55 protein-coding genes, 1 other RNA gene and 2 pseudogenes (2 of these 58 only partly in view) are annotated in these 54797 nt (G+C 73.1%); 33 read left to right on the top strand and 25 right to left on the bottom strand.

From position 1 onward, the window contains the following. The 5 genes from ACZ62B_RS22820 to ACZ62B_RS22800 all read right to left on the bottom strand — a co-directional run. Positions 1 to 838, bottom strand: the 5' portion of a protein-coding gene (locus tag ACZ62B_RS22820) for an ABC transporter ATP-binding protein (protein ID WP_344564869.1). The gene continues 818 nt to the left of window position 1, outside the view; the window shows 838 of its 1656 coding nt (coding positions 1-838); its start codon is at positions 836 to 838; the stop codon falls past the left edge of the window. Next, on the bottom strand, positions 835 to 1884 hold the full coding sequence (locus ACZ62B_RS22815) for a CbiQ family ECF transporter T component (protein WP_469691986.1): 1050 nt from the start codon (positions 1882 to 1884) through the stop codon (positions 835 to 837). The genes ACZ62B_RS22820 and ACZ62B_RS22815 overlap by 4 nt, the downstream gene beginning before the upstream one ends. A gap of 226 nt (positions 1885 to 2110) precedes the next feature. Then, positions 2111 to 2749: an SCO2322 family protein gene (locus tag ACZ62B_RS22810; protein WP_469691871.1), complete on the bottom strand. Its 639-nt coding sequence runs from the start codon at positions 2747 to 2749 to the stop codon at positions 2111 to 2113. Then, the gene (locus ACZ62B_RS22805) at positions 2746 to 3966 is read right to left on the bottom strand and encodes a prenyltransferase/squalene oxidase repeat-containing protein (RefSeq protein WP_468878672.1); all 1221 of its coding nucleotides are present in this window, start codon (positions 3964 to 3966) and stop codon (positions 2746 to 2748) included. Before ACZ62B_RS22805 ends, ACZ62B_RS22810 begins: the two co-directional genes overlap by 4 nt. 488 nt (positions 3967 to 4454) lie before the next feature. Further along, a complete protein-coding gene (locus tag ACZ62B_RS22800) occupies positions 4455 to 5162 on the bottom strand; it encodes a TetR family transcriptional regulator (RefSeq protein WP_344564875.1) in 708 nt (235 codons plus the stop codon). 206 nt (positions 5163 to 5368) lie between these two features. Between ACZ62B_RS22800 and ACZ62B_RS22795 the strand changes: the two genes are divergently transcribed. The 3 genes from ACZ62B_RS22795 to ACZ62B_RS22785 are packed head-to-tail and all read left to right on the top strand — an operon-like array spanning position 5369 to position 8729. Beyond that, positions 5369 to 6910, top strand: coding sequence for a glycosyltransferase family 4 protein (locus ACZ62B_RS22795; RefSeq protein ID WP_344564877.1), 1542 nt, complete (start codon positions 5369 to 5371; stop codon positions 6908 to 6910). Then, complete coding sequence (locus tag ACZ62B_RS22790; protein ID WP_344564879.1) at positions 6904 to 7656, top strand: class I SAM-dependent methyltransferase; 753 nt, start codon at positions 6904 to 6906, stop codon at positions 7654 to 7656. Before ACZ62B_RS22795 ends, ACZ62B_RS22790 begins: the two co-directional genes overlap by 7 nt. Next, positions 7653 to 8729 carry a prenyltransferase/squalene oxidase repeat-containing protein gene (locus ACZ62B_RS22785; protein WP_468878677.1) on the top strand — a complete coding sequence of 359 codons (1077 nt, stop codon included), beginning with the start codon at positions 7653 to 7655 and terminating at the stop codon, positions 8727 to 8729. The genes ACZ62B_RS22790 and ACZ62B_RS22785 overlap by 4 nt, the downstream gene beginning before the upstream one ends. 19 nt (positions 8730 to 8748) lie before the next feature. On the opposite strand, the gene ACZ62B_RS22780 is transcribed toward ACZ62B_RS22785, so the two are convergent. Next, positions 8749 to 9042 (bottom strand): hypothetical protein, encoded by a 294-nt coding sequence (locus ACZ62B_RS22780; RefSeq protein ID WP_344564883.1) that lies wholly within the window; start codon positions 9040 to 9042, stop codon positions 8749 to 8751. Between the two features lie 62 nt (positions 9043 to 9104). Next, complete coding sequence (locus ACZ62B_RS22775; protein WP_468724339.1) at positions 9105 to 9887, bottom strand: DUF2249 domain-containing protein; 783 nt, start codon at positions 9885 to 9887, stop codon at positions 9105 to 9107. Between the two features lie 74 nt (positions 9888 to 9961). On the opposite strand from ACZ62B_RS22775, the gene ACZ62B_RS22770 reads away from it, so the two are divergent. The 4 genes from ACZ62B_RS22770 to ACZ62B_RS22755 all read left to right on the top strand — a co-directional run bounded on the left by ACZ62B_RS22770 (position 9962) and on the right by ACZ62B_RS22755 (position 15431). Further along, positions 9962 to 10999: a helix-turn-helix transcriptional regulator gene (locus ACZ62B_RS22770; protein WP_469691869.1), complete on the top strand. Its 1038-nt coding sequence runs from the start codon at positions 9962 to 9964 to the stop codon at positions 10997 to 10999. Beyond that, positions 10996 to 12141: a hypothetical protein gene (locus ACZ62B_RS22765; protein WP_469691868.1), complete on the top strand. Its 1146-nt coding sequence runs from the start codon at positions 10996 to 10998 to the stop codon at positions 12139 to 12141. Before ACZ62B_RS22770 ends, ACZ62B_RS22765 begins: the two co-directional genes overlap by 4 nt. Next, complete coding sequence (locus tag ACZ62B_RS22760) at positions 12138 to 14888, top strand: multicopper oxidase domain-containing protein (RefSeq protein WP_469691866.1); 2751 nt, start codon at positions 12138 to 12140, stop codon at positions 14886 to 14888. The genes ACZ62B_RS22765 and ACZ62B_RS22760 overlap by 4 nt, the downstream gene beginning before the upstream one ends. A 117-nt stretch (positions 14889 to 15005) precedes the next feature. Next, complete coding sequence (locus ACZ62B_RS22755; RefSeq protein WP_344564893.1) at positions 15006 to 15431, top strand: putative zinc-binding protein; 426 nt, start codon at positions 15006 to 15008, stop codon at positions 15429 to 15431. 114 nt (positions 15432 to 15545) lie between these two features. Here the strand turns inward: ACZ62B_RS22755 and ACZ62B_RS22750 are convergent, their stop codons facing one another. The 4 genes from ACZ62B_RS22750 to ACZ62B_RS22735 all read right to left on the bottom strand — a co-directional run bounded on the left by ACZ62B_RS22750 (position 15546) and on the right by ACZ62B_RS22735 (position 20024). Continuing rightward, on the bottom strand, positions 15546 to 16400 hold the full coding sequence (locus tag ACZ62B_RS22750) for a hypothetical protein (RefSeq protein ID WP_468878694.1): 855 nt from the start codon (positions 16398 to 16400) through the stop codon (positions 15546 to 15548). Positions 16401 to 16558: 158 nt separating this feature from the next. Beyond that, the gene (locus ACZ62B_RS22745) at positions 16559 to 17518 is read right to left on the bottom strand and encodes an N-acetylmuramoyl-L-alanine amidase (RefSeq protein ID WP_469691864.1); all 960 of its coding nucleotides are present in this window, start codon (positions 17516 to 17518) and stop codon (positions 16559 to 16561) included. Between the two features lie 9 nt (positions 17519 to 17527). Further along, complete coding sequence (locus ACZ62B_RS22740) at positions 17528 to 18187, bottom strand: class I SAM-dependent methyltransferase (protein ID WP_344564899.1); 660 nt, start codon at positions 18185 to 18187, stop codon at positions 17528 to 17530. Positions 18188 to 18287: 100 nt separating this feature from the next. Further along, positions 18288 to 20024 (bottom strand): MFS transporter, encoded by a 1737-nt coding sequence (locus ACZ62B_RS22735; RefSeq protein ID WP_344564901.1) that lies wholly within the window; start codon positions 20022 to 20024, stop codon positions 18288 to 18290. A 223-nt stretch (positions 20025 to 20247) separates the two neighbouring features. On the opposite strand from ACZ62B_RS22735, the gene ACZ62B_RS22730 reads away from it, so the two are divergent. From ACZ62B_RS22730 to ACZ62B_RS22720, 3 genes are all read left to right on the top strand, one after another. After that, positions 20248 to 20508 carry a WGxxGxxG family protein gene (locus ACZ62B_RS22730; RefSeq protein ID WP_344564903.1) on the top strand — a complete coding sequence of 87 codons (261 nt, stop codon included), beginning with the start codon at positions 20248 to 20250 and terminating at the stop codon, positions 20506 to 20508. A gap of 160 nt (positions 20509 to 20668) precedes the next feature. Then, entirely contained in the window at positions 20669 to 22099 is a 1431-nt protein-coding gene (locus ACZ62B_RS22725; protein ID WP_468724324.1) for an MFS transporter, read from the top strand. 129 nt (positions 22100 to 22228) lie between these two features. After that, positions 22229 to 23089, top strand: a complete 861-nt coding sequence (locus ACZ62B_RS22720; RefSeq protein WP_468724322.1) for a MaoC/PaaZ C-terminal domain-containing protein — start codon at positions 22229 to 22231, stop codon at positions 23087 to 23089. Between the two features lie 69 nt (positions 23090 to 23158). On the opposite strand, the gene ACZ62B_RS22715 is transcribed toward ACZ62B_RS22720, so the two are convergent. Together ACZ62B_RS22715 and ACZ62B_RS22710 are read right to left on the bottom strand one after the other, a co-directional pair. Further along, complete coding sequence (locus tag ACZ62B_RS22715; protein ID WP_344564909.1) at positions 23159 to 23326, bottom strand: hypothetical protein; 168 nt, start codon at positions 23324 to 23326, stop codon at positions 23159 to 23161. 826 nt (positions 23327 to 24152) lie between these two features. Then, a pseudogene (locus tag ACZ62B_RS22710) lies at positions 24153 to 25172 on the bottom strand (hypothetical protein); the annotation flags it as partial. Between the two features lie 212 nt (positions 25173 to 25384). On the opposite strand from ACZ62B_RS22710, the gene ACZ62B_RS22705 reads away from it, so the two are divergent. Genes ACZ62B_RS22705 through ACZ62B_RS22695 form a run of 3 tightly spaced genes read left to right on the top strand, consistent with a single transcriptional unit; the run spans position 25385 to position 28506 of the window. After that, a complete protein-coding gene (locus ACZ62B_RS22705) occupies positions 25385 to 26242 on the top strand; it encodes a Nif3-like dinuclear metal center hexameric protein (protein WP_344564911.1) in 858 nt (285 codons plus the stop codon). After that, on the top strand, positions 26239 to 26982 hold the full coding sequence (locus ACZ62B_RS22700; protein WP_344565078.1) for a zinc ribbon domain-containing protein: 744 nt from the start codon (positions 26239 to 26241) through the stop codon (positions 26980 to 26982). Before ACZ62B_RS22705 ends, ACZ62B_RS22700 begins: the two co-directional genes overlap by 4 nt. 12 nt (positions 26983 to 26994) lie before the next feature. Further along, positions 26995 to 28506: a bifunctional RNase H/acid phosphatase gene (locus ACZ62B_RS22695; RefSeq protein ID WP_469691860.1), complete on the top strand. Its 1512-nt coding sequence runs from the start codon at positions 26995 to 26997 to the stop codon at positions 28504 to 28506. On the opposite strand, the gene eda is transcribed toward ACZ62B_RS22695, so the two are convergent. The 4 genes from eda to ACZ62B_RS22675 are packed head-to-tail and all read right to left on the bottom strand — an operon-like array spanning position 28481 to position 31234. After that, on the bottom strand, positions 28481 to 29140 hold the full coding sequence (gene eda / locus ACZ62B_RS22690; RefSeq protein ID WP_344564915.1) for a bifunctional 4-hydroxy-2-oxoglutarate aldolase/2-dehydro-3-deoxy-phosphogluconate aldolase: 660 nt from the start codon (positions 29138 to 29140) through the stop codon (positions 28481 to 28483). The two genes, ACZ62B_RS22695 and eda, sit on opposite strands and share 26 nt — an antisense overlap. A gap of 57 nt (positions 29141 to 29197) precedes the next feature. Beyond that, entirely contained in the window at positions 29198 to 29980 is a 783-nt protein-coding gene (gene yaaA, locus ACZ62B_RS22685) for a peroxide stress protein YaaA (RefSeq protein ID WP_468724318.1), read from the bottom strand. A 26-nt stretch (positions 29981 to 30006) separates the two neighbouring features. Continuing rightward, positions 30007 to 30660 (bottom strand): TetR/AcrR family transcriptional regulator, encoded by a 654-nt coding sequence (locus ACZ62B_RS22680; protein WP_344564919.1) that lies wholly within the window; start codon positions 30658 to 30660, stop codon positions 30007 to 30009. Positions 30661 to 30688: 28 nt separating this feature from the next. After that, complete coding sequence (locus ACZ62B_RS22675) at positions 30689 to 31234, bottom strand: hypothetical protein (protein WP_469691984.1); 546 nt, start codon at positions 31232 to 31234, stop codon at positions 30689 to 30691. Between the two features lie 254 nt (positions 31235 to 31488). Here ACZ62B_RS22675 and ACZ62B_RS22670 point away from each other — a divergent pair, with 254 nt between their 5' ends. From ACZ62B_RS22670 to rnpB, 4 genes and pseudogenes are all read left to right on the top strand, one after another. Beyond that, complete coding sequence (locus ACZ62B_RS22670) at positions 31489 to 32058, top strand: Uma2 family endonuclease (RefSeq protein WP_344565082.1); 570 nt, start codon at positions 31489 to 31491, stop codon at positions 32056 to 32058. Between the two features lie 23 nt (positions 32059 to 32081). Next, complete coding sequence (locus tag ACZ62B_RS22665) at positions 32082 to 32942, top strand: AraC family transcriptional regulator (protein WP_344564921.1); 861 nt, start codon at positions 32082 to 32084, stop codon at positions 32940 to 32942. Beyond that, positions 32939 to 33718 (top strand): annotated as a pseudogene (locus ACZ62B_RS22660) (DMT family transporter); the annotation flags it as partial. The gene ACZ62B_RS22665 and the pseudogene ACZ62B_RS22660, both read left to right, overlap by 4 nt. A 115-nt stretch (positions 33719 to 33833) precedes the next feature. Next, positions 33834 to 34241, top strand: an RNA gene (gene rnpB / locus ACZ62B_RS22655) — RNase P RNA component class A. A 236-nt stretch (positions 34242 to 34477) separates the two neighbouring features. Here the strand turns inward: rnpB and ACZ62B_RS22650 are convergent. Beyond that, entirely contained in the window at positions 34478 to 34777 is a 300-nt protein-coding gene (locus ACZ62B_RS22650) for a hypothetical protein (protein ID WP_382053733.1), read from the bottom strand. A 270-nt stretch (positions 34778 to 35047) separates the two neighbouring features. On the opposite strand from ACZ62B_RS22650, the gene ACZ62B_RS22645 reads away from it, so the two are divergent. From ACZ62B_RS22645 to ACZ62B_RS22635, 3 genes are all read left to right on the top strand, one after another. Then, complete coding sequence (locus ACZ62B_RS22645; RefSeq protein ID WP_344564925.1) at positions 35048 to 35749, top strand: TetR/AcrR family transcriptional regulator; 702 nt, start codon at positions 35048 to 35050, stop codon at positions 35747 to 35749. Positions 35750 to 35823: 74 nt separating this feature from the next. Then, entirely contained in the window at positions 35824 to 36756 is a 933-nt protein-coding gene (locus ACZ62B_RS22640) for an MBL fold metallo-hydrolase (protein ID WP_344564927.1), read from the top strand. Between the two features lie 495 nt (positions 36757 to 37251). Then, positions 37252 to 37422, top strand: coding sequence for a hypothetical protein (locus ACZ62B_RS22635; RefSeq protein ID WP_344564929.1), 171 nt, complete (start codon positions 37252 to 37254; stop codon positions 37420 to 37422). A 33-nt stretch (positions 37423 to 37455) separates the two neighbouring features. On the opposite strand, the gene ACZ62B_RS22630 is transcribed toward ACZ62B_RS22635, so the two are convergent. Next, entirely contained in the window at positions 37456 to 38223 is a 768-nt protein-coding gene (locus tag ACZ62B_RS22630; RefSeq protein WP_344564931.1) for an IclR family transcriptional regulator, read from the bottom strand. Positions 38224 to 38379: 156 nt separating this feature from the next. Between ACZ62B_RS22630 and ACZ62B_RS22625 the strand changes: the two genes are divergently transcribed. Next, a complete protein-coding gene (locus tag ACZ62B_RS22625) occupies positions 38380 to 39309 on the top strand; it encodes an alpha/beta fold hydrolase (protein WP_469691856.1) in 930 nt (309 codons plus the stop codon). Between the two features lie 106 nt (positions 39310 to 39415). Here the strand turns inward: ACZ62B_RS22625 and ACZ62B_RS22620 are convergent, their stop codons facing one another. After that, complete coding sequence (locus tag ACZ62B_RS22620) at positions 39416 to 39556, bottom strand: DUF6461 domain-containing protein (RefSeq protein WP_469691854.1); 141 nt, start codon at positions 39554 to 39556, stop codon at positions 39416 to 39418. 254 nt (positions 39557 to 39810) lie between these two features. Here ACZ62B_RS22620 and ACZ62B_RS22615 point away from each other — a divergent pair, with 254 nt between their 5' ends. From ACZ62B_RS22615 to ACZ62B_RS22590, 6 genes are all read left to right on the top strand, one after another. Beyond that, entirely contained in the window at positions 39811 to 40422 is a 612-nt protein-coding gene (locus ACZ62B_RS22615; protein WP_468724304.1) for a TetR/AcrR family transcriptional regulator, read from the top strand. A 379-nt stretch (positions 40423 to 40801) separates the two neighbouring features. Beyond that, a complete protein-coding gene (locus ACZ62B_RS22610; protein ID WP_469691852.1) occupies positions 40802 to 41974 on the top strand; it encodes a M23 family metallopeptidase in 1173 nt (390 codons plus the stop codon). A 394-nt stretch (positions 41975 to 42368) separates the two neighbouring features. Continuing rightward, positions 42369 to 42557 (top strand): hypothetical protein, encoded by a 189-nt coding sequence (locus ACZ62B_RS22605; protein ID WP_344564943.1) that lies wholly within the window; start codon positions 42369 to 42371, stop codon positions 42555 to 42557. After that, positions 42509 to 42631: a DUF397 domain-containing protein gene (locus ACZ62B_RS22600; protein ID WP_382053728.1), complete on the top strand. Its 123-nt coding sequence runs from the start codon at positions 42509 to 42511 to the stop codon at positions 42629 to 42631. The genes ACZ62B_RS22605 and ACZ62B_RS22600 overlap by 49 nt, the downstream gene beginning before the upstream one ends. Before the next feature lie 74 nt (positions 42632 to 42705). After that, positions 42706 to 43437 carry a DUF7873 family protein gene (locus ACZ62B_RS22595; protein ID WP_344564945.1) on the top strand — a complete coding sequence of 244 codons (732 nt, stop codon included), beginning with the start codon at positions 42706 to 42708 and terminating at the stop codon, positions 43435 to 43437. Positions 43438 to 43987: 550 nt separating this feature from the next. Beyond that, positions 43988 to 45052 (top strand): alpha/beta hydrolase, encoded by a 1065-nt coding sequence (locus tag ACZ62B_RS22590; RefSeq protein WP_344564947.1) that lies wholly within the window; start codon positions 43988 to 43990, stop codon positions 45050 to 45052. Between the two features lie 74 nt (positions 45053 to 45126). On the opposite strand, the gene ACZ62B_RS22585 is transcribed toward ACZ62B_RS22590, so the two are convergent. Continuing rightward, positions 45127 to 45786, bottom strand: coding sequence for a LysM peptidoglycan-binding domain-containing protein (locus tag ACZ62B_RS22585; RefSeq protein ID WP_468890413.1), 660 nt, complete (start codon positions 45784 to 45786; stop codon positions 45127 to 45129). A 312-nt stretch (positions 45787 to 46098) separates the two neighbouring features. Between ACZ62B_RS22585 and ACZ62B_RS22580 the strand changes: the two genes are divergently transcribed. Then, positions 46099 to 46818, top strand: a complete 720-nt coding sequence (locus tag ACZ62B_RS22580) for a lytic polysaccharide monooxygenase (protein WP_344564951.1) — start codon at positions 46099 to 46101, stop codon at positions 46816 to 46818. A 130-nt stretch (positions 46819 to 46948) separates the two neighbouring features. On the opposite strand, the gene ACZ62B_RS22575 is transcribed toward ACZ62B_RS22580, so the two are convergent. Next, positions 46949 to 47296 carry a MazG-like family protein gene (locus ACZ62B_RS22575; protein WP_344564952.1) on the bottom strand — a complete coding sequence of 116 codons (348 nt, stop codon included), beginning with the start codon at positions 47294 to 47296 and terminating at the stop codon, positions 46949 to 46951. 91 nt (positions 47297 to 47387) lie between these two features. Between ACZ62B_RS22575 and ACZ62B_RS22570 the strand changes: the two genes are divergently transcribed. Then, on the top strand, positions 47388 to 48374 hold the full coding sequence (locus ACZ62B_RS22570; RefSeq protein ID WP_468890415.1) for an aldo/keto reductase: 987 nt from the start codon (positions 47388 to 47390) through the stop codon (positions 48372 to 48374). A 251-nt stretch (positions 48375 to 48625) separates the two neighbouring features. On the opposite strand, the gene ACZ62B_RS22565 is transcribed toward ACZ62B_RS22570, so the two are convergent. Then, a complete protein-coding gene (locus ACZ62B_RS22565; protein WP_469691848.1) occupies positions 48626 to 49435 on the bottom strand; it encodes an SDR family oxidoreductase in 810 nt (269 codons plus the stop codon). Between the two features lie 71 nt (positions 49436 to 49506). Continuing rightward, on the bottom strand, positions 49507 to 50508 hold the full coding sequence (locus tag ACZ62B_RS22560; RefSeq protein WP_344564958.1) for a Gfo/Idh/MocA family protein: 1002 nt from the start codon (positions 50506 to 50508) through the stop codon (positions 49507 to 49509). 140 nt (positions 50509 to 50648) lie between these two features. On the opposite strand from ACZ62B_RS22560, the gene ACZ62B_RS22555 reads away from it, so the two are divergent. From ACZ62B_RS22555 to ACZ62B_RS22545, 3 genes are all read left to right on the top strand, one after another. Then, on the top strand, positions 50649 to 52064 hold the full coding sequence (locus ACZ62B_RS22555) for a multidrug effflux MFS transporter (RefSeq protein WP_469691847.1): 1416 nt from the start codon (positions 50649 to 50651) through the stop codon (positions 52062 to 52064). Further along, the gene (locus ACZ62B_RS22550) at positions 52016 to 53194 is read left to right on the top strand and encodes a serine hydrolase domain-containing protein (RefSeq protein ID WP_469691845.1); all 1179 of its coding nucleotides are present in this window, start codon (positions 52016 to 52018) and stop codon (positions 53192 to 53194) included. The genes ACZ62B_RS22555 and ACZ62B_RS22550 overlap by 49 nt, the downstream gene beginning before the upstream one ends. A 292-nt stretch (positions 53195 to 53486) precedes the next feature. Continuing rightward, positions 53487 to 54491: a small ribosomal subunit Rsm22 family protein gene (locus tag ACZ62B_RS22545; protein ID WP_344564964.1), complete on the top strand. Its 1005-nt coding sequence runs from the start codon at positions 53487 to 53489 to the stop codon at positions 54489 to 54491. On the opposite strand, the gene ACZ62B_RS22540 is transcribed toward ACZ62B_RS22545, so the two are convergent. Then, entirely contained in the window at positions 54434 to 54679 is a 246-nt protein-coding gene (locus ACZ62B_RS22540; RefSeq protein WP_344564966.1) for a DUF6243 family protein, read from the bottom strand. The two genes, ACZ62B_RS22545 and ACZ62B_RS22540, sit on opposite strands and share 58 nt — an antisense overlap. Positions 54680 to 54778: 99 nt before the next feature. Here ACZ62B_RS22540 and ACZ62B_RS22535 point away from each other — a divergent pair, with 99 nt between their 5' ends. Next, a protein-coding gene (locus ACZ62B_RS22535; RefSeq protein ID WP_344564968.1) for a TetR/AcrR family transcriptional regulator crosses the window boundary here: on the top strand, positions 54779 to 54797 show its 5' end (the start). 599 nt of this gene lie beyond the right edge of the window; the window shows 19 of its 618 coding nt (coding positions 1-19); its start codon is at positions 54779 to 54781; its stop codon lies beyond the right edge, outside the window.

The following is a 54797-nucleotide window of genomic DNA, read 5'->3' as shown; positions in this document are numbered from 1 at the left end:
GTTCGTGGGCGGGCGGTCGCCTGTCGGCGAGGCGGTCGCGCAACGGGCCCGCCCTGCGCCGGGCGTCGCGGACCGTCAGGGGGAGGGGGGACCAGCCGGCCAGGCGGCCCAGGCCGACCACCGGGGGGTGGACGGGGGAGACCGCCATCACCTCCGACGGGGTGCCGAGCCACGGCCGCTTGCCGGGGCCCGGCAGCAGGGCCACCTGGTCGGCGTACTGGATGACGCGTTCCAGGCGGTGCTCGGCCATGAGGACGGTGGTGCCCAGGTCGTGGACCAGGCGCTGGAGGACCGCGAGGACCTCCTCGGCCGCCGCGGGGTCGAGTGCGGAGGTCGGCTCGTCGAGGACCAGCACCCGGGGGTGCGGGGTGAGGACCGAGCCGATCGCCACGCGCTGCCGCTGGCCGCCGGAGAGGGTGGCGATGGGGCGGTCGCGGAGATCGGCGAGACCGAGCAGGTCCAGGGTCTCCTCCACCCTGCGGCGCATCACGGCCGGGGGGACGCCGAGCGACTCCATGCCGTAGGCGAGTTCGTCCTCCACCGTGTCCGTCACGAAGTGGGAGAGCGGGTCCTGGCCCACCGTCCCCACGACGTCGGCGAGTTCGCGCGGCTTGTGGGTGCGGGTGTCACGGCCGGCGACCGTGACCCTGCCGTGCAGGGTGCCGCCCGTGAAGTGCGGGACCAGCCCGCTCACCGCGCCGAGGACCGTCGACTTGCCGACGCCGGACGGGCCGACGAGGAGGACCAGTTCGCCCTCGGGGACCTCGAAGTCGACGCCGTGGACGGCGGGTTCGGCCGTTCCGTCGTACGTCACCGACACGTTCTCGAAGCGGATCACGTCGTCGGCTCCTTGCGGGTGTCCGTGGCCGCCTCGGGGGCGGGGGTGATGAAGGCGGGCAGCAGGCCGATCAGGACGGCCGCCGCCGGCCACAGGGGGAGGGTGGGCGCGACGAGCGGGACCACGCCGGGGTGCAGGGCCGCCGGGTCGCGGGAGGCGGCGAGGGTGAGCAGGGCGGCCACGGCGACTCCGGAGGCCGTGACCAGCCAGGCGCGGACGTCCCAGGGGTCCGGGCGGTAGCGGGTGCGCAGGGTGCGCCGGCCGCCGAGCCACAGGCCCGCGAGGGCGGCGGCGACACCGGCGAGGAGGACGGGCAGGCCGTAGGTGCCGCCCTCGGCGGTGAGCAGTCCGTACGTTCCGGCGCAGACGCCGAGCAGACCGCCGAGGGTGAGGGCGGCGGTGGTACGGCGGACGGCGGGAGGCACCTGGGCGGTACGGCTGTATCCGCGGGCGTCCATCGCGGCGGCGAGGGCGACCGAGCGCTCCAACGCGCCCTCCAGGACCGGGAGTCCGACCTGGAGCAGGCCGCGGATGCCCTTGTCGTGCCGGCCGCGCAGACGGCGGGCGGCGCGCAGGCGCTGGACGTCGGCGATGAGGTGGGGCGCGAAGGTGAGGGCGACGACGACGGCCACGCCGAGTTCGTACAGGGCGCCGGGGAGGGATTTGAGGAGGCGGGAGGGGTTGGCGAGGGCGTTCGCGGCGCCTACGCAGATGAGGAGGGTGGCGAGGCGGAGGGCGTCGTACAGGGCGAAGGTGAGGGCTTCGGCGGTGACCTTGCCGCCGAGGCGGATGCCCTGGGCCCAATGGGGGAGAGGGACTTCGGGGAGGTGGACGAGGGTGTGCGTGCCGGGGATGGGGGAGCCGAGGAGCACGGCGAAGGCGAGGCGGACGAGGATGACGGCGAGGGCGAGTTTGAGGAAGGCGCCGTAGGAGCGGGACCAGGGGGTGTGGGGGCGGCGGGTCGCCACGACGTAGGCGGAGACGGTGATGAGGAGGGTGAGGAGGAGGGGGTTGGTGGTGCGGGTGGCGGCTGTGCCGAGGGCCAGGGACCAGAGCCACCAGGCGCCGGGGTGGAGCTGGGAGTGCCGGTGCCGGTGCCGGTGCTGTGGTGGGGCGGGGGGTGTTGCACGGCCCGGCGTTTGCGGGGTGCTTCCCCCACTCTCGGCTTCGCTCGAGCGGGGGGACCCCCATCGCCCACCCGTGCCGCCCTGGGGGTACCTCCCAGGCCCTTTCGGGCTCTGGGGGAGGCACGACTGCCCGCAGTTGCGGAGGCTAGCCACGGCGGCGGGCCTGCCAGATGGCTGCTGCTCCGAGGAGGGCCACCACGGCGATTCCGGCTATCAGGCCCACCGACGGGCCGCCCGAGTCGTCCGGCTCGGGCTTTTCCTCTGCGGGGGCGGGGGCCTTCTCCGCCGAGACCTGTTCTCCGCAGCCCTTCTTCGGGTAACCCGATATCGCGCACAGCAAGGCGTTGGTGTCGTAGCGGAGGGGTTCGGCCACCGAGGCCAGGGCCTCGGCCGTGGTGGCGTCCTCGGGGACCTGGGCGCAGGCCGTGCGGCCGGCCGGCGGGGTCTCGCCGGACGGGGCGTCGGCGGGGGTGCCGAAGTCGATGACCAGGGCCACGCGTTTCCTGCCGTCGGCCGCCGGGGTCTTCGCGCAGATGGTGTCGAAGTCGGCGGTGCCGCGCGGCTTCGTCGCGTCGGCGGAGTTCTCGCTGACGGAGAAGCGGAAGCCGTGGACGTCACCGTCGGCGGGGCGGGCGAGGGACGGGCCCTGGTTGGCGTACGTCCACGCCGTGCCGCTCCGCTCCCAGAACGACCAGTAGCGGTAGCCGGCGGCCCCCGCCTGGCCCGCTCCCGCCAGCAGGGGCAGGAGCGCGGCCAGGAACAGCACGGTGGCCCGGCGGATCACGGCCGCTGCCGCTTCGTACGGCCGCTGATCAGGAAGCCGATGCCGATGCCGGCGACCAGGCAGATGCCGACGAACCACCAGACACCGAAGCCGGAGTCCGATTCGGACTCGGACTCGTCCTTCTTCTCGGCCGCCTTGGCCTCCGCGGCCTTCTCGGCGGCCGGGCCGGTCGCACCCAGTTGCTTCACCAGGTCCGTGCCGCCGAAGTCGCGCGGGTCGGCGCCGGTCGCGTGGGCGGCGAAGATGAGCTGGGCGTAGGCGGCGGGGCCACTCCGGGCCGCCCAGTCGGCGGCGTTCTTCTCCAGCCAGGACAGGGACTTGCCGGCCTGCTCGCCGGCGCCCTGCGCGGCGAGCGCGACCACCGCGTCGGCGGTGTTGCCGTAGTCGGGCTGGTCCTCGGCGCCGGCGAGGGCGGAGGTGAGGTGGCCGTCCTCGGCGAGGGCGCCGGTGAGGTAGGCGGCACCGTTGGCGGCGGCCTGCTCGGGGCCGTCGGCCTTCTCGCACGCCGCTTCCCCGGAGCCGCCCTTGCCGGGTTCGACGACCAGGCCCGCGCCGAGCGAGCCGACGACGCCCGCCGCCGTCGCGTCCGCGTTGGCGGCCAGCCCGCCCTTCTTGTCCGGCTGGAAGGCGAACGCGCCCGCGCCGTCGCCCTCGCAGGGCAGCGCCAGCTTCAGCAGGGCGTCGTAGGGGGACTTGCCGTCCTTCTTCACCTCGGCCGGCTTCTCACCGGCGGCCGCGAGCGCGCCGATGACGACGGAGGTGGAGTTGGTGTCGCTGGCGCCGCCCGCCACGTAACCCCAGCCGCCGTCCTCGTTCTGCGCGGACTTCAGCCAGCCGACGGCCTTCTCCGTGACGTCGTCGTGTCCGCCGAGCGCGGCGAGGGCCTGGACGGCGGCGGCGGTCTGGTTGGTGTCGACCATCGTCTTCGCGTCGCACGCCTTGGCGGTGTCGGCGCGGTACGGGGCGAAGGAGCCGTCGGCGCACTGCTGCCCGGTGAGCCAGTCGACGGCCGCCTTCGACGGCTCGACGCCCACCGTGTGCTGGGCGAGCAGGGCGAGCGACTGGCGCCAGACACCGTCGTACTGCGGGTCGCTGTCGCCGTACAGGGCGGAGGGCAGCGCCCGGGACGGGGACGGGGAGGTGTCGGCGGCGGCCGGGGCGGCGGCGCCGATCACTGCGGCGGCGGCCAGGACCGCTGCGCTGCGGCGGACATTCATGATCGGCGGGTGCCTTCTTCCCTGCGGGGAACCGGGCAGCGCGGGACACCCCGGCGGCTCGGCTCCGTATACCTCGACGGTGCCGGTGCGCCGGCGGGACCGCCGGGCACGTGAGCCGGTCACGAACCGTGCGGGGCAGTCCGGCTCACCGTCCTGGCGGACGGTTCACGATAGGGGTCTCCCCGGTTCGAGCGAAGCCGAGAATTGGGGAAGGGTCAGCGCCGGAATTGCACCGGCTTCCCCCCGTACGGTGTGATGACGACGCCGACACTCTACCCGCCTGCGGGGAAGGGGCCAGGGGCGGCTTCGGTGAGCAGGGTCACGTCAACCGTGGGGCGTGCGGCGCACCCGGATCCCCGGAAAGGGGGACCGTGGGTGCGGGCGGGCCGGGTCGGGAAGCCGGGCGGGCGCCGACCTGCGGCGGGGGTGGGGTGCCGGCCGCGAGCGAGCCGTTCCCGACGGAGGAACCTCGGAAGTCCCGCCGGTGATCACCGAGGGCCGTCGGTGCTCGTCGGGCCCTTCGGGGCCGCCAGGTCCATCAGGCGGCACACCGTCTCTATGTCGGTCTTGACCTGGGCGATGGAGGCGCGCCCCGAGAGCCAGGTGATCAGGGTCGAGTGCCAGGTGTGCTCGATGACCCGGACGGCCGAGAGCTGCTCGGGCGTGGGATCGGTGAGCTCCACGGCGTCCAGGATGATCATCGTGGTCTGCCGGGAGACCTGGTCGACCTCCGGGCTCACGCTGCGGTCCGCGAACGTCAGGGCGCGCACCATCGCGTCGGCCAGGTGCGGCTCCCGCTGGAGCGCGCGGAAGGCCCGCATCAGGGTCTCCGCGACCCGCTCGGCCGGGGTCTCGCCGGCCGGCGGCTTCTTCCGCAGCGTGCCGTGCAGGGTCTCCAGCTGGTCCTGCATGGTCGCGACCAGGAGATGGATCTTGGACGGGAAGTAGCGGTACAGCGTGCCGAGCGCCACCTGCGAGGACTCCGCGACCTCCCGCATCTGCACCGCGTCGAAGCCGCCCCGGCCGGCCAGCTGCGCGCACGCCCGCAGGATGCGGCGACGGCGCGCCTCCTGGCGCTCGGTGAGCGGCGAGGCCGGGGCGGGCCGCGCGGCGCCGGCTCCCGTCGCCGCCGCCTTGCCCGCCTTGTCCGTTGTGGCTGCCCTGGCCGCCTTGTCCCTGTTGGCTTCCGTAGGCATGGATCCCGTCCGTGACAGTCGGTGAGGGTGGATGATCAGACAGCATGGCATGCCGTCCGTCGTGGCGTGAATCACCTGATCCACTGCTCCCAGTACCCCTACCTGCCGGTAGATTCAGATCCTCCGGACGATCAACTCTGAAACTTGTTCTAGATTGGCGTCCCGGCGTAATCTCGCGGGACAGTGCAGGGAGAAGGGGGCCCAGAGTGACCGCTGAGGCCAGTCAGGCCGGGCCCTCGCGGGGTCCCGCATCCGACGGCTTGCGACCGCTCCGCATCGCACTCCTCACCTATAAGGGAAACCCGTTCTGCGGCGGGCAGGGCGTCTACGTACGCCACCTCTCCCGCGAACTGGCCCGCCTCGGACACCGCGTCGAGGTCATCGGCGCCCAGCCGTACCCCGTGCTCGACGTCCTCGACGGGGGCCAGGACGGGCCGGCCCTCACCGAACTGCCCAGCCTCGACCTCTACCGCCAGCCGGACCCCTTCCGCACCCCGAAGCGCGACGAGTACCGGGACTGGATCGACGCGCTCGAGGTCGGCACGATGTGGACCGGCGGCTTCCCCGAGCCGCTGACGTTCTCCCTGCGCGCCCGCCGCCATCTGCGCGCCCGCCGCGGCGACTTCGACGTCGTCCACGACAACCAGACCCTCGGCTACGGCCTGCTCGGCGACCTCGGCGCCCCCCTGGTGACCACCATCCACCACCCCATCACCGTCGACCGGCGGCTGGAGCTGGACGCCGCCGAGAACTGGCAGCGGCGCTACTCGGTGCGCCGCTGGTACGCCTTCACGCGGATGCAGAAGAGGGTGGCGCGCCGCCTGCCGTCCGTGCTCACCGTCTCCGGCAGCTCCCGCCAGGAGATCGTCGACGATCTCGGCGTACGGCAGGACCGTATCCACGTCGTCCACATCGGCGCCGACACCGACCTGTTCGCGCCCGATCCGTCGGTGCCGGTCGTACCGGGCCGGATCGTGACCACGTCCAGCGCGGACGTGCCGCTGAAGGGGCTGGTCTTCCTCGTCGAGGCGCTGGCGAAGGTGCGGGCCGAGCAGCCCGGGGCACACCTCGTCGTGGTCGGCAAGCGGCCCGTGGAGGGGCCGGTCGCGCAGGCCGTGGAGCGGTACGGGCTCGAAGGCGCCGTCGAGTTCGTCAAGGGCATCTCGGACGCCGAACTCGTCGACCTGGTGCGGTCGGCGCAGGTCGCGTGCGTGCCGTCGCTGTACGAGGGGTTCTCCCTGCCGGCCGCCGAGGCCATGGCCACGGGCACCCCGCTGGTCGCCACCACCGGCGGGGCGATTCCCGAGGTGGCCGGCCGCGACGGGGAGACGTGTCTCGCCGTACCGCCCGGCGACGCGGGGGCGCTGGCCGCCGCGCTGACCCGGCTGCTCGGCGACCCGGAGCTGCGCGCCCGGCTCGGGGCGGCCGGACGGGAGCGGGTGCTGCGGCACTTCACCTGGGCGCGTGCGGCCCAGGGCACGGTGGCCCGCTACCGCGAGGCGATGGCGGACGCGGGCCGGGACACGGGCGCCGCCCGCCCCGGTGCCCCGGCCGTCGACCGCGCCGGGACCCGGCCCGCGGACCGTGCCGCGGCCGAGGCCGTCGACCACCCCGCGCCCACGGCCCCCGGCCGCCCCGACGCCCCGGTCGCCGGGGACGCCGGCCCCGACACCCCCACGGACACGGCCGCCGCCGTGTCCGTGCACGCAGCCGACACCTCCGACCGCGAAAGCAGGGCCACGTGCTGACCGTCGACTTCTCCCGGTTCCCGCTCGCCCCGGGCGACCGCGTCCTGGACCTCGGCTGCGGGGCCGGCCGGCACGCCTTCGAGTGCTACCGGCGCGGCGCGCAGGTCGTGGCGCTGGACCGGAACGGCGAGGAGATCCGCGAGGTCGCCAAGTGGTTCGCGGCGATGAAGGAGGCCGGGGAGGCACCCGCCGGGGCCACCGCCACCGCCATGGAGGGCGACGCCCTCGCCCTGCCCTTCCCCGACGAGTCCTTCGACGTCGTCATCATCTCCGAGGTGATGGAGCACATCCCGGACGACAAGGGCGTCCTCGCCGAGATGGTGCGCGTGCTCAAGCCCGGCGGCCGGATCGCGATCACCGTGCCGCGCTACGGCCCGGAGAAGGTGTGCTGGACGCTGTCCGACGCCTACCACGAGGTCGAGGGCGGCCATATCCGCATCTACAAGGCGGACGAACTGCTGGCGAAGATCCGCGAGGCGGGCCTCAGGCCGTACGGCAGTCATCACGCGCACGCGCTGCACTCGCCGTACTGGTGGCTGAAGTGCGCGTTCGGCGTGGACAACGACAAGGCGCTGCCGGTGCGGGCGTACCACAAGCTGCTGGTCTGGGACATCATGAAGAAGCCGCTGGCCACCCGGGTCGCGGAACAGGCGCTGAACCCGCTGATCGGCAAGAGCTTCGTGGCGTACGCGACCAAGCCGCACCTGCCGCGCGCCGCGGCCGGGGCCGAGGCGGACGCCACGTGACGACCCCCCGGACCGAACACCTGGTCCTGCCCGGGGTCCTCACGGCCGGCCAGGCCGCCGCGACCGTCGCCGGCATCCTCGCGGCGCAGCGGGAGGACGGGGCGATCCCCTGGTTCCGGGGGCACCACCTCGACCCGTGGGACCACGTCGAGGCCGCGATGGCCCTGGACGCGGCGGGCGAGCACGCCGCCGCCGAACGGGCCTATCTGTGGCTGGCCCGGCACCAGTTGGCGGACGGCTCCTGGTACGCGGCCTACGCCGACGGCGACCCGCTCGACGTCACCGACCGGGGCCGGGAGACCAACTTCGTCGCCTACGTCGCGGTCGGGGTGTGGCACCACTACCTCTCCACCGGCGACGACACGTTCCTGGACCGCATGTGGCCCGTGGTGTGCGCGGCGGTGGAGTTCGTGCTGCGGCTGCAGCAGCCCGGCGGGCAGATCGGCTGGCGGCGCGACGACGACGGCACGCCCACCGCGGACGCGCTGCTCACCGGCTCCTCCTCCGTCCACCACGCGCTGCGCTGCGCGCTGGCCATCGCCGAGCAGCGCGAAGATCCGCAGCCGGACTGGGAGTTGGCCGCGGGCGCGCTGCGGCACGCGATCCGGCGCCACCCGGAGCGGTTCCTCGACAAGGACCGCTACTCCATGGACTGGTACTACCCGGTGCTCGGCGGCGCGCTCACCGGCGCGGAGGCCAAGGCCCGTATCGAGGAGGGCTGGGACCGTTTCGTCGTCCCCGGACTCGGGGTGCGCTGCGTGGTGCCCAACCCGTGGGTGACCGGCGGCGAGTCGGCCGAACTCGCCCTGGCCCTCTGGGCGATGGGCGAGTCCGACCGCGCGCTGGAGGTGCTCCAGTCGATCCAGCACCTGCGCGATCCGGAGACCGGCCTGTACTGGACGGGCTACGTCTTCGACGACGACGCGATCTGGCCGCGCGAACTGACGACGTGGACGGCCGGCTCACTGCTGCTGGCCGTCGCCGCGCTCGGGGGCCACGAGCCCACCTGCGCGGTCTTCGGCGGCGAACGCCTGCCCGGAGGCCTGGACCCGGACTGCTGCGACCTCGCCTGATCCGGGTCGGCCGGCCGCCTCAGCGGCGCCCCAGCCGGCCCGCGATCGCGTGGCCGATGAAGAGGTAGACGACGGCGGCGAGTCCGTAGCCGGCGACCACGCGGGCCCAGGCCTCGTCGAAGGTGAAGAGGTCACGCGACCAGGCGGCCAGCCAGTTGGCCGCGTCGTGGACGAACCGCACCAGGTCGTTGCCCCGGTTGGCGTCCAGCAGGTACATCAGGATCCACAGTCCGAGGATGACGGCCATGATGTCCGCGATCACCGCGACGACCGTCCCCGCGGAGTTGGAACCAGTGCGATATCGAGGGGACATACTTTCCGACTGGCCCCGAACGTCCGGTTGAAACCCGGAACGCCCGGGGCCGGTGGGGAAGTTCAGCGGTGGGTGAGCAGCAGGCGCCACGCCTCCGGGCCGCGCTGCTGGTAGTCCACCGCGAAGACGCCGGGGTGCCGGTCCTCGATCTGCCGCAGCAGCGGCAGCGGGTCGTGCGGTGCCACGAGCACCATGGCCCGCCCGGCCGGTACGGCACCGAGCGCGCCGAAGACCGTGGCGTGCCGCAGCGCGTGCGGGACTTCCCGGACGTCGAGTTCGGGCACCTCCACGTCGTCCGATCCGCCGCAGCCGCACGTACCGCCGCAGCCGCCGCCCGCGGACCCCTCCGCGGCCTCCTCGCCGCCGCCGAGCAGTTCGCGCATGCCGCCCAGCAGGTCGGCCAGTGAGATGTCCGGGGCGCCGGCGAGCAGCGGCAGGACGAGGTCGTTCTCCTTGCCCAGGTGCTCCTCGAACAGGACCTGCAGCGCCCGGCCGTCGGCCGCCGCCCGTACGGCGGAGTCCGCCTCGCGCAGCGCGTCCACCAGGGCGGTGAGCCTGCGGTGTTCGGCGAGCATGCCGTCGATGAGGAGACGGGCCTCGGGCAGGTCGCGGGCGGCGGTGTAGAGGGTGCCTTCCTCGGCGACCGCGTGCGGGAGCAGGTCCCGGTCGCAGAAGGCGACCAGTCCGGCGCGGACCTCGTCGGCCGCGGCCGGGTCGCGGTCCGCCGCGGCGACCAGCATGGCCACCCGTCCGGCCAGCTCACCGGCCAGCTGGGCGTGATGCGCCTCGACGGCTTCGACGGCCGCCGCGTCCTTGGGGTCCGATGCGAGGGTCAGAGTGCTCATCAGGGGGCCGTTCCTTCCAGCCGTCGACGACCCGTCCGAACGGTGCGGGCCGATGCCTGCAATATAGTACGGACATGACCGTGGAAAATAACGGCCCGCTTCCCGGCAGCGGATCGCACCGCGTCCCGCTGTCCCGGCAGCGGAGTGGTGTCCTGCAGTACCTGCGCGGACAGGCCGGCCCCGTCACCGCCACCGCGCTCGCCCAGGTGTGCGCGCTGCACGTCAACACCGTCCGCGAGCACCTGGACGCCCTGGTGGACGACGGTCTGGCCGCCCGCGAGCGGTCCGCCCCCGCCGGGCGCGGCCGTCCCGCCTGGCGCTACCGGGCCCGCCCGCCGCAGGAGTCCCCCGCGCGGGAGTACGCGGGGCTCGCCGCCGTACTGGCCGCGCGGATCGCCCGCACCAGCGCCGATCCGCGCGGGGACGCCCTCGCCGCGGGCGAGGACTGGGGGCGGGTCCTGACCGCCGGGCAGGAGCCGTCGGCGGACCCGAGGGAGGCGCGGGAACGGCTGCTGGACCTCCTCGGAGAGATCGGCTTCGCCCCGGAGGCCGACGCGGAGGCGCGCGAAGTACGGCTGCCGCGCTGCCCCTTCGTCGAGACGGCCCGTGAGCATCCCGGCGTCATCTGCGGCGTCCACGAAGGACTGGCACGGGCGGCCCTCGGCGCCCTGGGCGAGGACTCCCAGGAGGTCGAACTGCTGCCCTTCGCCGAAGCGGGCGCCTGCCGCCTCCACCTGGACACGGCCCCCACGCCGGGCACCGGGACCCCGCCGGCCGCCGACCTCGCGCCGGGCGCTGGTCCCGTGCCGGATGCCGGTTCCGTTCCGGATGCCGGGGCACCGTCGGGCGCCGGTCCCGTGCCGGATGCCGGCCTCGCGCAGGACGCCGGGACTCCGTCGGCCGCCGGCCCCGTGCCGGACACCGGCCCCGTTCCGGATGCCGGGACTGCGTCGGGCGCCGGTTCCGTTCCGGACACCGGCCCCGTTCCGGATGCCGGGGCACCGTCGGGCGCCGGTCCCGTGCCCGATACCGACCCCGTGCCGGATACCGGTCCCCCCTCGGCCGCCGCCCCCGAGCGGCGGAGCGGGACCGGGTCCGGGGAGGCCCCGTGACCCCCGTCGCCCCGGCCGCCCGGCGTGCGGGGGCACGTCGCGCGCCCCTGTTGCTGGCCGCCGGTGTCTGTCTGCTCGCCGGTCTCGATGCCGCCCTCGTCCTGCTCGGGCTTCCCGCCCCGGTCACCAGTGACCGTCTGCCCCAGGTGCACGGGGTGCTGCTGGTGCTGGGCTTCGCCGGCACGCTGGTGGCGTTGGAGCGTGCCGTCGCGCTGGGCGGGCGGTGGCCCTGTCTCGCCCCCGGCGCGCTCGGCGCCGGGGGCCTGCTGCTGCTCACCCCCGTGGACCTGGCCGTCCCGCGGCTGCTGCTCGTCGCCGGGGCCGCCGTACTGACCGCGCTGTACGTGCGGTTCTGGCAGCGGCAGCCGAGCGTCGCCCTGCTCGCCCAGGCGGCGGGCGCCGTGTCGGCGCTCGGTGCGGCACTGCTGTGGCTGGGCGGCCTCGACGTCCCGCGCCTGCTTCCCTGGCTGGTCGCGTTCCTCGTGCTGACCATCGCGGGCGAGCGGCTGGAACTCGCCCGGGTGGCCCTTCTGGCGCCCCGCGCGGAACCCGCCTTCCTGGCCTGCGTCGGCGCCGTCGCCACCGGCGTCGTCACCACCCTGATGTGGCCGGCCACCGGCACGCTCCTGCTCGGCGCCGCCCTGCTCGCGCTGGTCGCCTGGCTCGTCGTGCACGACGTCGCCCGCCGGCTGCTGCGTTCCACGGGACTGCCCCGCTTCTCCGCCGCGTGCCTGCTCGCCGGGTACGCGTGGCTGGGCCTCGCCGGCGCCCTGTGGCTGCTGGGCGGCCCGGTCGCCGAGGGGAGCCGCTACGACGCCGTGGTGCACGCCGTGTTCCTCGGCTTCGTGATGTCGATGATCATGGCGCACGCCCCGGTGATCCTGCCCGCCGTACTGCGCCGCCCCCTGCCCTACCACCCCGGGCTCGCGGTGGCGGCCTGGCTGCTGCACGGCTCCCTCGCCCTGCGCGTGGTGGTCGGCGACCTGCGGGACGTCGAAGGGGCGTGGCAGCTCGGCGGGGCGCTCAACATCGCCGCGGTCCTGCTGTTCGTCCTGACGGCGGCGACCGCGTCGGTGACCGCCACCCGACGCGCCGCCTCCACCTCCTCCTCCACCCCCGCCGACTCGAGGAACCCCCGGTGACCACGCAGCTCTCCTCCCCCACGGCGAACGGCCCCGCCCCGAAGCCGCCCGGACGATCACCACGCGCCCTGTGGCACCTCGGCGTGAACGCCGTCGTGGTGGTCTGGCTGGGGCTGTTCGCCGTGGTCGGGAGCGCCCACCACTTCCTGCCGCACTCCTTCTGGCTGCTGGTCCACACCCTGCTGCTCGGGGCGGTCACCAACGCCGTCGTCATCTGGTCGGGGCACTTCGCCGCGTCCGTGCTCCGACTGCCGGAGGCGAACCGGGGCGCCCCCGCCGCGCTGCGGCTGGTCTGCCTGAACGCCGGAGCCGTCGCCGTCATCGGCGGCATGTACACCGACCGGTGGCCCGTCGTGCTCGTCGGCGGAGGCCTGGTCGCGGCAGCCGTCACCGCCCACGCCGTGTGGCTGGTACGACTGCTGCGGAGGGCCCTGCCCGGCCGGTTCTCCATGACCGTGCGCTACTACACGGCCGCCGCCCTCCTGCTGCCCGTGGGCGCCGCGCTGGGCGTCGTCATGGCCCGCGGCGACCTCGGCGGTGACCTCCCGGAACGGCTGCTGCTCGCGCACGAGATGATCAACCTGCTCGGCTGGGTCGGCCTCACCGTGGCCGGAACGCTGATCACCCTGTGGCCGACGATGCTGCGCACCCGGGTGGCGGACGGCGCGGAACGGGCCGGACGCCGCGCCCTCCCCGTCCTGCTCGCCGGGCTCGGCGCGGCCGTCGCCGCCGCACTGCTCGGCCCCCCGCCGCTGGCCGCTCCCGGTGTCGTCGTCCACGCCGCAGGACTGGTGATCGCCGGCGTCCCCTGGGTGCGCGAGGCCCGTGCCAAGGCCCCGCGTTCCTTCGCCGCCTGGTCGGTGGCCGCGGGAAGCCTCTGGCTCGCGGGGTCCCTGCTGGTGCTGGCCGGCATCCTCCTCTCCACGACGTCCTGGATCACGGTGGGGGAGCGTACGTCGCTGCTCACCGCCCCGCTCGCCGCCGGCTGGATCGCCCAGGTGCTGCTCGGCGCCCTCAGTTTCCTCGTCCCCGTGGTCCTGGGCGGCGGCCCCGCGGCCGTACGCGCCGCCACCGCCGGACTCGAACGGGCCTGGCCCGCCCGGCTGACCATCACCAACACCGCGCTGCTGCTCTGCGTCCTGCCGGTACCGTCCGTGGTCCGGGTGATCTGCTCGGTGCTGCTGCTGGTGATGCTGCTGTACTTCCTCGTCCTGCTGGTGCTCACGGTCGTACGGGGCATACGGAACCGCCGGAAGGGGACGACCGGACCGGCCCTCGCGGCCGAGCCGGCCCCCGCGCCCGGACCGGCCCCCGCGGAGGCGCCGGCGCCCCCGCACCGCGTGCTCGGGGGCGTGGCCCTCGGGCTCGCCGTGGTGATGCTGGCCGTCGCGGGCGGCGGCGCGGCGGACGTGCGGTCGCTGCCGATCCTGGAACGGTCCGCCGCCACGAGCGCGGACGGCGGGGAGGTGACGCCGACCGGCCGCACGACCACGGTCGAGGTGACCGTAAGGAACATGCGCTTCTCCCCGGCCTCCGTCGACGTGCCCGCGGGCGACCGCCTGGTGATCGAGCTGCACAACACCGGCACCGACACGCACGACCTGGTGCTGGAGACCGGCGCCCGCACCGACCGGATCGCCCCGGGCGAGCGGGCCACGCTGGACGCGGGCGTCGTCGGCCGGGACCTCGACGGCTGGTGCTCGGTGGTCGGGCACCGGCAGATGGGCATGGTCTTCGGGGTGCGGGTCACCGGTGACGGCGGCGGCAGCACGGCGGAAGGAAGCGGGGAGAACGGGGAGAACGGGGAGACCGTGCACGAACACGGCGGGACGGCGTCCGAGGGCACGGGCGAATCCGCCGCGGACGCCTTCGACCCGATGGCCGAACCGGCCGACGGCTTCACCGCCCGCGACGCCCAACTGCCGCCCGCCGCCGAAGGATCCGGTCCCCAGGTGCACAGGCGGACCCTCACCGTGAAGGAGGCGGAGGCCGAAGTCGCCCCCGGCGTGCGGCAGACGCTGTGGACCTTCGACGGCACGGCCCCCGGGCCCGTGCTGCGCGGCCGGGTCGGAGACACCTTCGAGATCACCCTCGTCAACGACGGGACCATCGGCCACTCCGTCGACTTCCACGCCGGGGCGCTGGCACCGGACGAGCCGATGCGCACCATCCAGCCCGGCGAGTCACTGACGTACCGCTTCAAGGCCACCCGCAGCGGGGTGTGGATGTACCACTGCTCGACCATGCCGATGTCCCTGCACATCGCCAACGGCATGTTCGGCGCCGTCGTCATCGACCCGCCCGGCCTGCCGCGCGTGGACCGCGAATACCTGCTGGTCCAGTCGGAGTTCTACCTCGGCGAGCAGAACGGCACCGCCGACGCCGACAAGGTGAACGCCAAGGAACCCGACATGGTCGCCTTCAACGGGTACGCCAACCAGTACGACCACGACCCGCTGACGGCGAAGGCCGACGAGCGCGTACGGATCTGGGTGCTGACGGCCGGACCGAACGTACCCAGTGCCTTCCACGTCGTGGGCGGCCAGTTCGACACGGTGTTCCGCGAGGGCGCGTACGACCTGCGGCCGGGCAACGCGGAACGCGGCGGCGCGCAGGTCCTCGATCTCGCCCCCGCGTCGGGCGGGTTCGTCGAGCTGACCCCGCCCGAGGCCGGCGACTACCCGTTCGTCACGCACATCATGAGTGACGCGGAACGCGGTGCGCACGGCGTCCTGCGCGTGCGCTGACCGGGCCGAACGGCCCTGTGCCGGTGGCCCGACGGACCCATGTGCCCGTCGGGGCACCGTTCCTAGGCTGGCGGGGAGCGCACCGCGCGATCCCCGCCGCCCCGAGTGAGGCCCCCTGTGAAACGCCGCCGTGATCTGCCGCTCGTCTACTCCTGCTCGGGCTGTTCGAGCGCGGCCCAGATGACCAACTGGATCGCGGTCCAGCTCGACCGGCGCGGCATCGCCGAGATGTCGTGCATCGCGGGCGTCGGCGGGGACGTCCCGAGCCTGGTCCGCAAGGCCCGCGGTGACCGGCCGGTCATCGCCGTCGACGGATGCGTGCTGCAGTGCGCCCGCAACTGCCTCGCCCGGCACGGCGTCACACCGGCCGTGCACCACCTCCTCAGCGACGACGGCGTACGCAAGCGGCTGGGGGAGGACTTCGACCCGGAACAGGCGGAGCAGGTGCTCGACGGGCTGATCGCACGAATCGAGGAGGAGACCCGGGGCGTACCGGGGCCGGTCGGGACGACCGAGCCTGCCGCGGAGTCCGTCGGCCGCTGACCCGCTCCGGGTCTCAGGCCGCGTCCGTGCGGCGCAGGGTCGCCGCCCGGCGGAACGACAACGGCCCCCCGCCCGGAAGGGCGGGGGGCCGTGACGAGAAAGGGCCGGGGCCGGTCAGCCGCGCTGGATGCCCGAGGTGTCCTGGAGGACGCCGCGGCGGCCGTCCTGGGTCTGGGCGACGAGGGACGGACCGCGCTGCTCGACCGCCAGGTACCAGGTACCGGGGGCCAGTTCGGCGATCGGCGTGGGCGAGCCGTCCTCCGGGAACAGCGGACGGGGCACCGGCACCGCGAACCAGAACGGCGAGAAGTCACCGGCGGGCGCCGGAGCGGGCTGACCCGGCTGCGGCTGACCCGGCTGGGGCTGGCCGGGCTGGGGCTGGCCGGGCTGCGGCTGCCCCGGGAAGGGCTGCTGCGGCTGACCGCCGAACGAGGCCTGCTGCGCACCCGGGTAGCCGTAACCGCCGGGCGGCTGAGCGCCGTACGGCTGCGGGGCGGCGGGACGGGCGGCCGGGAGCAGGGCCCCCTTGAGGGCGGGCACCAGGGGGGTGGCGACGGCGGCGGCGGCCATGACGAGCGTGGCGATGAGGGCCAGGATCAGACCGGTGCCGGCGTCGGGGCCGTCGGAGGAGCCACCGCCCACGTTGTCGATGCCGCCGGCCACGTCGAAGATGTTGCCGAGCGCGCTCCAGGCGGCGAACACCGTGAAGGCGATGCCGAACTGGCCGAGGTCGAGCCCCGCGACCTTCGGCGGCTGCGGCAGACCACGGGCGACGACGACGAGCGCCGCGCCGATGATGCCCGCCAGCACCACTCCGAGTACGACCGGACCGCTGCCCCACAGGCTGGGGAGGTCGTAGTCGTCGGGTGCGCCGTCGACGGAGTAGAGGTCGAGGAACGACGCGATGAACAGCAATACCGCTGCTCCGATCACCACGCCGTCGCCTCGAGTGAGGGAGCGGATATTCACTTCAGGTCCTTCGTAGGTCGTCTCGTCGTCGGAAGAGGCGTCGCTGTCACGGTGTCGCCCGAAGGTTCCGGTGTGAAGCGCGGGGGTGGCCCCTCATCGTCCGGACGACACTACCGTCCGTGCGATCGGGCTGTCCGCCCGGATCAGCGCGCTGATCCTCACCCGCGCAGGAAACTCACGATTCCGTCGGAAATCCCTTGCGCCGCTTTCTGCCGCCAGGCACCGCTGGTCAGCAGTGCCGCGTCCTTGCTATCGCGCATGTTGCCGCACTCGATGAACACCTTGGGAACCGTTGACAGATTGAGACCGCCCAAGTCCTTACGTGTGACGAGACCGGTACCGTCGCCGACGTAGTTGGAGGGCGCGCTGCCGGTGACGCGGACGAAGTTGCCCGCGATGCGCGTGCCGAGGTCGTCGGACGGCCCGACGATGGCGCGGGTGTCGGCGGCACCGGCGTCGACGGCGCCGGGCAGGATCACGTGGAAGCCGCGGTTGCCGGTGCCCGAGCCGTCCGCGTGGATCGAGACGACGGCGTCGGCCTTCGCCTCGTTGCCGATCCGGGCCCGCTCGTCCACGCACGGTCCGAACGGCCGGTCCCCGTCCTGGGTCAGCTTCACGGCGGCGCCCTGCTTCTCCAGGAGCGTGCGCATCCGGTGGGCGACGTCGAGGGTGAAGTCGGCCTCGGCGTAACCGTCGTTGGTGGACGTTCCGGTGGTGTCGCACGCCTTGCGGTTGGTCCCGATGTCGACCTGGCGGTTGATCTCGGCGGTGTGCTTGAAGTTCTCCGGGTTGTGCCCGGGGTCGATGACGACGACCTTGCCCTCGAGGGGACCGCTCGCGGCGGCGGGGGCGCTCGGCTTCTCGTCCTCGGAACTCGCGGACGGCGCCGGCGACGACGTACGGGACGAGGCGGAAGCGGAAGCAGGTGCGGAGGGGGAAGCGGAAGCGGAAGCGGCGGTGCTCCCCGGCCCCTCGTCGCCCCCGGACCCGCCCACCGCGGCGTACACCGCCCACCCGAGCAGCGCGCCCGGCACCAGCGCGGCGAGTGCCACGGTCAGGGGCCCGCGCCGGGGCCGTCGGGGCTGGGGCGGATCGAAACCGGGACCTGTGTACGACACGCAGCCACCCTAGCGGTGCAGGACGCCCGTGCCGGTACGGCGCAGTACGCGCAGGGATCCGGTGGCCGAGACCTCGGTGAACGCGCCGGACGCGAGAGCCCGGAGGTAGACGCGGTACGGAGCCTGGCCGGTGAACTCGTCCACCGGGTCGGGGAAGACGTCGTGGATGACGAGGAGGCCGCCCTCGGCCACGTGCGGGGCCCAGCCCTCGTAGTCGGCGGTGGCGTGCTCGTCGGTGTGGCCGCCGTCGACGAAGACGAGGGCGAGGGGGGTGGCCCACAGGGCGGCGATGCGCGGGGAGCGGCCGACCAGGGCGACCACGTGGTCCTCCAGGCCCGCCCGGTGCAGGGTGCGGCGGAAGGTGGGGAGGGTGTCCATCAGGCCCAGCTCGGGGTCGACCGTCTCCGGGTCGTGGTACTCCCAGCCGGGCTGCTGCTCCTCGCTGCCGCGGTGGTGGTCCACGGTGAGCGCGGTGACGCCGGCCGCGCGGGCCGCGTCGGCGAGCAGGATCGTGGAGCGGCCGCAGTAGGTGCCGATCTCCAGGAGCGGCAGCCCCAGCCGGCCGGCCTCGGCCGCCGCCGCGTACAGGGCCAGGCCCTCGTCCACGGGCATGAAGCCCTTCGCCGCCTCGAACGCGGCCAGGATCCCGGGCCCGGGTGCCATCGACATGGAGCTTGCCTCTCCCGAGGTCGTACGTGTGTGCACGGGCCCATGCTGCCGTACCCCCCGCGCGGGTGGTGCGACAGGGGGTACCGGCGGGTAACAGGGGTCAGGTGGACACCGTCTCGCCCGGCAGGGACAGGTCCAGGTCGACCGGGCGTCCGTCGCCCTCGTGGCGGGCCGGGGAGGCGAGCGGGGCGTGGCCGGCGGCGCGGGCGGCCAGGACGTACGGGCCCCGCGCGGGGACGGCGAGGGCGTACGTGCCGTCGTCGGCGGAGACGGTGGCGCCCGCCCGGCGGCCGTGGCGGTCGGTCAGGGTGACCTCGGCGCGGGCGACGGGCGCCCCGGCGGCGTCCAGGACCCGGCCCCGGAAGCCGCGCAGGGCCGCCTCCGCGTGCTCCAGGTTCGCGTCCTCCTCGCTGCTCGCCCGGAGCCGCGGGTGCTGCTCCGACGGGCGCCGGCCGGGCAGGAACAGGGCCAGGACCAGACCCACGGCCACCGCCGCCGTCGCGATCAGGAAGGAGATCCGGAAGCCGTGGAGGGTCGGGATCTCCACCCCGCCCACGGTGTCCGCCGTGTGGGCCAGCACCATGCCGATGACGGCGCTCGACACCGACGTGCCGATGGACCGCATCAGGGTGTTGAGGCCGTTCGCCGCGCCGGTCTCCGAGGCCGGCACCGCGCCGATGATCAGCGCGGGCAGGGAGGAGTAGGCGAGGCCGATGCCCGCGCCGATGACCACCGAGGTGACGACGGTCTGCCAGGCGGCGTCCATCAGGCCGAGGCCGCCGCCGTAGCCGATCGCGATGATCACCAGGCCGAGGATGAGGGTGGTCTTCGGGCCGTACCGGGCGGAGAGGCGGGCGTAGACGGGCGCGGTGAACATCATCGTCAGGCCCAGCGGGGCCACGCACAGGCCCGCGACCACCATCGACCGGCCGAGCCCGTGACCGGCGGGGAGCTGGAGGAGCTGGGGCAGGACCAGGGAGACGACGAAGAAGGAGACGCCGACCATGATCGACGCGAGGTTGGTGAGCAGGACCTCGCGGCGGGCGGTGGTGCGCAGGTCCACCAGGGGCGCGGGGACGCGCAGCTCCATCAGGCCCCAGAGGAGGAGCACCACGGCCGCCGCGCCGAACAGGCCCAGCGTGGTGCCGGAGGCCCAGCCCCAGTCGCCGCCCTTGGAGACGGGGAGCAGGAACAGCACCAGCCCGGCGGACAGGCCCAGCGCGCCCGGCAGGTCGAAGGTGCCCTTGGCGCGCACCGGGGATTCCGGTACGACGGCCAGGGTGAGCGCGATCGCGAGGACGCCGAGGCCGGCGGCGCCGAAGTAGAGGGCGTGCCAGTCGGAGTGCTGGGCGACCAGCGCGGCGGCGGGCAGCGCGAGACCGCCGCCGACGCCTATGGAGGAGCTCATCAGGGCCATCGCCGAGCCGAGGCGCTCGTGGGGCAGCATGTCGCGCATCAGGCCGATGCCGAGCGGGATGGCGCCCATCGCGAAGCCCTGGAGGGTGCGGCCGGCGATCATCAGCAGCAGGTCACTGGTGAACGCGCTGACCAGCGCGCCGACCACCATCACCGCGAGACTGGCGACCAGCATGCGCCGCTTGCCGTAGAGGTCGCCGAGGCGGCCCATGATCGGGGTGGCCACGGCGCCGGACAGCAGGGTCGAGGTCAGTACCCAGGTCGCGTCGGCGGGGGAGGTGTCCAGCAGCAGCGGCAGGTCCTTGATGACCGGGACCAGCAGGGTCTGCATCACCGCGACAACGATGCCCGCGAAGGCGAGCACCGGGACCACGGCCCCGCCCGCTCTGCCGGAGGGACGGTCGGTCGTCGTCTGCGTCATGGAAAGGTGCCTCCAGGGCCGGCCGCGGGCGGGTACGTGTAGGCCGAACCCCGTACACCGAGGCAACTATTCCGATGCTTCGAACCACTAACGAATTCTTGACCGTTCCTTTGTGCCGATAAATTCTCGGCATTTGTCGCATTCAAGTCTGTTGCTGGAGGAAAAGGGCACTACGGATGGTGCGGAAGCGACTGCTGGGACCACTGAGATGAGGGAGACAGCAATGCGTAAATTCCTGGGCACCGTCGTCATCGGCGTTCTGCTGGCCGTCGCCCCGGCCGGTGCGGCGTTCGGCCAGACCACCGGGCAGACGGACCGGCCGGCCACCGCCACGGTCGTACAGGCGCAGGACGACAACGACGACGACGGCGGCGGCAACGGCGGACTGTGGGGCCTGCTCGGCCTGCTGGGACTGGCCGGACTCATCCCTCGCAAGAACAAGCGCGAGCACCACCGGAACACCAGCGGCGCCACCCGCATGTGACGGCCGGTTTCTCGCTCCGGCGGAGATTTCCACCCGCCCCCGGCCGACCGGGGGCGGCGGGTCCGCGCCCAGGACAGGGACCAGGTCTCCGTACCCAGGTCCGGAGACCTGGCCCACGTCGGACGAAAAGCCGATGCCGGGGCGGGGCCCGGTTGAGAGCATGGCGCACATGCTCGAAACCACCGGCACCGCCCGCAGGCCCGCTCGCGCCACACCGCCCATGTGGCTGGTGGTGGCGCTCGCCTGTGCCGGGCAGTTCCTCGTCGTCCTCGACATCTCGGTGGTGAACGTCGCCCTGCCGTCCATGCGCGGCGGGCTGGCGCTCGGCGAGCAGGGCCTGCAGTGGGTGGTGAACGCGTACGCCATCGCCTTCGCCGGCTTCATGCTGCTCGGCGGGCGCGCCGGTGACCTCTACGGGCGCAAGCGGATGTTCCTCGTCGGCCTCGGCCTGTTCACGCTGGCCTCGCTGGCCGGCGGGCTGGCCCAGGACGGCTGGCAGCTGCTGCTGGCGCGGGCCGTGCAGGGACTCGGGGCGGCCGTCCTGGCGCCCTCCACGCTCACCATCGTCACCTCGGCCGTGCCGGAGGGCGCGGCCCGCGCCCGGGCCATAGCGACCTGGACGGCCGTCGGGGCGGGCGGCGGCGCGGCCGGCGGATTCGTCGGCGGGGTGCTCGTGGACGCGCTGTCGTGGCGGTGGGTGCTGCTGATCAACGTACCCGTCGGAGCGCTCGTGCTGGCCGGGGCCGCCCGGTGGCTCACGGAGAGCAGGGCCGGGGACGGCCGGCGGCTCGACCTGCCGGGCGCGCTGCTGGTGACGGCGGGCCTCGCCACCCTCGCGTACGGCATCTCGCAGACCGAGGCCGAGGGCTGGACGGCGGCGGCCACGCTGGTGCCGCTGTGCGCCGGGCTCGTCCTCCTCGCCCTGTTCCTCCTCGCCGAGGCACGGGCCAAGGCCCCGCTGATGCCGCTCGGACTGCTGCGGCTGCGGTCGGTGGCGTCGGCGAACGTGGCGATGCTCATCAGCGGCTCCGCCATGTTCTGCATGTGGTTCTTCATGACCCTGTACGCGCAGAACGTGCTCGGCTACACCCCGCTGGAGGCCGGGCTGGCGCTGGTGCCGAGCTCGCTCGCCGTGATCATCGGCTCCAAGCTCGCGCCCCGGCTGATGCGCACGGCGGGACCGCGCACCGTGGCCGTGCTCGGCACGCTGATCGCGGCGACCGGCTTCGGCTGGCAGTCGACGATGACCGCGGACGGGGCGTATCTCACCGCGATCATGTTCCCCGGCATCCTGATGATGCTGGGCGCGGGCATCGCCGCCACCCCGCTGGCCTCGCTGGCCACGTCCGGCGCGGCACCGGAGGAGGCCGGCCTGGTCTCCGGTCTGATCAACACCTCCCGCACGATGGGCGGCTCCCTGGGCCTCGCGATCATGTCCACGATCGCGGCGGCCCACACGGGCCCCACCCGCACCCCGCACTCCCTGACGGAGGGCTACGCCCTGGCCTTCCGCACCAGTACGGCACTGCTGACGGTCGGCGCGGTGGTGATGTGGCTGTGGCTGCCGAGGAGGACGAGGGAGGAACACTAGCCGCCGCAGCCGCGGGCAGTCGTGCCTCCCCAGTGCCTCAAGGGCCCGGGAGGCACCCGGCAAGCACCGGTGAGCACACCCGCCCCCCCGCCCGGCCACGACCAACGGGAACGACGCGACAGGAGCCCCATGCCCATCGACGCAGCCAAGGCCCTGACCGCCCCACCCCGCATCACCCACATCTCCTGGACCCCCAAGGACGTCCTCCTCTACCACCTGGGCATCGGCGCAGGTCATCCCACCACCGCCCCCCGAGAACTGCGCTACACCCTCGAATCCCGACTCCACGTCCTGCCGAGCTTCGCCACCGTCGCAGGCGGCGGCCCACCCGGCGTGACCGGCGCACTCTCCCTCCCCGGCATCGACGTGGACCTCGCCCGCGTCCTCCACGGCGGCCAGTCGCTCACCGTGCACCGCCGCCCCCTGCCGGCCGAGGGCACCGCCACCACCACCGCCCGTATCACCGCCGTCCACGACAAGGACACAGCGGCCGTCCTCGTCATGCGTACCGAGGCCGCCGACGCCGACGGCCCGCTGTGGACCGACGAAGCGCGGATCCACGTACGTGGTGAAGGAGGCTGGGGCGGAGACCGCGGCCCGTCCGTGCGGCACGAGCCGCCCACCGGACGGCCGGACCGGACCCTCGAACGCACCGTCCGCGAGGACCAGGCCCTGCTCTACCGCCTCTCCGGCGACTGGAACCCGCTGCACGCCGACCCGGAGTTCGCCGCGCGCGCCGGGTTCGAACGGCCCGTCCTGCACGGCCTGTGCACCTACGGCATGACCCTCAAGGCGGTCGTCGACACCCTGCTCGACGGCGACGTCACCCGCGTCCGCTCCTACGCCACCCGGTTCGCCGGGGTCGTGTACCCGGGCGAGACGCTGCGGATCCGGATGTGGCGCGGGGACGGCGCGGTACGGGTGGTCGTCGGTGCCGTCGACCGCGGCGACGCGCCGGTACTCGCCGATACGACGGTCGGACACGACTGAGCCGGGCCCCGGCCGTCATCGATGACGGCCGGGGCCCGGCTCAGTCGCGGATCGGTGCCTGCCGTGATGTCAGGCGGCCGACCCCGCGTACTCGTTCACCTGTTCCGGCTTGCGGTGCCGGCCGCGCGGGGACGCTTCCGCGTCCTGCGTGGAGACCGGGCCCCGGTGCTTGCCGTGTCCGGCAGCGGCCTGTCCGCCCTCGGCGGACTGCGACTCGTTCGTGCTGACGTCGTTCATCGGAAGGAACTCACCCCGTAAACATGATCTTTCCTACAGCCGGGCGAGTGTAACCGGCACACCACCACCCGAATCCAGGCGGCCACGCCGACCGCCACTACTTCGTTACAAGCCGTCCCAAAGGCGCCTGCTGCAAGGGAACGGGACGGGGAGCGGCGGGGGTGTCGTGCGCGGGAAGTCCGGCATGGAACGGACTCCGCTCGTCGGTCATGTGCTCGGCACAGGGCTGCGGTCGACCGTCCACCGTGTGCGCGGTGCACAACGGAAGCCACCCCTCGGCGATGTGCACGACGTACGACGACAGCCGGCCGTCGGTACGCACGGCGTAGGGCGGGAGGAAGTCTTCGGCCAGGGGGCCGACGGGGGAGACGAGCCGGCCTTCGGTCATGGGCGCGGTGTCGGAGGGGGTGGGGGCTTCGTTCATGGGTGCGGTGTCGGAGGCGAGTCGGCCTTCGGTCATGAGTGTGGCGGTGGTGGACGGGGTGGGGTCTTCGGCCGTGGGGTCGGTGGTGGCGAGTCGGCCGGCGGCCATGAGTCCGGCGGTGAAGGGGATCCCTTCTTCGTCCGTGAGCCCGGCAGCGGATGGGTTTCGCCCACCGGCCACGGGACCGGCCGGAAAGGCGAGTCGGCCTTCGGTCATGGGCGCGGCCGCGGACGGCGTCCGGTCTCCGGCCGCGGGCCCCACGGCGGAGGAGCGCCGGCCGTCGGGTACGGAGCCGGGCGCGGGCCCGGTTCCCGGCCGGGCCTCGGCGGACGCCGGCCGGCCCGGAGCCTCCCGGAGGTCCGCCACCGGACGGACGTCCAACCCCTCCCGCCGCCGCTCCTGCCCGGGCGCCCGCAGCCCGGCCACACCGCAGGGCACCGCCCCGGTGGCGTACGGCAGCCGCAGCACCCCGTCCGCGGTCCACAGTCCCGCCCCGGCCAACCACCCCGCCGGCGCCGGGAAATGGTGCACCTGCCGTTCCGCCGGCCGCCACACCCCGACCCAACTGCCGAACGCGCCGTCGACGCGCAGCGCCACCGCGCAGCCCTCCGGCGTCAGCATCTGCCCCGGCTGGATCGCGAACGGCGTCACCGCGCAGTCCGCCAGCCGCAGGCACTCCGGGAAACGCACCGGCAGCGTGCTGCCCAGCACCCCCCAGCCCAGCCGGCTCCGCCCGGGTGACGGCGCGTCCGAGCGGATCAGCAGCAGTCCGCTGTCCGGGTCGGCGAGCAGCACCCGGTCGTCGCTCCCGTCGGCGATCTGCAGCAGCGGGGACATCTCGCCGCCGCGCTCCAGGTCCACCACGACCGCCTTGGTGCGCCCGCCGGTCTCCCGGTCCAGCGCCAGCATCCGCCCCTCGCGGTCCAGCCACACCCCGCCCGAGCAGCGTCCGGGAACCTCCGCGAGCTGCTCGGGCCCGAACGCGCCGCCCACCACCAGCCACACCGCCGTGGACCGCCGGCCCACGGCGAGGGCGTACGCCCGCTCCCCGCCCGGCGCGGGCGGCAGCAGCCGTAGCCGGGTGCCCTCGTCCGGGCACTCGACCGTGCCCAGCGGCAGCTCACCGGTGCCGGGGCCGGTCGGGTACAGCAGGGCGAAGGCGTGCCGTCCGCCCACCAGCCGGTGGATGAGGACCCGCCCGTCGCTCAGGGGCTGCACCTCGGTGCCGGGTTCCTCGGGCTGGTTGCCGGGCAGCGGCACCGCGTAGGGTTCGGGGCCGTCCAGGGTCCAGCGCTCCGGGAAGAAGGAGTCGCCGGCGAGGGCGAGGCGTGCGGCGTAGGAACCGTCGGCGGTGATGGCGCAGCCCGCCCGCCCGGCTCCCTCCTCGTGTCCCGCCGCAGGTTCGATGGCACAGACCGTCATCGTTCGGTCACCTCCGGTGACGAAAGTAGGTCGCGCACGCACAGACGGCGGAGCGGTGGGCCCGCACTTCACACGTAAGGGTGCTCCAGGAACGATTCGCCTGAGGAAGAAGCGGACGTGTGCTCCATGGGTCGTGGTGTCGCGGCCGTGGCGCCGGCGGCGAGAGCGGCGCCGGTTCGGGCGCACAGGGCCGCCCAGGTAGCCTTGGCAGCGTGCCCCGTCTGTCAGAAGTCATCGCCGCGCTGGAGAACCTGTGGCCCGCCGAGCGGGCCGAGTCCTGGGACGCGGTCGGCACCGTCGTGGGCGAGCCCGACCAGGAGGTCACACGGGTCCTGTTCGCCGTCGACCCGGTCCAGGAGACCGTGGACGAGGCGGTGAAGCTCGACGCCGACCTGCTGGTCACCCACCACCCGCTCTATCTGCGCGGGACGACCACGGTCGCGGCCTCCACCTTCAAGGGCCGCGTGGTGCACACGCTCATCAAGAACGACATCGCGCTGCACGTCGCCCACACCAACGCCGACACCGCCGACCCGGGAGTCTCGGACGCCCTCGCCGGCGCGCTGGACCTCAGGGTCGTACGACCCCTGGTGCCGGACCCGACCGACCCCGAGGGCCGCCGGGGGCTGGGCCGCGTCTGCGAGCTCGACCACCCGCTGACCGTCCGCGACCTCGCCGCCCGCGCCGCCGAACGCCTCCCCGCCACCGCGCAGGGCATCCGTGTGGCCGGCGACCCCGACGCGCCCGTGCGTACGGTCGCCGTCAGCGGCGGCTCCGGCGACAGCCTCTTCGACCACGTCCGGGCCGCCGGCGTGGACGCCTTCCTCACCGCGGACCTGCGCCACCACCCGGCCTCCGAGGCCCGCGCCCACAGTCCCCTCGCGCTGCTCGACGCGGCGCACTGGGCCACCGAGTGGCCCTGGTGCGAGCTGGCGGCAGCCCAGCTCGACGAGATCTCCGACCGCCACGGATGGGACCTGCGGGTCCACGTCTCGAAGACGGTCACCGACCCCTGGACCGCCCACGCGGCGTCTCCCGCCACCACCGACACATCTGGAGCCCCCAACTGAACGCCGCGCCCGCCGACCAGATCCGACTCCTCGACGTCCAGGACCTCGACGTCCGCCTGCAGCAGCTCGCGCACAAGCGGAGGTCGCTGCCCGAGCACGCCGAGATCGAGTCGCTGAACCGGGACCTCACCCAGCTGCGCGACCTGCTCGTCGCCGCGCAGACCGAGGAGAGCGACTGCGCCCGCGAGCAGACCAAGGCCGAGCAGGACGTCGACCAGGTGCGCCAGCGCGCCGCCCGTGACCAGAAGCGCCTCGACTCCGGTGCGGTCTCCTCGCCCAAGGACCTGGAGAACCTCCAGCGCGAGATCGCCTCCCTCGCCAAGCGGCAGGGCGACCTGGAGGACGTCGTCCTGGAGGTCATGGAGCGCCGCGAGTCCGCCCAGGAGCGGGTCGCCGAGCTGACCGAGCGGGTCGGTTCCGTACAGGGGAGGATCGACGACGCCACCGCACGCCGGGACGCGGCCGTCGAGGAGATCGACGGCGAGGCGGCCTCGGTGACGAAGGAGCGCGAGGTCGTCGCGGGTTCCGTGCCCGCACCGCTGCTGAGCCTGTACGAGAAGCTGCGCGAGCAGCAGGGCGGCATCGGCGCGGCGAAGCTGTACGCCCGTACCTGCCAGGGCTGCCGCCAGGAGCTCGCCATCACCGAGCTGAACGAGATCCGTTCCGCCGCCCCCGACACGGTGGTGCGCTGCGAGAACTGCCGGCGCATCCTGGTGCGTACGTCCGAGTCGGGGCTGTAAGGAGTCCTGGCGATGCGGGAGTTCATCGTCGAGGCGGACGGCGGGTCGCGGGGCAACCCGGGGCCCGCGGGCTACGGGGCCGTGGTGGGTGACGCGGCGACGGGGGAGACCCTGGTGGAGGCGGCCGAGTACCTCGGTGTCGCCACGAACAACGTCGCCGAGTACCGGGGGCTGCTGGCCGGCCTGCGCGCCGCCCACGAACTGGACCCGGAGGCGCGGGTCCACGTCCGGATGGACTCCAAGCTCGTCATCGAGCAGATGACGGGCCGCTGGAAGATCAAGCACCCGGCGATGAAGCCGCTCGCGGCGGAGGCGGCGCGGGTCTTCCCGCCGGAGCGGGTCACCTACGAGTGGATCCCGCGCGCCCAGAACAAACACGCCGACCGCCTGGCCAACGAGGCGATGGACGCGGGCAAACGGGGCGAGGCGTGGTCGGCGGCGACCTCCCGCGCCGCCCTCGACATCCCCCGACCCGAACCATCGGGCCCGCCGGGCGACGCGGCAGCGGGCGCGGCCCGCGCCCGGGCGGCACTGGCACCGGCACCCGGCACCTCCACCACCGACGCGCGGCCCGCGGAGGCGGCCCCCGCGTCCGGCGAGACCGCCGGGCCCGAAGCCGCGTCCGCCGGCGCCACCGCTTCCGGATCCGACGGCGTGAGAGCCGACGCGGAGGTACGGGCCGCGCGGGCGATCGGAACCGGCACCGCGCCCGCCTCCGGCGCGACCGGAACCGGCACCGCGCCCGAGGCCGCCACCGTCACCGAGGCCACCGGTGCCGCCTCCGGGGCGACCGGGACCGGCACCGCGCCCGAGGCCGCCGCCGGTGGCAAGGCCGACGCCGACCTCCGCGCCGCGCGGGCCGTCGCCACGCCCAGCGCCGGGTGGGCGCCCGCCGATCTGGGGCCGCCCGCGACCTTCGTGCTGCTGCGGCACGGGGAGACCCCGCTGACCCCGCAGAAGCGTTTCTCGGGGAGTGGCGGCAGTGATCCCTCCCTCTCCGGCGTCGGCCGGGAGCAGGCCGAGAAGGTCGCCGAGTTCCTCGCCCGGCGCGGGACCGTCCAGGCGGTCGTCGCCTCGCCCCTCGCCCGCACGCGTGAGACCGCCGGCATCGTCGCCGCCCGTCTCGGGCTCGACGTGGCCGTGGAGGACGGGCTGCGCGAGACGGACTTCGGCGCGTGGGAGGGCCTCACCTTCGGCGAGGTCCGCGAACGCCACCCCGACGACCTGAACGCCTGGCTGTCCTCCCCGGACGCCGAACCCACCGGCGGCGGCGAGAGCTTCGCGGCCACCGCCGCCCGGGTCGCCGCCACCCGCGACCGGCTGACCGCCGAGTACCGCGGCCGTACGGTCCTGCTCGTCACCCACGTGACACCGATCAAGACCTTCGTACGCCTCGCCCTGGGCGCCCCGCCCGAGGCCCTGTTCCGCATGGAACTCTCGGCGGCCTCGCTCTCCGCCGTGGCGTACTACGCCGACGGCAACGCCAGCGTCCGCCTGTTCAACGACACGTCCCACCTGCGCTGAGCCCCGCCGCCGCCCGCGCCAGCGCCTCGACCCGCCCCCAGTCCCGGGCGGCCACCGCGTCCGCCGGAAGCATCCAGCTCCCGCCCACGCACCCCACGTTGGGCAGCGCGAGATACTCCGGCGCGGAATCGGGACCGATGCCCCCGGTCGGGCAGAAGCGGGCCTGCGGAAGCGGACCGGCGAGCGACCTCAGGTACGCCGTGCCGCCCGCCGCCCGCGCCGGGAAGAACTTCATCTCCCGCACCCCCCGCTCGAGGAGCGCCACCACTTCGGAAGCGGTGGACACCCCCGGCAGGAACGGCACCCCGGACGCCCGCATGGCATCGAGGAGTACGTCCGTCCACCCCGGGCTGACCAGGAACCGCGCCCCGGCCGCCACCGCCTCGTCCACCTGTTCCGGCGTGATCACCGTCCCGGCGCCGACCACGGCGTCCGGCACCTCGCCGGCGATCGCCCGGATCGCGTCGGGCGCGGCGGGCGTCCGCAGGGTCACCTCGATCGCGGGCAGGCCCCCGGCCACCAGCGCCCGCGCCAGCGGTACGGCGTCGGCGGCGTCCTCGACGACGACGACGGGCACGACGGGGGCGAGATCCAGCACGGAGGGGGAATCCGGGGAGGGCAGGGGAGAGCGCATGACGTCATCCTGCCCGCCCCGGTGCGTACCGCGCAAAGCTCATTGCAGAGGATGCAATCAGTGCACCTCGTCCACCAGCACGTCCAGCGCCCACGCCGTCCCCGCCCTGGCCGGCGCCGTCGCCTCCACCTCGTACCGGAGGTCCCGCAGTGCCTCCACCAGCCCGGCGGGGTCCTTCGGCGCGGCCCCGGCGGTCAGCAGGCTCCGTACGATCCGCCCCTTGGTCGCCTTGTTGAAGTGGCTGACCACCTTCCGCGTCGGCGCGTGCAGCACCCGTACGGTCGCCGTCCGCGCCGCCACCTCGCCCTTCGGCCTCCAGGCCGCCGCGTACGCCGCCGACCGCAGGTCCAGCACCAGCCCGTTCCCGGCCGCCTCGGGCAGCACCTGGGCCATCGGCGCACGCCAGTGCCCGCTCAGCGCGCCGAGACCGGGCAGCTTCACGCCCATCGAGAGGCGGTAGGAGGGAATCCGGTCGGTGACCCGCACCGCGCCCCACAGCCCGGAGAAGACCAGCAGCGACGCCGCCGCCCGCCGCTTCGCCGCCGCGTCCAGGGACGCCAGGTCCAGGGCGTCGTACAGCACCCCGGTGTAGATCTCCCCGGCGGGCCGCGCCCCGGCGGTCCGCAGCCGCGCGTTCTTCGCGACCTCGCCCCGCAGCCCCTCGCTCAGCCCGAGCACCTCGCGCGCCTTGTCCTCGTCGCCGGTGCACAGGTCCACCAGCTCGGCCAGGGCGGACTCCCGCGCGGCGGCCAGCCCCGGCAGCGACAGCGACTCGGGCTTCAGCGGGGCACCGCGGCCGGAAGCGGCCTTTCCCTCGGACGGCGGCAGCAGGACAAGCACACGTACTCCTTCGATCGAGCTCGAAGTCAGCGTACGGCGTGTGCCAGCCGGTCCAGTTCGGCGCCGTAGAGGACGGCCGGGTCGAAGCCCATCCCGGTGAAGTGCCCCGCCAGCTCCAGGGAGAGCACCCCGTGCAGCCGGGTCCAGAAGGACAGCGCGCGGCGCAGGGCGGCGGGGTCCGCGGGGTGGTCGCCCGCCCACTCCCGGTGCCCGGCGAGATGGTCGTCCAGGCCGGTGGTGTCCGCCGGGTCCTCGACGGACCGGGCGGCGTCGAGGATGACCGTCATGATCTCGCGGGCGATCGTGGTGACGTCCTCGGGGGCGTGGTAGCCGGGGACCGGCGTGCCGTAGACGAGGAAGTAGCGCTGCGGGTCGTCGAGCGCCCACGCGCGCAGCGCGCACCCCAGCCCGTCGAGGTCCGCGCCGGACGCGGCGGCGGCGCGGAAGGCGTCGGCGAGCCCGCGGTAGGCGTCCCGGATCAGCTCGGTGATCAGCTCGTCGCGGCCGGCGAAGTACCGGTACAGGGCGGGCCCGCTCATCCCCATCCGCTTGGCGATGGCGTTCAGCGACAGCCCCGGCGCGCCCGCCGTGGCGATCTGCTCCCAGGCCCGCTCCTTGATCTCCGCGCGCACCTGGCTGCGGTACCGCTCGCGAGGCGTCTCCTTGCCCTTGCCCACCACGTTCCGTGTCCCTCCGGCAGCCGTCCGGTTAGACGCTATCACCGAGGAGAGTGGGTGCAGCGAGCGCGCGTACGAGCCCGTCGGGGTCGTCCGCGTGGAAGCGGACCACACGGATCTCGCGGGGACGCCCGAAGAAGGTGACGTGGGTGACCGGCTCGGCGAGCTCGACCGTGACGGTCGTCTGCGAACCGACGGCGAGATCGAGTTCCCCCTCCGCCGCCTCGTGCGTCATCCGCAGCTCACGCCGGACCGAGGCGATCCGCCCGACCGGTATCCGCAGATCGACGTGGACGGCCCGGCGCACCCGCAGCACGCCGTCACCCACCACATGAGGCCGTACGACGGACGCGGCGTGCAGCGCGACGACGAAGACGACGGTGTACACGTCCAGGAAGAGCACCACCGCGTGCACCGTCGGCCAGTCGCCCAGCAGCACGGACAGCGCCACCGTCTCGACCACGCACACGAACGCGAACCCGTACATCACGGCCGCCTGCCCGCGCGCGTACCCGAACGCCGTCCCGCCGCCGACACCGTGCCTGCGCCGGGCCACCCACAGCCAGAGGCTCATCATGAGCCGCAGCTCGTGCCGGGCCAGTGCCCACGCCACCCGCACGCCCCTCACGACCGCCCCTCCGTGACGATCCGCAGCATGCGGCGGAACGCCTCCGCCTGGCGCAGCGACAGGGTCCAGCGGACGCTGTGGCGCCTGCCGAGGCCCTCGATCCTGTGCCACGATCGAGGGAACGGTTCCCGATCTCATGGACAGGTGATCATCCGATGTCCCAGTCTGGCGGGCGACAGAAGGAGGGGCGTGACATGACTGCCATGGCCCATGAGCCGCTCTCGCAGGCGGACGTCCTGCTGGAGGGCTTTCTCGCCCTGGAGACCCCGGAGGGTTTCCGGGCCGAGCTGATCGAGGGGGAGATCGTTGTGACGCCGCCGCCGGACGGGGATCACGAGGACTACATCGGGCTGATCGTGACGCAGGTGGTCAGAAAGTCCCGCACGGACATGCAGTTCTCCGGGAACAAAGGCCTGAAGCTGAAGGGCGGCGGAGCCTGTCCGAAGAACCACGCCATCCCGGACGGTACCTTCGCTCCCACGGCTCTGCGCCTCTATCGGGGAGCCGACTCCTGGATGCCCTGTGACGGCGTCGCCATGGTGGTGGAGGTGACATCCAGCAAGCCTCAGGCGGACCGAGAGGCCAAGCGACGCTGCTACGCCCGCGGCGGCATCCCCCTCTACCTCCTCGTCGACCGCGAAGCCTCCGCGATCACGCTGTTCAGCGACCCGGAGAAGGACGAGTACCGCGAGCGGTGCACCCGCCCCTTCGGCAAACCGATCACCCTCCCCGTCCCCTTCGGATTCGACCTGGACACCGCCGACTTCCTCTGATCCCCTGTGGGCGGGGGTGCGAGGTGACGGACGTACGGGAACAGGCACGCTGGACCAGGGCGCGGCTCGGGCGGTGCGGTCCTCCCCTCGACCTGCTCACCGCCCGCTTCAGCCGGCACGAGTACGCCCCCCACGCCCACGACGAGTTCACGGTCGGCGTCACCGTCGGCGGCCTGGAGGCCATCGCCTACCGGGGCGGGCGCATCGTGTCAGGACCGGGCTCGATCGTCGTCCTCGAACCCGGCGAGATGCACACCGGCGGCCCCGCCGCCCCCGACGGCTACTCCTACCGCGCCCTCTACGCGGCCCCCGCCCTCCTCACCGACGGCACCCTCGGCGGCAGCGGCCTCCCGCACTTCCGCGAACCCGTCCTCGACGACCCCGAACTGGCCGCCGCCCTGCGCCGCGCCCACACGGACGTGAGCTCCTGCCCGGACCCCCTGGAGGCGGAGTCCCGTATCCCCTGGCTGCTCACCGCCCTCGCCCGCCGCCACTCCACCGCCCGCGCGGACGACACGGCGGTCCCCGGCGCCGGCACCGTCGCCCACGCCGTCCGCGACCGCCTCGCCGACGAACTGCTCGCCCCGCCCTCCCTCGCCGCACTCGCCGCCGACCTCGGCCTCTCCCGCTACCAGCTCCTGCGCGCCTTCCGTACGACGATGGGGGTGCCCCCGTACGCCTGGCTCGCCCAGTACCGGGTGACCAGGGCCCGCGCCCTCCTGGACGCCGGAGCGCGCCCCGCCGAGGTGGCCGGTCTCGTCGGCTTCGCCGACCAGGCCCATCTGACCCGCTGGTTCCGCCGCGTCCTCGGGGTGACCCCGGCGGCGTACCGCAACAGCGTTCAAGACAGCGCCCGCCGGCCCGGCCGACACTCACCTTCATGACTGCACGCGGCTGGGCCCTGTTCTCCCTGATGGGAGTGGTCTGGGGCATCCCCTATCTGATGATCAAAGTAGCGGTGGACGAGGTGTCCCCGTCGACGGTGGTGTTCGTACGCTGCGCCCTCGGCGCCGCCCTCCTGCTCCCCTTCGCCCTGCGCCAACCGGGCCTGGTCGGGAACGTACGGACGTACTGGAAACCGATGCTGGCGTTCGCGGTCATCGAGATCATCGGCCCCTGGTACACCCTGACCGACGCCGAACGTCATCTGTCCAGCTCCACGGCGGGTCTGCTGATCGCGGGCGTGCCGATCGCCGGGATCCTGCTGTCCCGCTTCTTCGGCGCCGCGGAGTCGCTGGGCGCCCGCCGGATCACGGGCCTCGCGCTCGGCCTCGGCGGCGTGGGCGTCCTCACCGTCCCCCACCTGACCGGCGGCGACGCCCTCTCCCTGGCGGAGGTCCTGGTGACGGTCGTCGGCTACGCCACGGCCCCCCTGATCGCCGACCGCCACCTCAAGAACGTCCCGACGCTGCACCTCATCACGCCTTGCCTGGCCCTGGCCGCCCTGGTCTACGCCCCCGCGGCGGCCGCGACCCGCCCGGCGGCCCCGCCCTCGGCCGACACCCTCGCCGCCCTGGCCGCCCTCGGCGTCGTCTGCACGGCGGTGGCCTTCGTGGCCTTCCTGGAGCTGATCAAGGAGGCGGGCCCGATCCGCGCGTCGGTGATCACGTACGTCAACCCGGCGATCGCGGTGGCGGCCGGCGCGCTGTTCCTGGACGAGCCCCTGACGGGAGGCGTCCTCGCCGCCTTCGCCCTGATCCTCACCGGCTCGGTCCTGGCGACGGCCGCCGCACCGAAGCCCCGCCCGCGCCCGGTACCATGGTCGGCACGGCAGACGAGCCGGGCGGGCGGCCGCGTGGAGTCCCTCACGGGACTTCCCGAGGAACGTCCGGGCTCCACAGGGCAGGGTGGTGGCTAACGGCCACCCGGGGTGACCCGCGGGACAGTGCCACAGAAAACAGACCGCCGGGGGCCTTGGCCCCCGGTAAGGGTGAAACGGTGGTGTAAGAGACCACCAGCGCCTGGGGTGACTCAGGCGGCTAGGTAAACCCCACCCGGAGCAAGGTCAAGAGGAGACGCCTCTTCGGAGGTTTCTCTGCGCGGACGATCGAGGGCTGCCCGCCCGAGTCCGCGGGTAGACCGCACGAGGCCGGTGGCAACACCGGCCCTAGATGGATGGCCGTCGCCGGCGGGCCCGCGAGGACCCGCCGGAACAGAACCCGGCGTACAGCCCGACTCGTCTGTCTTTATGGCCCTGACCTGGGGGTTCACCCCGGGCAGGGCCATTTTTTGGTGGGAGGGGCTTCCCGCTTCTGCCTGCGGGTTCCCGGGAGTTCCCGCGTGATTGTGCGACGGTTGTGAAAGTGGGGGAGCGGCTGGCGGGACGTGACTTGGCTCGTTGGACGGGGTGCCGAGCGAGCGCTGCGCAGGTTCGAACCCCCGGGGAGATCCTCCCTCAGCACCTCCTTGACGATTTCGATCATGCGGGGCTCGTCGTCGACCACGAGAACCCGATAGATGGACACGCCCGTCGACGTCGCGCGATTCTCCTTCGCAGTCGGACCCGGAAGCCGGCTCCTCCGAGCGTGCCGGGGCTCAGCAGTCGCAGTGCACCGTCGTAGAGGTCCTTCACAACGCTGTCGGCGATACTCAGCCCGAGCCCGATGCCCTGGAGAACATCGCGCGCCTTGTCGCAGCCGGCCGTCTGCGGGTACCCGTCGCGGCGACCTTCCTCGTCGAGGACATCCGTGCGGCCGTCGAGCTCCAGGCGGTCCGGCACGTTCACGCAAGGTCGTGATCGGCCCTCGGCCTCGGTCCTGAGCGTACGTGCCGGACAGCGAGCCGGGATTCCCGCTGGCGCGGCCGGGCCTGGACACCTGCAGCAGAACTGACCGGTCCGCCTTATTGGACTGTACTGTAAAGTCTAATCTTCGACACAGGAAGGGCGGCCTTGCTGATCGAGCCAGACCGCCCATCGACGGCCGCGCCGGTGCCGCGGTGGCGTCCCCGGCCGGCCGCGAAATCAGCGTGTGGGTGGAGGCGAAACGGCGTGACCAAGCAGCCGAGCACGGACCTGTCGAGTCCGGATGAGGCGGGAGCACGGCAGAAGGAGAGCGGACGCCGGAGGTCCGCCTCCGACGCGAAGATTCTCGCGGCCGCGAAGGTTCTCTTCCTGGCCAACCGCTACGAAGGTGTCACTCTGGAGCGGATCGCCGAGCGCGCCGGAGTCTCGAGGCAGACCATCTACAACCGATTCGGTTCGAAGGAGACGGTCTTCCGGGAGATGACGCGCCACCACTGGTCGGCGTTCGCCGGGCCTGACCGGCGGCTCGTGGACTGCGACGCCGACCAGGCCGCCGAGGAGGTCCTTCGCTCCTTCGCACGGTCACTCCAGCGCTTCGCCACCGAAACGGACCAGATCCGTTTCGCCCGGCTGGTGGTGAGCGAGTCCGGGCGGTTGCCGTGGATCGCCGACGAGTTCTACCGGGTGGGCAAGGGGCCCGTCGTGGAAGAGTTCGCCGGCTGCCTCGACGCTCTGGTCCGCGCGGGCCGTCTGCGATGTGCGGACACGTACCTGGCGGCACGTCAGTTCATGGGTCTGGTCCAGGAGTTCCTCGTCTGGCCTCGGGTCATGGCTTTCGACGAGGAGACCGCCATCCAGCCCGCCGCGGAAGTGGTGATCGAGGAAGCCGTACTCAGCTTCCTGGCCCGCTACGCTCCCCCGTCCCACGGTCCGGCGCGGCCTGACTGAGCCGTACGCTCCATCGCACTCCGCACGCCCCCGCAACCGCATCCGAACCGTTCCGCGATTCCGGAGTACCCCGCATGCCCGCAGACACCATCTCCCTCGGCGATGTCACGATCACGCGCGTCGTTGAGTGGTCCGGTCCCATCCGTACCGCCCGCTTCATCATCCCGGACAGCGACGAGGAGACCTGGCGGGACAACCGGAAGTGGCTGGCCCCGGACTTCTGGACCCCCGCCGACGACGCCTACCACTGCCACATCCAGACCTGGGTCTTGCGCAGCGAGGGCAGGACCATCCTGGTGGACACCGGCGTCGGCAACGATCGAGAGCGCCCGCAGATCCCCCAGTTCGCCGGACTGTCGACCGGCTACCTTGCCCGTCTGCGTGAGGCCGGCGTCGCGCCCGAGGACGTCGACGTCGTGGTCAACACGCACATCCACTATGACCACGTCGGCTGGAACACCCAACTGCGTGACGCCGAGTGGGTGCCCACCTTCCCCAATGCCACCTACCTGATCCCGCACGCCGACAACCGCTACTTCGACCCGGACAATCCCAGCCGCAGCCGGGCCCCGCGCGACGACCACGAACGCCTCCGCTGGAAAGGCAGCGCACTCGTGTTCAACGACAGCATCGCCCCCATCCACCGCACCGGTCAGGCACTCCTGTGGGAAGACGCCCACCGCATCGACGGCAACCTGCTGCTGGAGGCAGCACCGGGCCACACCCCCGGTTCGTCCGTCCTTACCCTCCGCTCGGGCACCGACCGCGCCGTCTTCGTCGGGGACATGCTGCACAGCCCCGTCCAGGTCCTCGAACCCGGCTGGAACAGTTGCTTCTGCGACGACCTCCGGCTCGCGGCCAGAACCCGCCGCGCCTATCTTTCCCGAGCCGCCGAGACGCGGGAACTCGTCATCCCGGCCCATTGGCCCGGGCACGGAGCCGCCGAGGTCCGCGAGAACGGCGACGGCTTCGACATCACCGCGTGGGCCGCCTTCCCGCGCGGCTGACACGGACGAACGGCAATGGCCGAGTGCTCTGCTCGACCTCGCCCCTGCCTCAGGCGGACGTGTCCCCGGCTTCTTCGCGCGAACGCGGCGGCGCCCTCCCACGGGCGATTCCGGGGCCACCGGTGGAGCGGAGCAGCGGCTAGGGCGGTCAGCGTGCATGATCGGTTCCCGCGCGCGGTGGACCCACGGTGACAGCCCCACACGCGTGTGCCACGCGGCACCCTCTACCTGCTTCTTCGATGGTCATCGTGGGTTTCGTACTCCGCCGCCGTCCATGGTTGCGCAACGAGGTCCATGGCTGTTGCCATCGCTCCCCCGCCAGCAGGGGCATCGCCCTGCCTCATCACTCGGGATCACGGAGGCGGCAGCAATCCGGACAGCCTTCGCCGAGAACCCGGACATGGTCGTCCGGCGGAAGGGCGCCAGGGCGAAGGTCTCGCCCATCCTGCTCCGCCACTCGTGTGCGAAGACGCTGAAGGCGTTCGCGCCGCACACGTGGCGATCGCCGCCTACATCGGCCAAGGCGGCCACGACTCCCAGCCGCGGATGATCGCCGACGCCTACTGGCGGCTGCACACCGGACGCGCCGAAGCCGAACTGATCATCCAGGATCTGCCGGACGACTACCTGGACCGGGGACTGGCCGACAAGTTCGTCGAGCCCTGAGGCGCCGGTCTGCTGCCCGGCGCAGGCGTGGTTTCACAGCCCCGCGGCCCGGGAGATCGCCAGACTCGCCCTGCGCAGCGCCGTCACGGCCGCGGTACGGGGCCCGCCCTCATCGGGCGCGACCAACGACAACGCGCCCAGTGCGTCGCCGCGGCGGTTCAGGATCGGGGCGGCGACGGTCGACATGGCGGTGGGCCCGGAGCGCAGTGGGTTGGGCACCGTCATGGCGCAGACGCCGTCCGTGCGTACGGTGGCCAGGAGCCGGCGGACGCAGGCCGCGTCGTCCGCGCCGGCCAGCGCTTCCTTCCGTATGCGCCCGGGGGCGTGCGCCAGCAGGGCGATGCCGATGCCGGTCCCGATGAGGGGGAGGCGACCGCCGACCCGGTACTTGACCGCCGCCGCGCCCCGTGCGGACAGCCGCTCGACCAGAACGGCCTCGTCCCCGTCGCGCACGGCGAGGAGGATGTGCTGGCCGGTGACCCGGTGCAGGTCCTCCATGAACGGCAGCGCGGCGGCGCGCAGTCCGTGGCCGCGGGGTGCCAGCGAGGCGATCTCGAGCAGTTGCAGGCCGACGACGAAGTCGCCGTTGTCGAGGCGTTCGAGGGCTCCCACATCCGTCAACTGGGCCGCGATCCGGGACGTGGTGCTCTTCGGAAGGCCCGCCCGGGCCGCGAGCGTGTGGAGTGCCAGGCCCTCGCCCGCCTCGGTGAAGGCACCCAGGACCCGGAAGGCCCGCTCCAGGACCGGCTCACCGCGCAACGGCCTGCCCGAGCGCGGGACTTGTACCGGTGTTCCACTCATCGGAATCGTCGGTGCGCGTCGGCTGCCACGGTTCGAATAATAGCTCCGTGACGTGCCCACCCGGTGACGGCGGGCGTCGGCTCCGACCACCGGCGCCGGGCCGCGGGAAGCGCCGTCCGCCCGTAACGACGGGCAGCACAGACCGAGGAGACCACAATGGTGACCAGCCCCGCGCTGCGCGACGTCCACGTCCCGCACGCCTACCCCGAACAGCAGGTCGATCTCGGCGAGATCACCATGAACTACGCCGAGGCCGGTGACCCGGACCGGCCCGCCGTGCTGCTGATCCCCGAGCAGACGGGATCCTGGTGGTCGTACGAGGAGGCGATGGGCCTCCTCGCGGAGCACTTCCACGTCTACGCCGTCGACCTGCGGGGCCAGGGACGCAGCAGTTGGACCCCGAAGCGGTACAGCCTCGACAACTTCGGCAACGACCTGGTCCGGTTCATCGCCCTGGTGGTGAAGCGGCCCGTCGTCGTCGCGGGCAACTCCTCCGGCGGCGTCCTCGCGGCGTGGCTGTCGGCGTACTCCATGCCCGGTCAGCTCCGCGGCGTCCTGTGCGAGGACCCGCCGTTCTTCGCGTCCGAACTCGTCCCCGCACACGGTCACTCGGTCCGGCAGGGGGCGGGCCCGGTGTTCGAGCTGTTCCGCACGTATCTCGGCGACCAGTGGAGCGTGGGTGACTGGGAGGGGTTCTGCCGCGCGGCCGGCGCCTCGGCGTCGCCGATGGCACGGTCCTTCGTGGCCGACGCGATCCCGCAGCACCTGAAGGAGTACGACCCGGAATGGGCCCGGGCCTTCTACGAGGGAACCGTCGGGCTGAACTGCCCGCACGAGCGCATGCTGAGCCGGGTCAACACGCCGGTGCTCCTCACGCACCACCTGCGCGGCACCGACCTGGAGACCGGGAACCTGCTCGGGGCACTCTCCGACGAACAGGCCGTGCGGGCCCGGCGGTTGATGGAATCGGCAGGGGTGAAGGTCGACTACGAGTCGGTGCCGGACGCGTCACACATGATGCACCAGTCCGACCCGGCGCGGTACGCCGAGATCTTCACGCGGTGGGCGGCCACACTGGCCCCGTGACCGGGTGCCGCGCGGGCACGCGCGGTCGGGTCTCGATCGCCGGAGCTCCACGGCCGGCCTGCGGGCGGGTGCGCGTGACCGAGCGGGCCGCCGCTCTGCCGGGGCCTCAGGCCCGCAGCCAGGAAGTGGCGGGTCTCTTTGTCACCAACCCGCGGGTGAACTCCGCCGTCTCCAGGAGCCGACGTGTCAGCCGGACTCCGGTGACGTGGTGCGCCAAGGCGAACTTGGCTGCGGTGAGGCTCTTCACCTCGCCCTCGCATCATGACCAGAGGACTGTCTCCACCCGCCCTGACCTGCCCGAACGCAGCCTTGTGCAACACGCTTCAGAGGGTGTCACCGACCCGCCCGCCGGGCAGTGCCACCCGATGTGGTGGACACGGTCCCCTCCCCGGGGTGATGATTCGAGGACCATGGAAAAATAGTGTACGTTCGCGTTTTCTATGGGAGGGGTGGGCTCGGCTCGCAAGGGAGTTTCCCCGTCCGGTTCGGAGGAGTTGAGGCATGGCGGCTGCCAACGGCCGTTCCCCGGCGGGGGTCACGGGGACCCGTCGGCGCGGAAAGGTCCTGGAGAAGGCGATTCTCGACGCGACCATCGAGCAGCTGCGGACGGTCGGATACGTCGGCCTCACCATGGAAGGCGTCGCCGCGGAAGCGGGCACCGGCAAGGCCGCGCTGTATCGCCGATGGGCCAACCGGGACGAGCTGGTGACCGCCGCGCTCGCCGCCGTGCTGCCCGACCCCACCGCGATCGAGCTGAGCGGTGACGTCCGCGACGACCTCCTCGGGCTGCTGCGCTGCGTGCGTGACGCGATCGCCCTCACGCACGGCACCGTCTTCCAGATCGTACGGAGCGAGGCCGCGGAGGCCGCCGGCGGCATGATGCACGCCGTGGTCGGCGAACGGATCATGGATCCGTCCCAGGAACTGATCCTGGAGGTGCTGCGCAAGGGAGTCCGCGAGGGGACGCTCCGGCCCGGCGCCGCGTCGCCGGTCGTCGCGACGGTGGGCTCCGCGATGCTCGTCCACCACGTCGTGCACGAGGGTCCGACCGTGCCCGACGACTACCTCTTCTCCATCGTGGACGACATCCTCGTACCGCTCACCGCCCCGTAGCCCCTCGATCGCACATCGTTCCTCAAGCGTTCCTCCGGGCTCCTCACGCAATTTCGCAGGTACGCAAGTTCCAGTCCCGCGCCTCCTCGGCGCCGGTGTGCGGATCGACGTCTTTAGTGAGCACGGTGGTCGCTGCGGATCACCGGCGGCAGCAGCGCCCGCGTCCCGGGGGAGCGGGGCGCCCAGCAGCCGCGAATCGATGCCGTCGAGCGCCGCCGGCGCTGTCGTGCCGGGCACCGGCAGTGCCCCATCGGGCAGTCGTCCCTGTTCTCGCGGCCGGTGACGTCGCGTCACGGGCCCGCTAACGTCGGAGCGTGAGCCGATACACCCCGCCGACATCACGCCCCGCCGTGGCGCCCTCCTGGAGCCGGCCCGGCACGTGACCCAGGACAGGGAAGGCACGGCGTCCCCCCTCGTGGCGGGGACGACCGGGAACGAAGCCACGCGGAGCGGGTCCGCGGGCGACGGCACGGCACAGCCCGAACCGCGGACGCCCACCACGGGGCCGCGCCGCCGCCGCGGCCCCGGCCCCTTCACCCTGATCGTGCTGCCCGGCGTGGTGACGCTCACCGGGGTCTTCGCCTTCCTCTCCCTGACCGGCGCCCTCGACACGGCCCTGCCGCAGGACCAGGCGCCAGGCCGGTCGGAGCCGGCCGTCGGCAACGTGGACGGTTCCTACGTCCCCTGGCTGCGCAGGGCGACCGCGGACTGCACGGGCGTCACGCCCGCGCTCCTCGCCGCGCACATCGACCGGCTCTCCGGGTGGCAGGACGACACCGCGAGCCTCTCCGAACAGGGCATCGCCCGATTCACGGACGCCGGCTGGAAGACCTGGGGCCGGGACGACGACGGCAACGGCACGTCCTCGCCGCGCGACGCGGTGGACGCGATCATGGCGCTGGGGCGGCAGGACTGCTCCCTGGCGGAGAAGATGACCGCACTGCGCACCAAGGGCACCGTCAACGGCGACGTCGCCGACCTCACGCTCGCCGCGTACGCGGTGGGAACCGACCAGGTGGAGAAGGCCGGCAAGGTCCCCGACCCGGCCCGCGCGTTCGTCGCCGAGGTCAAGAAGCGGCTGCCGCGGTACGACGCCCTGGTCCGGCAGAACCCCGGGCAGGAGAACGGCCGGGCCGCCGGCGCGCTGCTGGCACCGCCCGTCACCGCGCTCACCGTCACCTCGCCGTTCGGTTCGCGGGCGCACCCGCTGACCGGGGTCACCAAACTCCACACGGGCGTCGACTTCGGCGCGCCGCAGGGGGCCCAGGTGTCCGCGGCATGGGAGGGGCGGGTCGAGTTCGCCGGCCTGACCTCGGCCTACGGCTACCGCGTGGTGATCGACCACGGCACGGTCGACGGGAAACGGCTGGAGACCACCTACAGCCACCTGTCCGCCCTCCAGGTGACCACCGGCCAGAGCGTGTCCACCGGCCAACCCGTCGGGTTCGTCGGCTCGACGGGCCTGTCCACCGGCCCGCACCTCCACTTCGAGGTCCTCCTGGACGGCCAGTACACGGACCCGACCGCCTGGCTCGCCGGCGGGGGGCGGTGAGCCGGTTCGCGGCGCCGTAGGGAGCGGGCCGTCCGGAGTGTCCGGCCCGTGCGACGGATCCGGACCTCGCGGACCGGCGGCGCATCGGCACCGCCCTGGGGCGAGCGGCCCTGCCGGCGAAGGAACGGCCGGACGCGGTGGACGCCTGGGTGGCCCTGGCAGCGGTCCGGCACGGCAGCGCGGTCGTCTTCACCACCGGCCCGGGGGACATCCACGCCCACCTGACGGTCCACCGTGAACCCGGAGCGGGACACCGCGACCAGTGGAAGAGCGCGGAAGGCCGGGCACTCGATCTGGTGAACCGTGGTCGTTCACCGGTTCCTCTGTGCACTGAGCTCTGGCGTCGACGTCGAGTGCGAGGCCGATCGGAGGGCGTGGCGTACTGCGTGGGCAGTTGGAGCAACTGCTCCTTGCCGGCCGGAAACACACGGTCGAGATCCAGATCTTGCCGTTGAGCCGGGAGCAGGACGCGGGCCTTGCCGGCCCTTCATGCTGTTCGATGCTCAGGAGGGGCGCAGGATCGCGTGCGTCGAGGTGGCACCCTGCCCGCACACCGTGCGCGTACGGGACTCGAAGGACGTGAACCGCCCCGGTCTGGCGGTCGGTTCGCGGGCGTGGGCCGCGTTCGTCGGGTTCGCCGCCGACCGGATCGGCTGAGCCGCGGGCAAAAAGGGAGTGCGGGCGTTCGAGCCGGTGGGATACGTTCCTGCCTGTTCGAAGGGGGGCCCGACATGGCGAAGTTGAACCAGATCATCGCGGTCGAGAAGGGTGTCAAGAGCAAGTCGCTCCAGGACATCACCGCGGCGCACCACAAGGTGCAGAAGCCGGCGCTGCTGGCCGGTATCTCGCGTACGTACCAGCCGAAGGACGAGGAGGGCGAGCAGCTGCCGCCCGAGTCGACCCGGGTGCAGGTGCAGGGCGAGGACGTGCTGCGGGAGATGGCCGCCTCGCTGACGCGGCTGTTCGACGTGACCGCGACGAAGGACTGGGCGAACTGCACGGCCCGCGCGGACGTCACCGTCGACGGACGGACGATCGTCGCCGATGTGCCGGTCAGCTACCTGCTCTTCCTGGAGAAGCAGCTCACCGACCTGCACACCTTCGTCAAGAAGCTGCCCACCCTCGACGCCGCCGAGTCCTGGTCCCACGACCCGTCCACGGACTGGTGGAAGACGGACCCGGTCCGCACGATCCGTACGAAGAAGGTCCCGCGCAACCACGTCAAGGCGGAGGCGACCGAGAAGCACCCGGCGCAGGTCGAGGTGTACTACGAGGACGTGCCCATCGGGTACTGGACCACCGTGAAGTTCTCCGGAGCGCTCCCCGCGCGGCGGGTGAACGAACTGGTGGAGCGGGTCGAGAAGCTCCAGCAGGCCGTGAAGTTCGCCCGCGAGGAGGCCAACGGCGCCGAGGTCACCGACCGGCGGGTCGGCGACGCGGTGTTCGGCTACCTGTTCGGCTGACGCCGGGCGAGGTGGCCACCACGATCGCCCCCGCGTGCGAGCGCGGGGGTGCGCTACCGGCGCGGGCCGGAAATGAGGACCGGTCCGCGTGATGAGCGCAAGCTGACACTGAAGTTCAGCCTGAAGAAGCGGTGACAGTGAAGGTTCGAGTCCTTCCCCCGGCACAACAGCCCGACACCGGGCCGGGGTGGCCCAACATGGCAGAGGCAGCCGCGGTCAATCTCAGACTCTCGCTCCAGTCTCAGCATCGCCGCCGATCGCCGGATCGACCGGGGACGGACGAACGCCGTCGGATGCGAGTTCGACTCTCGCCTGCGCCTCTTGCCCGGCGCGGTAGTTCAAAGGAAGAACACGACGGCATGATGACTGATCCGTCCTCTTAAACGCCGCCGGCGTGCGCAATTGGGTGGCATCCCCAGGGGCCCGGGAGCTGGATACGACTCCCGGGCTCCGCCACGTCCGGCGGCGGGGCGCACCGCAGGATCACTGTCACGCCCATACAGTGCGAAACAGGGAAAAGGCGGTACTTCGTACGGGACGGGAAAGTCGGATGTTCTGGTGCTCTGCGCGGTCGCGGCTGCGGCTGCTGCTCCCCCTGGTGATCGCGGGTCTCCTCCTGCCGGCAGGGGGCTTCGCGACGTACGCCGACGCAAGCACCCCGGCACCGCACCACGGTGCCCGGGTCGTCGCCGAGGAGGACGTCGGTGAGCGCCTGGTCGACCTCACGGTCGACTCGCCCGCCCTGGGGCGCACCGCGAAGGTCCGGCTGCTGACCCCGGACGGCTGGGAGGTCCGGCGGCCGGACCGGAGCTGGCCGGTGCTCTACCTCCTGGTCGGCGGCGACGGCAACCACAAGGCCTGGACGGAGGACTACGACGCCCGCCTCCAGGAGCTGCCCGAACTCCGGGACGTACTCGTGGTGATGCCCGAGATGCCGCTGTTCGGCTTCTACAGCGACTGGTACAACGACGGCCGGGGCGGCCCGCCCGCCGTGGAGACCTTCCATCTCCGGGAGGTGCGCCCCCTCCTGGAGCGCCACTACGGCGCCGGCACCCGCCGCGTGGCCGCGGGTGAGTCGCAGGGCGGGTTCGGCGGGCTCTCCTACGCCGGGCGCCACCCCGGGCTGTTCCGGGCGGTGGCGAGCTACAGCGGTTACGTGCACCCCCTGCAGCATCCGCACGCGGTCCGGGCCGGGATGACCGCCCTGGGCCTGGAGTGGAAGGCGCTGTGGGGAGACCCGGTCGCCCAGCGCGTGAACTGGGAGGCCCACGACCCGTACTACCTGGCCGACCGGCTGCGCGACACCCCCGTGTACCTCTCCAGCGGCGACGGCAGGGCGGGCGTGCTCAACCCGCCGGGCACGCAGCCCGACCCGGAGGTCCCCGGGCTGGAGGACCCGTCCGACCCGTTCCCCGACGACGTCATCTCACCCACTGAAACGATCATGGAGCGGGAGTCCCGTGCCCTGGCCGCGCGCCTGGAGTCCGTCGGAACCCCGGTGACGACGCACTTCTACTCCGGCACGCACGACGCGCCGTACTGGGTGCGGGAGTTCCGCAGGTCCCTGCCCGTGCTCCTGCACGCCCTGCGCGACGCCACCGGTCACGACGGCTGAACGGCCACGGTGCAGGCTCGGGCGCGGTGTCCGGTCGTCGGGTCACCTCGTCGGAGGTGACCCGACGAAGTCCGTCAGCCTTGGGTGAGCAGGTCCGGAATCGCCTCCGTTGCTTCCGCAAGGCAGGCGACCGGGTCCTCCTCCTCCATGACGCAGGTGACGAGCGGCTCGAAAAGCTCGAGGAGCGCACCGCTGGAGACTTCCTCCGGGAAGTCGATGTGTTCCAGCAGCAGGGGTACTTGGTCGAGCAGCCCGAGGAGGCAGTCGCCGATGCCCTCGGGTGCCTCCGCCTCGGGGCAGAGCGAACTGCCGATCAGCTGCGGATGCTGGGCCAGGACGCGCTCCAGGGCCGCACGGACGGCCTTCTCGCCGGCCTTCAGCGCGGCGGGGTCCGGGACGGTCAACTCGGTCTCGGGGAAGATCCAGTGGCCGATGTCGCTGCCGTCGCGCCCGTGGTCCTGCGCGGTCTTCTCGATCGTCCTGGCGTTGGCCCCGAAGAGGACCCACCACTTCGTTCCGTCGCCGTAATGGTCGCCGGCGATCTCCCACAGGGTGTTTCCGCCGGCCACGGTGTGGGTCTCGTGACGCGTCTGCTCCTTCGAGTGCCCGGCCGGCCGGTGCGGCCGGGCCCGGTCTTCGGTGGCCGCTGCCTGACTCGTGGCCAACAGCATCGAGCCGGCCGCCAAGCCGCTGATGAGGGCCAGAGTCGGACCGCGGCGGCGTATGTGCCGCATGTTTCGCCTCCCGAGGTGAACGCATACTGTGACAAACCATCACGCTAGGTCGCGGTGTGTGGTGCGGCGCGGTCACTGGGCCGATCGGCCCTGTCCGCCGATTCCTTTTGCGTGAACTCTTGACCAATCCCCGCCCGTCGGTATGGTCTAGACCTAGTCGCTGAGGTCTAGACCTCTACTCCATCCACCCCAGCCTCGGTCAGGCCGTCGATCGGGCGAAGGTGCGGGACGCGTGCGGCGGCGTCCACGGCACGGTCGGCAGTGCCGCCCCCGCGGGCGGCACCGACGTACACCGAAGGAAAGGGATATGTCATGGGCACGAAAAGACGAGTGGCGGTCGCCGTCGGAGCGCTGGTCGCCCCTCTGTTCGCCGTCAGCCTCCCGGCGAGCCCGGCCTATGCCCACGGCTGGGTGACCGACCCCGGCAGCCGGCAGGACCAGTGCGCCGAGGGTGTCGTCGACTGCGGCCAGATCCAGTACGAACCGCAGAGCGTCGAGGGCCCGAAGGGCCTGCGCAGCTGCAGTGGCGGCAACGCCCAGTTCGCCGAGCTCGACGACGACAGCAAGGGCTGGCGCGTCACCTCGGTCGGCACGAGCCACACCTTCAACTGGCACCACACCGCCCGGCACGCCACCGACACCTGGCAGTACTTCATCGGCAACACGAAGATCGCCGAGTTCGACGGCAACGGCGCACAGCCGCCCGCGGACGTCGCCCACCAGGTGAACTTCGGCGGCTTCACCGGCCGTCAGAAGGTCCTCGCCGTCTGGAACGTGGCCGACACCGGCAACGCCTTCTACGCCTGCATCGACGTCAACATCGGCGGCAGTGGCGGTGGCGACGGCGGTGGCGACGGAGGCGGCGAACCGGGCGACTGCGCCGCGCCGGTCTGGAGCTCCTCGAACGTCTACAGCGGCGGGGACACCGTCTCCCACGACGGCCGCACCTGGCGCGCCAAGTGGTGGGTGACGGGCGAGGAGCCCGGCACCACCGGGGAGTGGGGCGTCTGGGAGGACCTCGGGGCCTGCTAGCCGTTCCCCGCTGAAGCGGACCGGTGCGGCGCGCGCCGCACCGGTCACCCGCCGAGGGCCGGCGCTCCCGGCGCCGGCCGCACCGCCGGGATCTGCTGGGCCGGCCCACCGGCCCACCGGGCCGCCCGCGTCAGGCGCCCAGTGAGCGGTGCCTGACCCGCTCCAGATGGCCGGTGAAGACCTCGCGGGCGTCGGGGGTGAGGGTGCGCAGGGCCACCAGCGCCGTGACGGCGACGTCGCACAGCTCCGACCGGACGTCGTCCCAGGTGTGCGTGGTGCCCTTGCGCGGGTTCTGGCCGGTCGCCCCGATCACCGCCTCGGCGACCTCGCCGACCTCCTCGGACAGTTTGATGATCCGCAGCAGCAGACCCTCCCGGCCGTCGGCCGGACGGTTCGCGTCCAGCCAGCCGCACAGGTCGTCGATGGAGTCCCAGAGATCGGAGGGCGGGGGAGGGGGCGGGGCCAGGTGGTCGCTCATGAGCGCTGAGCCTGGCACACGGCACTGACAGGCACCGGCGCCGAGTGCCGGCTTGTCCTCGCGTGCGCTCCAACTCCTAGCGTTCTCGGGCATGGAGAGAACACGGACACTGGGACGCAGCGGTATCGAGGTCAGCGCCGTCGGGTTCGGCTGCTGGGCGATCGGCGGTGAGTGGCAGGACGCCACCGGACAGCCCCTGGGGTGGGGCAAGGTCGACGACGAGGAGTCGACGCGGGCGATCCGGCGCGCACTCGACCTGGGCGTCACCTTCTTCGACACCGCCGACGTCTACGGAACGGGACACAGCGAGTACGTCCTCGGGCGGGCCCTCGGGCGGCGCCGGGACGAGGTCGTCGTCGCCACCAAGTGGGGCAACGTCTTCGACCCGGACTCCCGTACTCTCACCGGCGGCGACGACTCCCCGGAGCACCTCCGCCGCGCACTGACCGCTTCGTTGCGCCGTCTCGGCACCGACCGCATCGACCTGTACCAGCTCCACCTCGCCGACGCGGACTCCGAGCGGGCCGCCCGACTGCGGGATGCCTGCGAGGAACTGGTGGCGCGGGGACTGATCCGGGCCTACGCCTGGAGCACCGACGACCCGGCCCGCGCCGCCGTGTTCGCGAAGGGGCCGCACTGCACCGCCGTACAGCACGCGCTCAACGTACTCACGGACGCGCCCGAGATGCTGCGGCTGTGCGAGGAGGCGGACCTCGCCTCCGTCAACCGCAGTCCGCTCGCCATGGGCCTGCTCACCGGGAAGCACGCCGGGCGGCAGCCGCTTCAGGAAGGGGACATCCGCAGCCGCCCGCCCGCCTGGCTGCGGGGTTTCGGTGCCGGGTCCGGCGCCGACCCGGAGTGGCTCGCGCGCGTCGAAGCGCTCCGGGACGTACTCACCGGGGACGGCCGCACCCTCGCCCAGGGCGCCCTCGCCTGGCTGTGGGCCCGGAGCCCGCGCACGGTGCCGATCCCCGGTTTCCGGTCGGTCGCCCAGGTGGAGGAGAACGCGGGAGCGCTGGGGAAGGGGGCGCTGAACGGCGAGCAGATGGCCGAGGTCGAGCGGATCCTCGGCCGTTAGGGGAAGACTGCCGGCCGGTTTCACGCGGCAGCCGTTCCACCCACCGGCGCGCACCCGCGGTCCCGCGCGGGTCCACCCCCAACCCGGTGGCGTGGAACGGCTGCCGCCTCCCCCCTTGGAGATGGCCTGCGGAAGCTGTCCGCTCCAAGTGTGAAGCTTTGGTGTAGGGGAGTTGAGCATAAGTCCGTGACCGGTCGCAATGGTGCGGACCCGCAAATTCCGTTTGTGCAGGGTCCGCTGACCGATCGCCCTCAGCCCCGGCCCACGTACGGCATCGTCGTCGCCAGTACGGTCGCGAACTGCACGTTCGCCTCCAGCGGCAGCTCCGCCATGTGCCGCACCGTACGGGCCACGTCCCCGACGTCCATCACCGGTTCCGGGGCGGTCTCCCCGTTCGCCTGGAGCGCCCCGGTCTCCATGCGCTCCGTCATGTCGGTCGCCGCGTTGCCGATGTCGATCTGGCCCACCGCGATCCGGTACGGACGCCCGTCCAGCGACAGCGACTTGGTGAGGCCGGTCAGCGCGTGCTTGGTCGCGGTGTAGGCGACGGAGAGGGGGCGCGGCACGTGCGCGGAGATCGAGCCGTTGTTGATGATCCGGCCGCCCTGCGGGTCCTGCTCCTTCATCCGCCGGTACGCCGCCTGCGCGCACAGGAACGCCCCGTTGAGGTTGGTGTCCACCACGTGCCGCCAGGCCTCGTACGGCAGTTCCTCCACCGGCACCCCGCCGGGGCCGAACGTCCCCGCGTTGTTGAACAGCAGGTCCACCCGGCCGAAGCGTTCGACGGTGGCCGCGAACAGGGCGTTCACGTCCTGCGGGCGCGACACGTCCGTCCGTACGACCAGCGGCTCGCCGCCCGGCTCGCCGCCCGGCCCGCTCCCGGCGGCCTCCCGCGCCGCCAGCGCCGCAGTCTCCTCCAGCGCCCCCTCGCGGCGCCCCGCCAGCGCCACCGACCACCCCCCGCGCACCAACTCCACCGCCACCGCGCGCCCGATGCCGGAGCCCGCCCCGGTGACCACGGCGATCCTCGTCCGTCCGTCCCTCTGCTGCCTGGAAGTCATGAGGCCGGAGCGTAGGGGAGGGAGCCGGGGTCCGGGCGACCTGCCCGGACCCCGGCTGCCGGGGGTGTCGCTCAGCGGGTCTCGCCGGGGTAGCGGACGCCGACGCGGTCCCGGATCGTGTCGAGCGTCCGCATCACGGCGAGGGTGCCGTCGAGCGGGACCAGCGACGACTCGGTCTCGCCGGCCCGCAGGGCCCGCATCACCTCGGCGGCCTCGTGCTTGAGGCTGGCGCGGGGGCCGTCGGCCGGGTCGGCCGTGAACTCCTCGGGATCACGGCCGTCCCGGTGCAGTACGAAGCGTTCCGGGAAGAAGAAGCCGTACGGGACGTCGATGCGGCCCTGCGAACCGGTGATCGATGCGGAGGTGGCCGTACCGCCCACGATGGAGCAGTGCACCGAAGCGAGAGCGCCGCTCTCCCACGAGAGCAGTGCTCCCGTCTGGAGATCGACGCTCTCCTCCGAGAGCACCGCTCGCGCCGTGATGTCCGACGGCTCCCCGAGCAGCAGCTGAGTGAACGACACCGGGTACACCCCCAGGTCCAGCAGCGCGCCCCCGCCCAGCGCCGGGTCCCGCAGCCGGTGCGACGCCGGGAACGGCCCCGCCAGACCGAAGTCCGCCTGCACATGGCGCACCTCGCCGATCGCGCCGTCGTCGACCAGCGCCTTCAGCCGCCGCACCATGGGGTGGCAGTACATCCACATGGCCTCCATCAGGAAGCGCCCGCCGTCCCGCGCCAGCGCGACCAGCTCCTCCGCCTCCCGCACGTTCAGCGTGAACGGCTTCTCGCACAGCACGTTCCGCCCCGACTCCAGCATCAGCCCGGCCGCCGCGCGGTGCGCCGAGTGCGGAGTGGCGACGTAGACGACGTCGATCTCCTCGTCGTGCGCCAGCGACTCCCAGTCGCCGTACGCCCGCGGTATCCCGAACCGCTCGGCGAACGCCTTCGCCGGCTCCGCCGACCGCGACGCCACCGCCACGACCTCCGCGTCCGGCATGTCCACGAGATCCGCCGTGAACGTCGCGGCCATCCCCCCGGTCGCCAGAACGCCCCAGCGCACCTTCTGCTCTGCCATGTGTCCCACCCTGCTCGTGTCGTTCGTCACATAGTGAACGAATGTCGATGGAAGCGCTCCCATGACATCGCCGTTGACGCCGAGCACTCCGTACGAGCTGAGAGCATAGGGAGCCGATGGCATGGAAAGGGAGGGGCCACATGCCCGAGGGTGGGGCGTCCATATCGAACCCGGCAGCGAACCCGGCAGCGAACCCGACAGCGGACCCGGCAACGAACCCGACACCGGAATCGACACAGAACAGGGCACCGGACCCGGCCCGGGGGACCGCCGTCCCGGACCTGACGGCGGCCGAGGCGGCGCTCCGCGCGACCACGGCCGCGACCGCGGCCACCGGCCGCCGTACCAGCCTGCTGGTCACGCTCGTACTCGGCGGCCTGACCGCCACGCCACCCCTGGCGATGGACATGTACCTCCCCGCCCTGCCGGAGGTCACCCAGTCCCTGCACGCGCCCGCCGCCACCGTCCAGCTCACGCTCACCGCCTGCCTGGCCGGCATGGCGCTCGGGCAGCTCGTGGTCGGCCCGATGAGCGACCGGTGGGGCCGCCGCCGGCCGCTGCTCATCGGCCTCGCGGTCTACGTCGTCGCCACCGCGCTGTGCGCCTTCGCACCGACCGTCGAACTCCTCGTCGCCTTCCGGCTGGCGCAGGGCCTCGCGGGCGCGGCCGGCATCGTCATCGCGCGGGCGGTCGCCCGTGACCTGTACGACGGTGTGGCCATGGCCCGCTTCTTCTCGACCCTCATGCTGATCTCCGGGGTCGCGCCGATCGTGGCGCCGCTCATCGGCGGGCAGATCCTGCGGGTGACGGACTGGCGGGGCGTGTTCGTCGTCCTGACCGTCGTCGGGGCGCTGCTGACGGCCGTCGTCTGGGCGAAGCTGCCGGAGACGCTGGCCCCCGCCGACCGGCACGGCGGAGGCGTCGGCGAGACGTTCGGCTCGATGCGCCGGCTGCTCACCGACCGCGCGTTCACCGGCTACATGCTCACCGGCGGCTTCGCCTTCGCGTCCCTCTTCGCGTACGTCGCCGCCTCCCCGTTCGTCGTCCAGGAGATCTACGGCGCCTCCCCGCAGACGTTCAGCCTGCTGTTCGGGCTCAACTCGATCGGGCTGGTGATCATGGGACAGGTCAACGGCAAGATCCTGGTCGGCCGGGTCCGGCTGGACAAGGTGCTCGGCCTGGGGCTCGTCGTCGTGGTCGTCGCGGCGGTCGCGCTGCTGCTGATGTCGCTGGGCACGTTCGGCGAGGTCGGCCTTGTGCCCGTGGCCGCCGCGCTGTTCGTGCTGATGTCCGCGATGGGCATCGCCCTGCCGAGCACGCAGACGCTCGCCCTGATGCGCACCAAGCACGCCGCCGGCTCCGCGTCGGCGCTGCTCGGCACGACGTCCTTCCTCATCGGCGCGATCGCCTCCCCGCTGGTCGGGGTCGCCGGGGAGGACACCGCCGTCCCGATGGCCGTCGTCCAGCTGGTCGCCGCCCTCGTGGCGCTGGTCTGCTTCCTGGGGATGTGCCGTCCGCGCAGCGGGTGGGCCGGCGCGAAGGGCGGGGGCATCTGAGCGCGCCCAGACTGCGCCACGGCACACCGGAACGGGCCGGGCTCGACGCACCGGAACTCCGTCACCTGGTCCGGGAGATCCACGCCCGGACCAGCGGGGAGCGCCCCTGGGCGGCGGGCGCCGTCCTGGTCGTCGGACGCGGCCCGGTGCTCGCCCTGGAGGAGGCGGCGGGCTGGGCGGTGCGCTACGCGGCGTACGGCGAGGAGACGGACACCCCCGTCGAACTGCCGCCGGCCGAACGCGTCCCCATGACCGTGGACACCCCCTTCGACCTGGCGTCCCTGACCAAACTGTTCACCTCGGTGGCGGCGGTGCAGCAGATCGAGCGGCGCACGCTGGGCATCGACGCGCGCGTGGGCGCGTATCTGCCGGACTTCACGGCGGCGGCGCGCCACGGGATCACCGTCCGCCAGCTGCTCACCCACACCTCCGGGCTGCGCCCCGAACTCCCGCTGTACGACTGCGCCGACGACGCGGAGAGGCTGGCGCTGCTGCGCGCGGAGCGGCCCGTCGGGGTGCCCGGCACGTACTGCTACTCCGACCTCAACATGCTGCTGCTCCAGCACGTCCTGGAACGCGTCACCGGCCGCGCGCTCGACGTCCTCGTGCGTGATGGCATCACCCGGCCGCTGGGCATGACCGCGACCGGCTTCGGGCCGTGCCCGTCCGCGGCGGCGACGGAGGACCAGCGGCGGCCGTGGGCCAAGGCGGACCGGGGGATGCTGCGGGGCGAGGTACACGACGAGAACGCGTGGGCGCTGGGCGGGGTGGCGGGCCACGCGGGGCTGTTCTCCACGGCCGGGGACCTGGCGGTCTTCTGCCGCACGCTGCTGGCGGGCGGTTCGTACGGTCCCGCCCGCATCCTCGGTCCCGACTACGTGGATCTGCTGTTCACACCGCCCGGCCTGGGCTTCGCCCTGGACCAGCCGTGGTTCATGGGGGAGCTGGCGGGGCGGGGGGCCGCGGGCCACACGGGTTTCACGGGTACGTCCCTCGTCCTCGACCGTGTCACGGACACGTACGTGATTTTGCTGGCGAACACGGTCCACCCCCGGCGTCCGGTGCCGCCGGACAGCGGGCCGAGGGCGGAGGCGGGGACGCGGGTGGCTCGGGCGGTACGGGGGAGGTGAGGAGCCCCTCTTATTGGACGGGGTCCGGTGTTCGCGGGGCCCGGTGCTTGTGGGCCGGAGGGTGTCTGCGCAGCCCGGCGCTTACGGGGTGCCGTCGCGCCCACCCGTGCCGCCCCAGCGGCACGACTGCCCGCGGGAACGCGGGATGGCGGCGCGGCTGACCGCGGACCGCGGGGAGCCGCAGCGGCGCCGCAGGCATCCCCCCGCCGGAGCGAGCGCCGCGCCGCAGGCATGGGGCGCCCGCCCCCACCGGCCGGGCCGAGGTTCGAGTCGGGCGCCGTAGAATCTCCGGGTGAACGCCCCCGCCTCCTCCCTGCCCACCGCCGACACCCTGCGCACCGCCCTCGCCGGGCTGCTCGACGGGATTCCGGCGCGGCAGGCCGCGCAGGCCGTCGAGCGGCTGATCGCCAATTACCGGGGCGCGACCCCGACCGAGGCGCCGATCCTGCGGGACCGGGCCGATGTGGCCGCGTACGCCGCCTACCGGATGCCCGCGACGTTCGAGGCGGTGCGGTCCGCGCTGGAGGCGTTCGCGGACGCCGTGCCCGGGTGGGTGCCCGGCGACCACGTGGACGTCGGCGGCGGCACCGGCGCGGCGGCCTGGGCGGTGAGCGCGACCTGGGACGGGGAGCGCCCCGTGACCGTCCTCGACTGGGCCGAGCCCGCCCTCGCCCTCGGCCGGGAACTCGCCGCCGCCAACCCCGCCCTGCGCGCCACCCGCTGGCACCGCTCTCGTATCGGATCAGCGCTCACCATCGAGAGCACCGATCTCGTCACCGTCTCCTACGTCCTCAACGAGCTCACCGCCCCCGACCGCGCCGCCCTCGTCGACGCCGCCGCCACCGCCGCGCGGGCCGTCGTGATCGTCGAACCCGGCACCCCCGACGGCTACGCCCGCGTCATCGAGGCCCGCGACCGCCTGATCTCCGCCGGCTTCCACGTCGCCGCCCCCTGCCCGCACAGCGCCGCCTGCCCCATCGCCCCCGGCACGGACTGGTGCCACTTCTCCGCGCGGGTCAGCCGTTCCTCCCTGCACCGCCAGATCAAGGGCGGTTCCCTCGCCTACGAGGACGAGAAGTTCAGCTACGTCGCCGCCACCCGGCCCCCGGTCACGCCGGCCCCGGCCCCCGCCCGCGTCGTACGCAAGCCGCAGATCCGCAAGGGCCAGGTCCTCCTCGACCTGTGCGAGAAGGACCCGGCCCTGCGCCGCGCCACCGTCACCAAACGCCACGGCGACCTCTACCGGGCGGCCCGTGACACCGACTGGGGCGACTCCTGGCCGCCCGCCGACGGCTGATCCGGCGCCGCGCCGCCCCCTTCCTCCCGCTGCTCCTGCAGCCTGCGCAGCAGTTCCCGCTTCTGGGCCCGGGGGTCGACACCGCCCCCGATCCGGTCCCCGCGTCCGCCCCCGCGCAGGGCCTTGCGGCCCAGGTGCTGCCGGGTGCCGCCGACGCCCAGCATGTTTCCGGCTCCACCTCGGGTCATGACACTCTCCCCTCGTCGATACGAGACGTCTCGTCTCACCTTCGAACACCTCCACTGTCAGGCGAGACGCACCGTCTTGTCAACTGATAAATTCGACCCATGTCCGCGAACCAGTCCG

Source organism: Streptomyces sp. NPDC053426 (genome assembly GCF_055585405.1).
Note: the sequence above shows the minus strand (reverse complement) of the source record. Positions and strands in the feature narration are given on the sequence as shown.

Bases quoted from the DNA above. Each gene is read 5' to 3' on its own strand.
- ACZ62B_RS22805 (WP_468878672.1), bottom strand. From the start codon at position 3,966: ATGAATGTCCGCCGCAGCGCAGCGGTCCTGGCCGCCGCCGCAGTGATC.
- ACZ62B_RS22800 (WP_344564875.1), bottom strand. From the start codon at position 5,162: ATGCCTACGGAAGCCAACAGGGACAAGGCGGCCAGGGCAGCCACAACG.
- ACZ62B_RS22780 (WP_344564883.1), bottom strand. From the start codon at position 9,042: ATGTCCCCTCGATATCGCACTGGTTCCAACTCCGCGGGGACGGTCGTC.
- ACZ62B_RS22775 (WP_468724339.1), bottom strand. From the start codon at position 9,887: ATGAGCACTCTGACCCTCGCATCGGACCCCAAGGACGCGGCGGCCGTC.
- ACZ62B_RS22770 (WP_469691869.1), top strand. From the start codon at position 9,962: ATGACCGTGGAAAATAACGGCCCGCTTCCCGGCAGCGGATCGCACCGC.
- ACZ62B_RS22740 (WP_344564899.1), bottom strand. From the start codon at position 18,187: ATGTCGATGGCACCCGGGCCCGGGATCCTGGCCGCGTTCGAGGCGGCG.
- ACZ62B_RS22735 (WP_344564901.1), bottom strand. From the start codon at position 20,024: ATGACGCAGACGACGACCGACCGTCCCTCCGGCAGAGCGGGCGGGGCC.
- ACZ62B_RS22730 (WP_344564903.1), top strand. From the start codon at position 20,248: ATGCGTAAATTCCTGGGCACCGTCGTCATCGGCGTTCTGCTGGCCGTC.
- ACZ62B_RS22725 (WP_468724324.1), top strand. From the start codon at position 20,669: ATGGCGCACATGCTCGAAACCACCGGCACCGCCCGCAGGCCCGCTCGC.
- ACZ62B_RS22720 (WP_468724322.1), top strand. From the start codon at position 22,229: ATGCCCATCGACGCAGCCAAGGCCCTGACCGCCCCACCCCGCATCACC.
- ACZ62B_RS22715 (WP_344564909.1), bottom strand. From the start codon at position 23,326: ATGAACGACGTCAGCACGAACGAGTCGCAGTCCGCCGAGGGCGGACAG.
- ACZ62B_RS22695 (WP_469691860.1), top strand. From the start codon at position 26,995: ATGCGGGAGTTCATCGTCGAGGCGGACGGCGGGTCGCGGGGCAACCCG.
- eda (WP_344564915.1), bottom strand. From the start codon at position 29,140: ATGCGCTCTCCCCTGCCCTCCCCGGATTCCCCCTCCGTGCTGGATCTC.
- ACZ62B_RS22675 (WP_469691984.1), bottom strand. From the start codon at position 31,234: ATGATGAGCCTCTGGCTGTGGGTGGCCCGGCGCAGGCACGGTGTCGGC.
- ACZ62B_RS22670 (WP_344565082.1), top strand. From the start codon at position 31,489: ATGGCCCATGAGCCGCTCTCGCAGGCGGACGTCCTGCTGGAGGGCTTT.
- ACZ62B_RS22640 (WP_344564927.1), top strand. From the start codon at position 35,824: ATGCCCGCAGACACCATCTCCCTCGGCGATGTCACGATCACGCGCGTC.
- ACZ62B_RS22630 (WP_344564931.1), bottom strand. From the start codon at position 38,223: ATGAGTGGAACACCGGTACAAGTCCCGCGCTCGGGCAGGCCGTTGCGC.
- ACZ62B_RS22625 (WP_469691856.1), top strand. From the start codon at position 38,380: ATGGTGACCAGCCCCGCGCTGCGCGACGTCCACGTCCCGCACGCCTAC.
- ACZ62B_RS22615 (WP_468724304.1), top strand. From the start codon at position 39,811: ATGGCGGCTGCCAACGGCCGTTCCCCGGCGGGGGTCACGGGGACCCGT.
- ACZ62B_RS22595 (WP_344564945.1), top strand. From the start codon at position 42,706: ATGGCGAAGTTGAACCAGATCATCGCGGTCGAGAAGGGTGTCAAGAGC.
- ACZ62B_RS22590 (WP_344564947.1), top strand. From the start codon at position 43,988: ATGTTCTGGTGCTCTGCGCGGTCGCGGCTGCGGCTGCTGCTCCCCCTG.
- ACZ62B_RS22585 (WP_468890413.1), bottom strand. From the start codon at position 45,786: ATGCGGCACATACGCCGCCGCGGTCCGACTCTGGCCCTCATCAGCGGC.
- ACZ62B_RS22580 (WP_344564951.1), top strand. From the start codon at position 46,099: ATGGGCACGAAAAGACGAGTGGCGGTCGCCGTCGGAGCGCTGGTCGCC.
- ACZ62B_RS22575 (WP_344564952.1), bottom strand. From the start codon at position 47,296: ATGAGCGACCACCTGGCCCCGCCCCCTCCCCCGCCCTCCGATCTCTGG.
- ACZ62B_RS22570 (WP_468890415.1), top strand. From the start codon at position 47,388: ATGGAGAGAACACGGACACTGGGACGCAGCGGTATCGAGGTCAGCGCC.
- ACZ62B_RS22565 (WP_469691848.1), bottom strand. From the start codon at position 49,435: ATGACTTCCAGGCAGCAGAGGGACGGACGGACGAGGATCGCCGTGGTC.
- ACZ62B_RS22560 (WP_344564958.1), bottom strand. From the start codon at position 50,508: ATGGCAGAGCAGAAGGTGCGCTGGGGCGTTCTGGCGACCGGGGGGATG.
- ACZ62B_RS22555 (WP_469691847.1), top strand. From the start codon at position 50,649: ATGCCCGAGGGTGGGGCGTCCATATCGAACCCGGCAGCGAACCCGGCA.
- ACZ62B_RS22540 (WP_344564966.1), bottom strand. From the start codon at position 54,679: ATGACCCGAGGTGGAGCCGGAAACATGCTGGGCGTCGGCGGCACCCGG.